This is a genomic window from Shewanella sp. A22, assembly GCF_053850585.1.
Window position 1 is genome coordinate 1 of sequence record NZ_JBSQBN010000021.1, and the last position, 43,318, is coordinate 43,318.

The following is a 43,318-nucleotide window of genomic DNA, read 5'->3' on the forward strand; positions in this document are numbered from 1 at the left end:
AGAATGGAGTCTCTCAGGTATTCCACTTCTGTGTTACATCGATTTAAAAGGGAACAACCATTTCTACATCAATGTGCCTTGAATTGAAAAACCTGAGAGACTCTGAACTGACCAGATATTTAATGGGATTGGTATAATATTAAGACATTAATAATAGAAAAGACAAAGGCCTAGCATTTCTGCTAGGCCTTCTAAATTTGGCAGGGGTGGCAAGACTCGAACTCGCAACCATCGGTTTTGGAGTGAGAGTTAATTGTTTTTAAATTCAATGTAGTAATCTAAAAGCGTAGAAATAAACCGTACTGAATAGGTAAGGTATCTTATTGATTTGTAATGGCAAGGTTTGCGTATTTCTACGGCTTTATTCAAAGATTAATGCATAAATAACCTGTGTTCATCTGCGTTACTTACTAAACCTCTATCTCTACAAACGCCAAATCAGGTGCTGTCCCTAGCACTCTGCCGTCTTGGACGTAGATGTGATCGCCAATACTGCCTGACCCGATGACTCGTTGAGTATGGTTGCTGGCAGTGCTGGCGGTGACGGTGCCGTCTGTGTTGACCGCGTTAATCGTCATGATAGTACGCGGGGCACTTAGGCTTTGTTGTAACTGCTTTAACATTACGATTCCTTATGCTGGTTTTAATACAACCGCTTATGCAACGTGACGAACGACGGTGATAGTTTGCTCTACATCGATGTCGCCTGTGTCGCTAACCGATGCATTGATCGTCACTGAATCGCACGTACCTTTGAACACATCAACACCTTCACGAATACCAATCAACATACCAGGTGTTGCAGGTGGTAAGTCGGCCATAATCGGTAAGCTCATATTGATATTAAGCTTGTTGCCCGTGTCGGCCAGTGCGTTGGTACCGGCTGTTCGTGCTGCTTGATTATCAACAATCAATTGAGCGCTGATGTCATCGGCGGCGATATTGCCTGCAGTGCCAGCACGTTTTACTTTTGCGCTAATGCCCTGCTGCTCACCGCGAAGCCAAACCACATTGCACTCGGTACCGATTTCTTTTGACTCACTGTAACTGGTGATCACTGCATCGTGCACGGTTAAGTCTGGTGTTACACCATCCATTAGCCAAGGCACGGTTGGCCAACGTGGAACCACGGTTAATGCTTTGGTTTCATCATTAGATAACAGCATGCAACCCAATTGGGCAACGGCTTCTTGCACTGCATCGATGGGCGATTTATTGCCAACGCTAAAGGCGCCTGCAGGTACGTTAAAATCAACGATGCCATTAAGCGCAATTGTCCAACCAGTGAATTGCAGCATGTCAGTGAGTAAACCCGCAAAGCTTCGTGATGTTGCATTGGTATAGCTTATCGGCAATACGTATGGCGTGGCCAATTCGGCGCTGCGGCTGCGTCCCGTTCCACGATACGTTTCATTACCAAACACTTTGCTCACGCTGGTTTGTTCAACCAATACAAAAAACTCATAGCCGTTAATACCGACTTTGAGTAATTGGTTTTCTGCACGGCTGGCATCGATGCGGCTTGAAAAATCGATACTCACTGAACTGGCCCACTGGCCACGGCTGCGACTAATACTGATATTGCTGATCACAATCGGTACGTCGTCAGACACCCGCACACACGTAATAGTTGGCTGCATTAAATAATACCTGCGCAGTTGAGGTTCAATGGGGGTTTCAAAATCAAGGCTGGGTAAACTTGGGTTGGCATCAACTAAACCGCCACCATCGTCAAAATAACAATAGTTGGGCGATGCAGTAAAACGCAATTGCAAAGGGCTTGTTGAACTGGCCCAAGGCTCACTAAAGCGAATTGTGACTTTGCCCGTAGGTGGTCGATAACGAGTTGAGCAAATCCAACTGGCGGTATGTGGCCCCCAAGCAATGCTAGGTTGTATTAGTCTGACATTGCCATAGCTGTAAGCCGTAGTGATGTCGTTAACTAACTCGGCACCATCACACCAATTGATATTAGCCTGCAGCGCATTCAGCGTTGGTGTTACTTGCCAATCTACAGACATAATTGTGCTGTGCTGATTCAGTACCAGCCAAGGCAATGTCACGCTTTGTTCAAAACTCGGCGCGACAAACCACTGCCAAGTTACGGTTAACTCAGTTAACGCATAGCCAGCATAATGCATTACTGTTTGGCGTTGAGTCAGTGGTTTATTTTGCCATTGAGTTTTTACGCAGTAGTCTGTTGCAGGATTAGATAGCACACCTAACTGAACTTGATTACCTAGACGTTCACTGGCATTAGCTAATCGGTGGTCATAGGCAGCGAGTAATGGCGGTTGCCAGGTAACACCTAAATCAATACCTAGTAAAGGTTGGCTAATGGGTGGTTTGGGGTCAATGTCACCACCAAAGCGAATGGTTATTGGTGAAGTCGCAGTTGGCCAAGGTTGTGTAAAACGAATAACAGTCATGTGACTACACCCTATACTCAGCGTTCCCGTCAATTACCTCTGCACTAACACCATCTATGAATTGACAATTGTACTCACCGTCATCATCTATTATGCCAACTAATAAATTTGAATCGATCATATATTTTGACGGTAGCATGATTTTAAAAGTGCTTGCCGCAATCTGTTTATTAACAAGTGTGGTCAAGTATACTCGGTCTAATACAACTAATCTTTCTGCGTCAATATCAACATCAACATTAAGTATGGCCTGATTTATAATCTGTGATCGAGCATTAATCACACTAACAAATATTACACTATTCATACCAGTTACCAGATATTTTGATCCATAAGACAGGACTATAGCGACCAACAATAGCTTGGTAATCCTCACCATCAAACGTTCTAATTAAAGGTAATGGTAAAGTTCTACCACCCGCATGTTGTAACTCATATAACCCCGGTATAAAACCCCTAACCATACCAAATGCAGGGTTACCGTTACCGCCAAGAGAACTTAACATAGGTCTTTGTAATATAGCTGGTACATCAGTAGTTAATATATCGCCCCCATCACTTAGTGTATTTTTGAATGATAGATCATAACCATATTGATGTTTGTCATTGGTTCCATCAGCACCAAGGCAAGTTAGATATAAAGCGGGGCTAGACCCTATAATAGAGTCAGATATAATTGCAGTTGAATCACCTGTTGTTGAAACACCACTGAGTATACCAAATGGGTTATTATCATTTGGTATTAAACTATCAATATCACCCATAAAAAGCTTACCGATAAAGTTTAGTTGTACACTATCAATAGTTCCACTTGGCGTCGCCTCTTGCATTATCCAAAAACCTCGGCTTGTGCCGATTATTGTCCATCCAGTAACGTAAGAGTAATAATTTCTAAGCCGTCTTAGTTGTATCTTATCAACATACGTATCAACGTCACTCATAACTTTGGCTATCGTAAAGTCAGTATAACCTGTCTGACTATTTGACCCGTCTATATCTGACACCCTAATGAAACAACCTGAACCACCATCACTTACTTTATTTTTAAATACTGCTTTATATACACCCTCATACTCCAACGTCCAACCCAATGGCGATTTATCACCATATCCATCAACTAAACAAGCTTTTAATATAGTAATCCAATGTGATGTCCTTGATTGAATGGTGATTGGCGCACCCACATCTGTATTCCGATAAACTGTTACTGGTAATCCCATGATTTTTCCTCACGCGAAAGCGGTACCGACATTGCTGTCGGCACTCATTTAATAAATAGTTTTTATGTAAAGTAATTAAGCTTCGTTACCGCGAAATGCCAATACGGCACGGTCGGTGTTGATTTGGCTGTGGCCCGCTTGCACGGTGCGAATAGGCATAACGGGTTTAGCACTAGCCACGGTAGCAAAGCGAATGGCTTCGCCCGGGTTCCAACCTGCACCGAACGCGCCGGAGCGGAGCACAAAATACGGTTGATTGGTTAACGAGTTAATCGGGGCAAAGTCGTTTAGCGTATCACCTGTGGCAATCTGGCCAATACGCTTACCTACACAACGAAACGCGGTTGAAGAGGTAAACACCAAGGCCCAATCTTCATTCACCGCTGCAGCATTGGTGACCTCAATAGGGTAATCAACTGTGTTTAACGTACCTTGGGCAGCCTCACCGTCTAGGTCCCAATTATTAGCCCAGCTGGTCATGTCGCGCACTTTGCCGACTCGCGCTTGTAAGTCACCGAGTATTTGCACACTGGCCACACTTGAGCCAATAGGGTACTCACGCGACAACGCCGCTGAAATGGTAACTGTATTGGTGTTCACTGCAGTCACTAACGCTAACTCGCTAATGGTGTCACTTAAAATAAACGGCGCAGTAAAGCCGCTAAAGTCACTGCTTAATGTAACGGTGCCGGCGACATTATCAACCGTAAAATGGTCACTGGTTGCAGTCCACAAACTGGCGCCAGTTGCATCGGTAATATCAACAAAGTTACTGCCAGTACGTATCGTAATAACCGTGCCATTACTTGGGCTAACTACATTTTGATAGTCTGTGTGCGACACAGCAATAGTGCCCCAAGCACGGTAAATATCGACTACGCCTGCATTGGGGATCCGCAGCGGGTTTAGGCCATAAATATCGGCAGGCGGTAAGTTTCGTACTTGCTCAGTAATGTCATACCGCAAGGTGCTTAACTTAACGTCTTGAGTAAACGACAACTGCACCAGGTTATTAACAATGCTGCCGCTAATACCTGTGCCCGCAATGGTACCGTTACTGTCACTACTGGCACTGATTAACACATCACCAACAGTAAACACTTGCATGTAAAAGGTATCTAACAAAGCATCACTGGCATTCAGTACGAACGTGGCCACATTGGCAGACTCTGGCGCAATGACTAATGCCGCAAACGTTAAGTTGCTCATACCCGACTCAAGCGTGACGACTCCAGCTTGGTAATCAATAATACCAACACGGGTTTCAGTAATTGCATATACAGTAAAAAGTACACCATCACGTTCAACAAATTGATACTTGCTGCTTTGATAATAAACACTACCTGTTAGCGTATTTGGTACCAATTCGCGATCAGCAGGAAACGCATCGGCATTGTCATAGTTTTGATAGGACACCCCAGAAATATATTGCAACGACACAGGGGTATTAAGGTCAGGTTTACGCGATAAGGTCACACTTACCGTGTCACTACTTACAACCACAATAGCATCGTCACTGCCGTATTGAATGCCGCCCGATGTGTAACTGGTGATTGGGGTGTAATCTACGGCGATGTTGGTGCCCTGCAATACATCGGTTAGCGCAAACTGATAGCTTTGTGCTGTCGTCGCATTTTGCGATACCGTTTTACGCACTATGTCGCCGTCGCTAATGGCTTGGCCTGATTTAACCTGCTCACTTAATACCACTGGCAATAGGTTTTGCTGCACTGCCGCAACGGCTAGATTCTTGTTGCTACTCGCGGCAGTTAACTTACTCACACCGTGGAACGTTAACGGGCTAGCTTCGTTTGTGAGTCGCAGTTTGGTGCAATAGCTCGTTGAATTAATCGTAACGTTATATTCAGGCGTCGCAAAATCGATTGGAGGGTCAAATACAATATTGCCTTCACTGTTACCTGGTGCATTAGTATCGGTCACCATGCAGTAATGGGTTTTACGTGGCCAGTCGGCATCTTCAATACCAGCATACTCAACGGTAATGGCAATCACTTGGCCAACGCGTAAACTGGTGGTTTTGCGATACTCTTTGCCGTCAAACATATACGTAGACTGTAAATACTCGCGGCTAAAACTGTTTTGATTGGGCAAAAAGCCTGGTGCGCCAGACCTAATCAAAGAACCTGCGGTGACAGAAGATTCTAAAATTTCTTTCATTTCGACCATGCGGTCTTCATCATCTAATGCGTCTGCCTCCACCAATAACATAGACACTAACGGGTCGGTGGGTGGCTGACTAATAAACACATGGGCATCGAGTAACGTATCTGTGTCTGCGGTATCTAACGCTGGATAACACTTAACAATATCGAGTGATGATTGCGCGTGGTCGATATCAGAAATAGCAGTAAACAACTCATTCAACTTGCCCGACTCAACGGCGTTACGGGTACGCTGACCGCCTGCATCGTCACTGGAACCCAACTGTTCGGGTTTAAATATCTTTAAATCATTACGGGTAATGCTCATGGGCCACCTGTGTTTATCAATAAGCGAGGAAGAGTTACAGCGTTAAAAATCGTAATACCACGTTCGTCAGTAACGGATAGCCGCCCAATAGATCGTCAACATCATCACCCGTGATCACGCTTGTTTGGGTGTTATCCCACATCACATTAATGTCACTGCCGTCGTGGTTTATTGTAAATTCGGTAAGTGTATTTGCTGCGTGGGTTTGCAGTTGTGCAAACTCACTGCGCAGCATCCAACCGTTTTTACTGCCAAGCTCTAATGCAATGCCAGCGGGTATGACGGTTTGTTGAATATGCGGGGCACCGTTAAGTGCCCGCTTCATATTCGCCGATACTCGCTGGGTGTTATTGCGGTTAAGCCAGTGCAATGGCTCGGTCAACACAATGGTGTCGATTGTGGTGTTATACATAGCGCCTCTTACTCTTTAATGTGCCTAACGTTGCCAAGCCAAACTAACCACCTACTGATTGCAGGCGCTTAATTTCAGCCACCAACTCATTCACAATGCTGCGTTTGGCCTGTGCATCAAATGTGCTGTTACCCACTTTCAGCTGCAATACAACAGTGTCGCTGCTGGTTGCGGCGGCAGTTGGGGTCGTGCTTGGCTGGGTTTGGGGAGCTGGGTTTTGTACCGTTTTTGGGGGTGCAGCTGTATTTGCTGCGGCTTGTGCAGTAGCTGTCGCGGTAGATTCTGCTAATTTTTTAGCTTTTAACTCAAGGTCTTGCGCCTTTTTTAAATCACGCAGACTTTTTTGCAGTTTGTTAACTAACTGACTATCGCCAAACGCTTGCGCTCGAGCGATCATGTTATCTATCTCTTTCACTTCACTAGCAAATTTACGCTGAATAATATCCTTTTCATTACCCAGTGCAGCATCAAGTCGGTCTTGAATGTCAGCTGTGGTTTCGTTAATTTCATCAGCAAGATCACGAAATTTATCACGGGCTTTATCAATTGCGTTTGTTAAAGGTTCTAGCTGAACCCCAGACAAACCGTATAAGCCATTGGATGCTTTAGCCGCCATTTTATCAAGCTCAGCTAAGCTATATGTGCTGGTTTCAATGTCATCAATTTGGCGCCTAATGGCTAACGATGATTGCAACTCACTGTATCGCCGCTTACTTTCACCAGCCAAATAAGCCGTTTGAATGTTGCCCATTTCTTTAATGCGTTGTATCAACACATCAGCACTGGCGGCAGTATCAACGTAGGTTTTTCCGGTATCTTGCAGCACACTTCTATGTGCTACTGTAGCCACCCTAATATCAACTAACTTACCTGCTTGCTCCTCTAATGACTTGCTATTGGCATTATTTGCCTCGGTGTTTTCCTTTACTGCATCGGTGTTAGCTTTAGTAACATCGGTAAGCTCTGCCTCCTTTTTGCTAGTCTCACCTACCACCTTATTTAGCTCGTCAAGGGTTTTACCTAAAGCCTTAGATTGAGCGTCATACTCTTGCTTGGTTAGCAAACCCGCTCTAAAGTTGCGGTCGAGTATTTCTAATTGCGTTTCATACTCACGCTGTAAAACAAGAAGCTCAACATAAGTGGCGTTTTCTATCTTAGAAAGTTCAATGGACTCTCGTTTTATGTCGGCTAAGTTTGCTTCTTCCTTGGCTAACTTGGCTTTTATTAAAATGAGTTCATTGCTTGCCTTGTTCTCATCTTTTAAGGCTTGTTCTAATTTACGAATTTCAGCTTCAGTGCTAATAATGCTTTCTTGCAAACCTAACTGCTCGTCAGACAGTAAGCCTGCAGCCGACGTTGCTAAGTTGACCTCATTAACTGTTTTGTCATAAGCGCTGGCTAATTCTTGTTGCGATATAGTCAGTTCTTTTTCGGTTAACAACCCTTGTTCATATTGGGCCTGTAGCGCTTTGCGTTTAGCAATAAACTGATCGGTTACTTCAGTTTGCGTTGCCGCGCTGGCATTGCTTGCATCAACCTCGCTTGAATAACCTTTAAGCGAGTCCTTTAGTAACTCGGATGCTTTAGCCAAACCCTCAGCAGAGATCACACCTTTTGCATAAAGCTCATTTAATGATTTTTGCCTTACCTCTACATCAGCGATCGCCTCTGCATACGTCAACGTATTGGTGCTTAGCTTAGCGAGATCATCAGCATGTTCAGCTACCGCATCAGCTGCTTTTCTATCTTCTTCAGCTTTTTTCTTACTGGCTTCAGCCGCCTTCGCTTTTAATTGAGCTTCAATTTCAGTTTCGCGATTAGCCCGCACTAAAGCAGCCGTAAGTTCTCGGTAGGTAGTTTCAAGGTCTTTGTTATAAGTGCCAGATAATAGAATGTCGTTTATCTGATTGCGCTGTTCTATTGATAACTGTTTAAGTGCATCTTTGTATTTTACTGTGGTTTTAATTAAACCTTCATAAGCAATTGAAGACTCACCATTCATGCGTTTATTAAGCGCAATGATATCTTCACTATCACGCTTTATTGACGCAGCAATGCTCGCGCTGCGACTTTTAGCGTCTTCAACTTGCTTGGCTGTAACAAACTCAACACCAGATAATTTACTTGCCGAACGCAGCGCTTCAAGCGTGGCCACATTCATATCGCTTAATTCTAACGCCAGCGAATTAACGGTTATGCTGATGGCGTTCAAGCCAGCAGCAAACGCATCCAATGTGTACTCTAATGAGCTAAAAGACTCATCAGTCCCTGCCGCAAAATTATTAATATCAGCGAGTAAATCTACAAAGCCATTGGCTAGCTCTGGTATGCGTTCCATCAGTTGAATAACGTTTTCATCTACTGCATCAATTGCATCGCTGGTTGCCCGTATAGCGGTATCAACTTCGTCAGAAAACGCCTCACCAATACTTGTTGTTAGTGCGTGGAATTTGTTTTCTAAGCGACCAATAGCCGCTGACTGATCTGCATAAGCTTTAGCGGCTTCCTTCATGTGGTAGTCGCCGGCAATATAGGCTTTGTTAGATAATTCTAACGCCGTTTTCAAACGGTCTGTACCATCAGCTAATACACTGAGCACACTCGTTGCTTCCACACCTTCAATGCCCATCGACTTAAGCGCATCAGAAACTAGCCCACCCTCAGACTTAACACGCTTTAACCCTTCAAGGAATTTAACCAATACCTTTTCAGGTGCATCGCCTAAATCTTTTTCAATTTGGTCAGCCGTTTGGCCGGTAATTTTAGTCAGCAGTTCTAAATCATCGCCGCCTTTCTTACTGGCCTCATTAATTGCGGCACCTAATTTTTGAATAGCCGTACGTGAACGTTCTGCGGGTTGACCTAACTCTGCAAGGGTGACACCAAATGCAGCAGAAGCAGCAGAACCTAAATTGATTTCACGGGTACCAGTAACAATTTCTTTGGTCATGCTGACAATGTCAGCCTCAGTAACGGCAAAATCATTACCTAACGCGACCACAGAAGAAGACAGGTTTTGTATTTGTGGAATTCCCTCTTGTGTCATCCCCAAAATACGCGCAAGCATAGTGGCCGCTTCATCACCCGCTAAGTTGGTTGATAAACCAAGGGCATCAGCCGCAGCGACTAAGTTTAAAATATCTTCCGTAGACTTAGTGCCTAACTGGCCTGCAACCTCAGCCATGCGCAACAATTCATTTGTGCTAGTAGGGGTAACATTTTCGCCCAAGTCTTTAAGCTCAGCCGCCATTTTAACAACGGCCTCACGGGCATTACCTGTGGTTTTTTCAACTTTAGTGATTGCCGACTCTAGTTCACCATAACCTTCAACACTTGAACGAACAGACTGAATAGCCGTTTGGGCAGATAGCAAAACAGCATAGGCTTTCGCTAACGCATTAATGGCTTTAGTGGTAATTAAGGTTTGTTTATTGGCTGCGCCCGCTGATTTCTGGCTGCTAACAAGTAACTTATCATGCTGGCCTAACTTGTCGTTCACCCCTTTTAAGGCTTGCTCCGCGGCGGCTTGTTTGGTTTTTAGGTCTTTGCTGGCATCAGCCAGCTTGCCCATATCAATGCCGGCTTTATTCAGCACCGCTTGCTGCTTGTCTAACTCCGTTTTGTTACTGTTTAGACTTCTTCCAAGCTTGGTTAATTCGGAACTGGCGCTTTTAACCTTAAGCGCATACTCGCCTTTTTTCTGGCCGGCTTTGTCAACTTCGCTGCTGATTTTTTTCAGCTCAGCAGTTTCTTGTTCCAGTTCTGTAGCTAAACGGGTTGCGCTAGTTGCCGTGCTTTTTTGGGCTGCATCTAGCTTTTGCAAATCATCTTTGGCTTTTGCTAATGCTAACGCTTGCGACTGACTAGCTTGAGCGCCTTTATTTTGGGTTGCGGTTAGCTTATCAACCTCAGCACTTGCTAGCTTTAGCTGGTTATCATACTTTGCTAACTCATCCACCGCTTGGTTGTATTCAGTTTCAATACGCGCGGTAGAATTAGCCGCAGCAACCTGCGCCGCATCAAGCTGCTTTGCCTCTACAGCAACTTGTTTTTGTTCTTTTTTAAGGTTGTCTAATGCAACGGCATTATCAACATAGGCTTTTTCGCCTTTTCTAATTGATGCAGTTAGCCCATCAATGGCATTAACCGCCGCTTCTTGGCGCTTTAAATCATCCAGCTCAGCATTCAGTTTTTCGCTTTGTGCTGCAAGTTCAGCTAATGCCTTTTCAGACTTCTTGGCTTCGCTGGAAAATAAATCTTTGCCCTGAATAATCAGGTTAATGACTTGGTCTTTAAAGCTCATGGGCTTTCCTTATAACAAATTGCAGACATAAAAAAAGCCTGAGCAATTCAGGCTTTTAATCAATAATGTGGGGAGAAAGTTAACCATTAAGCATACTCCCCGAAAGCTTGGCCAAGCCTTTCATTGTGATGCGTACTTGGGTAGACACTTTGCATAGGCCGCTGCTGTGTTCAACTTCGGTAACTTTATGCTCAACTAATGCTTGTTGTATTTTGTCTTGGTAACCTAGCCAGCTAGAGCCTTGGCGGCGGTAAATCCACTTTTTACATTGCAGCAATAAAAACAAATCTTTAGGGCGTACTTGTAATTGTTTAGCCGCATCGGTAATACACAAGCTGCCATCAGCTGTGGCCAGACGGTCTAGCGCATCGGCTTTGGGCTGAGTGACTTTTAACTGATCTTCAAGCCCAATCACCTTTTCCGAATACCCTAACAACAAACCGCGCATTACCGCTGGGTCGCGCAAGGCTTCCATTGGGTCAATATGGGGTTGGCGTTGATTAAGGCGATCTCTCATATCAAAAAACGCTTTAACTAAATTCTTTTTAAACACCTTTACCACACCAATGTTACGCATAAAGCTAATTAACAATGTGGCTTGCTGCTCGTTGAGGATGGCAACTTCACGATTTTGACAGCCGCCAGCGGTGTCAAAGGGTAGCATTTCAAATGCGACCCTTCCGAACTCCTGTAAATCATCAAAATTTTTGCGAATTAATTGAATCACTGTTTTATGGGTATTACCCACACCCTCAGCAATGGCTAGCGATGTGGTAACAGGCACTCCGCTTTGGCAGGTTACAATATTAGCTGCTAATTCTGGTTGCATTTTTTTTGTACTATTTGCTATAGTCTGCATGGTAAATCCTTTGCTTATTTACAATTTGTGTTAATGCTTAAGCCTCGACTGTCTTCGCAGTTGGGGCTTTGTTTTATGTCCTTTCCTGTTATCCCTTTTTTATACTCCCCTTTAGGCAACATAAAGCCGTGAGCAATTTGTAGGGAGGCAAGCTCGATTACGTTAAGTTATTGATGATTAAAAAAGCCCACTACATAGTTAGTGGGCTTTTGTTTCAACTACGCTGCACTTCGCACAAAGAACTTAGACTTACCTGTGGCAACAATGCTGCTGTCGGCTAGTACGCCGCCTTCGATGTCGAATGAACCGAAGTCGTCGCCAATTAAGTCTAGGCCCGATGTTGGGGTAGGCTTCCAGCGGTAAAACTTAAGCACGCTTGGCTTGCCGGTTACGTCGTTAATACCGTCAACGACCACCTTCACTTCTTCGCCAGACTCAACCAGCGCTTGCAGCGCATTACCGGCTTTACTGGTGTAAGTGACTTTAAGTGATTCACCTGCAGCAATGGCACCCGAGCTTAATGCCCGAATACCCGCAGCACTGACAATATAATCGTCATTCACATCGTAAGTTGTGCTGCCTGTACTATCGGTAACCACCGCCGGAATCTCGGTATCAATCATTTTAACGGTATCAGCTAAGCCATCTAGCACGGCAATGACGGCTTCATCAGTAACGGATTCAGCGGTTAACACGTCAATTTTACCGCGCAGCGCTAACGCTAAGTTGGCATTGCTAAAGTCATTCAGCGTCATGGATAAGTTAACCGATTTAACCACGGTGATTTCAGCATTGTTACCGCCACCACCGCGATAATTCGGTTGCTCTTTGGTTTCTTGCTCGATAGCAATTTTCACGCCGCTGGCGTTACCCACATCGCGGCTGTTGACATACACGATGCCAGAGCCGATATAGCTCTCTACTACTGTCTCGCTCATAGTTTTTCTCCGAATGGTACTGTATGAATTAAGGTTAAAGTGATGACCGCTAATCCATGTTTTTCATGGGCTTCGGGCATAATATATTTACAAGCCTCGGACTCTTTAAACGTAATAGCTTTGGGTAGCCATGACGGTTTTTCGGTATTACGTTCGTCTTTAAAGAATGCGCTGCGAATGTTGCGAACTAAATTGATTAGCTCGGCGGTGGGGTTGGTTGATTTACTCAGATTAATACCCGCAACCACTTGTAAGGTTAAGTCGTCGCGAAATTGGTTAATGCCATTTTTAGCGCCGAATAAATCGGTATAAGGCTGCAAAAAAATAAACTGTGATTCTCTTGCAAGCCCTTGGGCATAAAAGCCTTCGCGCACAGTTGCACCGTCAACCAACTGTAAGCGGTTTAAAATGGTTTGGATCATGGGGACCTCTTAACAGGGCGGTTGTTACTTAGCGTGATGTCCGTATCGTTCGCGAAGATGCTTAATGATTGGTGGCTCTAAGTCGTCACGCAGATAGCCAAAGCTTTTCCCGACAGATGGGCCGTACAAAGGATCTGGTACTTTTGTTCCGGCTTTTTCTGCCCTTGCTTTATCTAAATAGCGCCAAGAGTTGTCACCCTTTTTGCGGCTCATCATTACTTGATTACCGTTTTTACCAATAAAAGTAAAAGCACCTTTAAACCAAACATTTTTGGCTCTGATTGTATTAACCATATACCCTGTATTTCGAGGAGTAGCGAATCGAGTTAACGAGGTTGGCCTATAACTAGAACTGATAATCCCTTCTAGTGTCTGGGGGTTGATGCTGTAACTCACAAGGCTTTCAACATACGACTTAGACTTAAAGCCGTATTTGTTAAAAATCTCATCTACAACAAGTTTATTACCGAACTTAACAGTATCACCAATTGCTTTAGCAATAATCGGCGCCTGAGCTGCACGGATACGTTTAATCTCTGCATCAACTTCTTTAAACCCTGTTATCGATAACGCCATACTTTGTCCTTAAAGCTCTAAATAAACAAAGCTCACCGTTATTTCATCACGCTCGTGAAGCTGGGTGAGTCGGTATTGCTTGTTGTTTACCTCAAACACATCATCAGCCATTGCCGCGCCTTCTTGCTGTAAAAACTCAGCGAGGGCTATCGGTTCTTGTATGTATTCATTACTGCGATCTATTTCGGTTGGCGGCAGGTGAACACTTCGACTGAATGGGGCTTGGCCAGCGCTAGGGATAAACTGGCACGGTTGTGCCAGTTTAGTGAACGCACGCGCAAGCTTGGCCGCTATGCGTTCGTTAACACTAGGCATTGATTTTTACCCATACCGTGGTGCTTGGATTGCCAGCCGCAGCCCACGCTTTACCCGCTAAGGTGTTGCCCGATGCGGTTGAGGTAATGGTGCCATCTGCTTTAAGGTAAACTTGGGCGCCTTGGCCAATGTCGTCGGCTTCCACTTTAGGCAGTTCGAACACACCTTCGGCTGCACCCACACCAGGTTCACCAACGGCTACCGCACCCAAAGACACGACAACTACTTTACCCAACAATACTGGCTCACCACTGGCGACAGCCGCAGTGGCGATAAAGTCGATGGTATTACCATCTGATACACAATTTTTCATAATTCATTCCCGATAAGAATTGCTGATTATTAAAAGCCGGACATTAAAAAGGCCGCTACTTAATAAAAGTTAGCGGCCCTTTTGTTGCAAAAGGCATGAGGTTTACGACTGAGTTACACACCAGTTGATTTAACCAATCCACGATGGTCAAGCGGTGCTACACCCGCATCAATACGCACTTTGGTTGCGACACCATCAATGGTGAAACCTTGTTGCTGTTCAATGTAAGGTGTGTCGATACCGTCAAGGTAAGCCACTTCAATGGTGTCGCGCCCTTTACCAGCAGCAAGGAACCATTGTTTATCGCTGCTATCATCTAAACGAGGTTCAGCAATCACTTCAGCAAAGTTTTGGATAGGGTTAGCAATACCCGCATTAACATCAGCGCCTTTAACTGAACTAGACTTGATGATCTGGTTCATTGTGGTTTCTAGCCCTACAGGGCACAACACAAATTCAGGACGAATATTTAAACTACGATTACCCGATTTTTGCTTACGCATTAACATGCGGTTAGCATCAATCGCCGCGACACTTGGCGCACCAGAACCTAAGTTACCGTGGTCGGCATGGAACAAGGCTTTTCCATCTGCCATTTTTGGGTTTTGCGTAAGCACCGCATAAACCAAATCACCAATTGTGCCTTTAGCTGCAAAGCCCATTTTCATTGGAATGTCGGTTAACATGCTCATATCATCATTGATGATAGCTTGACGAGTAATAGAGAACAGTTCGCCATAGGTTGCTAATGCAATTTGTTGTGCATGATCCCCCACTGTCACGTACTTATACTCTGCACCTTCACGCACTTTACGCAAGCTGTTGAAGTCACCAAGGCCGACACGCTGGGCAATTTTAAAATCACCTAACTGACCTTTTTTAGTCCAGCGCTCAAAGGTTTCTTCGGCAGTTTCCCAACCCATTAATACTGACTTATTAGCGATATCTAACAAGATGTTGCCAAAGTCAGATGAGGTATGAGTAAACGCTAACCCCACCATTTGCAAAGGATTCATGCCAGACACCCCAATACCACGATCCGTTAATGAGGCACGGGCAAGATCGCGCAAGTTATAACTAGCATAAGCATTTGATGCCTCACGCTCTGCGTGACCTGCACGGGTTAATAGCTGGGCACGAATTGAATCACCCACAATGTTACCGTTGCTCGAGTGAATCGTCGTGCGAGGCAGCACAGCACACGGCGTAGTGTTTTCACCCAACTTAGCCAAAATCATGTCTTTGGCTTTGTCTGCGTCAATATCATCATTGGCAATACAGCTGTTTTTAAGTTCAGCTAATTGCGGAAAATGAACAAATGCAGCATTAATACCGTCGATACGCGTCTTGTTCATTGCCTTAGCCGCAGCTTGAATATCAGCTTGCGACGGTGCCGCGGGTGCTGGTACCGATGCAGCGGGTGTTGGTGGATTAGCTGCTGGCGCAGGCGAATTGGGGGTGGTAGCACCGATATTGCCCTGTTGTGCTAGCAGGGTTTGTAATGCTTTAGGCATATTATTAAAGTCCTTCAGTCGTTTAAAATTAATTGATGCAGCCATTTGCATCGGTTCTATCACTTCATCTGCTAGCCCAAGATCAACCGCTTCTTGTGCAGACAACCAAGTGTCTTCTTTAAAAAATTGTCCTAGCTGTTCATCACTTAACTTGCCGCCGGCTTTATCTTGATAAGCCTTGCCCATACTTGAGCGCCACTTATCAAGCAAGTCTGCGTATTCACGTAAATCATCGGCGGTACCAACTGCACCGCCCCAATTGCTATGGATCATCAAAAAGGCATTAGACGGCATAATCACGGTATCGAATGCCATGCAAATAACACTGGCCATAGAAGCAGCAACCGACTCAATACAAATCGACTTTTGGCAAGGCCAACGCGCAAGAATGTTATAAATGGCCATGCCGTCCATCACATCGCCGCCACCAGATTGAATGTAAGCGTTAATCTGCGACACCTTGCCCATAGCGCGTAGGTCAGTGGCGATTTGTTTGGCGGTAAAATCCCAGCCAACATCGCCATATAAAATCAATTCGACCACGCCATTTGCAGCACCTTTCATGCTGTAGATACCGCGTTTTTCTTTACTCTCGGTCAAGCTCGCTGATGCGCTTGGCATTAGCATCATGGCGGCCACGGCTAGACTTAGTTTGGTCTTTTTCACTTGGGGTTTCTCCGTTTTGTGGCTCTGGGTCGTTACCCGTAACCATGTCGTTTTCGCGGTTAAACTTCAGCTCACGTTGACGTTGGCGTTTAACTTCGCTTGGGTTACGGCCACGGGCTCGCGCCCAATCAGCCTCGGTTGCGGCATTACCGGCTATCATCATTTCCCAACCTTGGGATTCTTTGCGGGGGTCAATCCATGGCATGGTGGGCCCGTAATACACAGCATCAAACAAGGTGCGGGTGTCTAGGTCTGGCGGCAGGGTTATAGGGTCTTGCTTGTTCATTAACTCCATTTCCAACCAGTTACGAAACGCAGGCCGCGCCCAACCGGCACAAAACCATTGCTGCATAATGCGGTTCGACTCGTCTTGCTCAACTAGCTCTTGGCGCTGGCTTGAGTAACTGCCTTGATAATCACGGGCAATGCTCGAGTAACTACCGCGGGTACCCGCGGCACAGGCTTTTAACTGGCCATTACGAAAATCGACCAAATGCACGTTGGGGCGATTTGACTCAATCATGCCGACGTCTTCACCAACAGCGAGATCATCAAAGGTCATGCCTGGTGCAATGTTTATTTCACGGTCAGCCTTAGCATCACCATCTAGGCCAAACATACTGGCGTCACCGCGTTTAATGTAAAAAGCTAACGCTGCAGCAATACGCGCAGCTACCCGTTCAGATTCCTCATAATCTTTAATGTCGCCAAGGCGGGTTAAAATGCCGTGAAAAATACTGATACCGCGCAGCTGGTGCAAACGCTTAAACATGCCAAGATGCAGCATGTTACTTGCGGGTACGGCTTTAGTTTTGTAGCGAAAGCCAATTTGGTCAGACGGGTGATCAAACAACACATGGTAATTAACCACCTGCCCCCAACCATTAACCTCTAACCCTTGTCGAACGCGGGTTGATACATCGTTAAGTTCAAACGGAATGTAATCAGGCTCTAACGCTTCAATACTGTATTGCGTGCCTTGCGGGTTGGGATGACCAAACTTAGCCACCTTGCCACGCACTTGATGGCCGAATACTTCACCGTCGCGCAATGCGGTACGTAACACTAAACGTTCAAGCTCTGGCCGTGTGTAGCGCCCTGTTACGTCAGGCTTTAATGACCACGCAGCAAAACGACGCTGAATATCATTGGCCAGTTCGTCGAGTATTTCACCACTAATGCTGCGGGGCTGTGGCTCAACCACAATGCCCTGCGCACCAATTACCCGTTCTTCCATCCGGTCTAAAATACCAATACTGAGGTCGTGGTTTTCGTCTAACCATCGCGCCTGTTCGCGCAAGCTTTTACCTGCAGCAAATACCGCTTGATTTGCGCCGCGTCCCTCTTTATTGGCTTTGTGAGTTCGGCTTGGGCTGGCAGCTTCGTAACCTTTAAGGTTGCGATAACTCATTGCGGCTGCCTGTCGCTTTAGCGCCCAGCCAGGGGATAAATACGATAGTGCATCGTTAATAATGCTCATATTGATTCCTAGTTAAATCGGGCGAGTGTGGTACCCCGTGGGCGGGTGTACATGCTTAAGGTGCGCTGCCATTCCATGCGGCCTTTACGAATTTGTTCCAGGTCTTCTGTACTCATCATCTTGCCGTTGATGCTGACGGACTTACCCGCCAGTACATCTTTTTCGGCTTCGATATACAGTGCGACCATGTCTGTAGCAGTTTGCTTTGACATTACAGCCAGCCTCCTGATTTAACCGAACCACCATTTAGCCAGTTATTGGCTTGGCTCTTTTTCGGTTTTTTAGGTTTGGGGGATTCATCGGTTGATACTTCGTTTTGAGTGTCGGTTGTTATCACTTTACTGAGCGAGTCGAGATTAATGCCAAAGCGATCAATGGCGATATACAGCGCAGCCAAGGCATACACAAAACAGTCGAGCGCTTCGTTACGTCTGCCGCCTGCTTCCCAGCGGTAAACAATGCGACCGTCGCGGCGTGTCGGCAATTTTCGTTCAGACGTTAACTGTTGCAGTTCGGTGTCATCACAAATGCTGTCGTTCAGTGGCAAATGAATTGCACCTGGTGTACGCGTATCAACACTGGGTTGAGTGCGCATCATGGCCATGATCAACTCTTTGGCGTTGTCGGTACCCACCTCGGTTAAATACACACCTTTGTTACTTCGCTTACGCGGAAAATTGGCAATCGGCTTGCCGTACATATTGGCGCCTTTAATGGGTACCACGCGGAACAAACCCAGCTTTTTACTCATTGAGTAAACGGTATCTGAGTAATGGCCGCCCGAATCCCAACACGTTGTGCCAATGCTCAACACAATGCCGTCGTTACGCGGGTAACTTTGGTTTAAGCGCAGCGCGACTTTATCAAGTAGCACTTGGCTGGCTGGGTCGCCATACAAAATAAACCTATCGATTAAGGCGCACTCTTTACCTGCACCCCAGCCCCAAACACGGCCTTCGTAGCGGTCGTCTTGGGTATCAACACCCGCCGTGACATACACAACCCAATCGGGCATTTTACCGTTGGGGTACATTTCACGCCTGCGGCCTAAGTCTTCCCACTCAATGCGTTCGCCGTTGTCGTTGTCCCACGGCTGGCCCAATTTGGTATTAACAAAGGTTTGTAGCTTTTCTTTGTCGCCTTTAGCTTTATAAAACTCGGTAACTAACTTGGCCCAACTGTTAAGCGTGTTATAAGCCGACCAAATATAAATCGAGATATTTTCGGGTGTTAAAAAGTCGTCGCCGTCTTTATCAAAAAACGAAATAAAGTCTGTGGTGTAAACACCCGTTTTGTCGCATATCCATAACGCGCTTGGGTGTTCTTCCATGTCGTGCAGCTGATTGTTTTCAATGCAGCAACCGCAGTGCTCGCAAACGTAATAGGCTGTTTTTGGCTCGCTACCTTGCCACTTAATACCAAAGGGTTCAGTTTTACCGCCCCACTTTAAATGCTGCAGCTCGTCGCAATGGGGGCAAGGCAAGTTGAATCTAAATTGGTACTGGCTTTCGCTACAGGCCTTTTCAATTTGGCAGGTACCTAATACTTTAGGCGTTGAACCCCGTATCGATTTCGGAAACAACGACAGTTCAACACGGGTATCACCTAACGATGTCGCATTACCTTCGTGTTCGATTGACTCATCAAAACCGGCTAACTCATCGTAAATAACGTCATCGGTTGATATTTCACGGTAGTTAGCCGCGGCGGTACCACCACGCACCATTAAGGTTTTACCGTTGGTAAAAATTTTATCTTCTAAGGTACTGTCTTTGTGTTTGCGGCCAATCCACGGCGCTAGGGCTTTCCAAATCGGCATGTCACGTATGGCCGTTTCAACGTGCTTTTTCATAAACGTTTTGGCGGCACCGTCACGCGGCTGGTATATCAACACGTTACGTTTTTTGTGTTCTATCTTGTAACCCGCATTGGCCATCAGCATTTTGGTGTAACCCACACGCGCTGACTTCATAATGTTCAGCGTGGTGATTTGGTCGTTACCCATGGCATTCAATATGCCGATTTGAAACGGTAAGCTTTCCCATTTACCTTCGGTGTACGACGATTCAGACGACATATAAAAATGCGTGTCGGCGTATTCACTACAGGTCAACATTGGTGGACGATAAAACGATTTAAGGCCAGCAGCGACAGCAGCTTTCAAATTCTTAATCTGTGCTTCTGATATATTCATCTAATAAATCCTCAATGCCGTTGGCCAGTTCAGCGGCGGTGTTTTGGCTTTTAATCACTTCGGCGCGAATAGCATCTATGGTGCGTTCTGGCATGTCGGGGAATTTACGTTTTACACGAATGTGTATTTGGTCCAGCACCGGCGATATTTGCGCGGCTATTCGGCTAAGCACAAACGAGCAAAACGTCACCTCGACCACTTCTTTGCCGTCTTTTTCGTTTTTAAGCTCTTGGCCGTAGGCTTGCGCTTTGATTAAGCGCCAACGCTCAAACTCGATATTGGGCTTGTCGTTATCTTCGGGCGCTGGATTGCTTACATGTTTCTTACGCTCATTAGCCACTCGGTTACCCACCACGTCGCTCATGGTGTACAAGCACTCACGGCCTTTTTTGCTGTGTACAGGCACGTCCCATTTATCGAACGCTTGGGTACTAATGCCCAAACTTTTGCACAGGTCGGTTTTGTTCAGTAGCACTGGCTCGGCGTCGGGTGTTTGAATACGTGCCATTAGCTAGTCCTTGTGAATATCGTCTAACACATGGCTACATCGTTCTTGTTCAATATGCTGCAATTGTTTAAGCAACACCTGCTCTTGCAGCGCTTGTATTCTGGCTTCACGCTCACTTTTTAATGTCGCACGCTGGCGCTGGCGGTCTTTATAAAACCAGTTAATAAACGCGGTAAACACAGCACACAACACGCCGACTAACACCCCAATATCCATATCGTTCACATAACTGCCAGCTGCGGTAAAAAACGAAGCAATGTAAGACAATAACGATGTGAGTTTTGCACTAAGGTCAGTCGTTATGCTCATATTGCTGCCGCCATTGTTGTAGGCGCAGCATGTTTGCATTACAAGTTGCTAGCGCATTGGTTTGAGTAAGGGAATGATTCAGTAAATCCAGATTTGAGAACCCGATAAAACGTGGGCTATCACAAAGCTCAAGCCAATCAGGGGGCGGTAACACATAAACCGTTTTGGTCTGTGTCACCACTTTGACAATCGGTTTGCTTGAGCAGCTGCACAGCATCACTAGGCAAATCAGTATTAGCCCAAGTTTTAGTTGGCTCATGGTTTGATGTCCTTAGCTGATTAGCTCGTACTAGTTTGTGGTCTAATGTCGATTGGAGATCGGCTACTTGCTTGCGGTGCGAGGTGTTTAGCTCGATGATAATGCGGTAATCACGTTCAAGCGTGTTAATCCGTTCATCTTTATTGTCGTTGCTGCTCAATAACGCATCCACGCTAACTTGCGATTGCAACAAGTCATGGCTTAATGTGCCGTTTTTAGCTTTGAGTGAGGTAATGCTTAACGCCCCAACGGCAATCACCGTCGCCATTACTAGCACTGCACATAACAGCACTGTGGTTTTAAAATCATTAAACATTACAAGTCCCTCAAACAATAACGCCGCTCATTTGAGCGGCGTTTTATTAAACCGGGTAACTTTTTACCTTTGGCATAAACCCACCTCGGCAACTCATTACATGCGCCAACTCGGTCACCTGCCCACAACTTTTTACGCAGCGTAGAAGCCCCAAAAGCCTCGGCCCCAATGTTGTAAATAAAACTCAGGTAAGCAATGTGTTCACCCTCGCTTAATGGCGGGGTGAGTTTCACCAATTCACGGTCAAAGCTTTTAAGGCTGCTAGCCAGCATGTCTAGGCACTGCTGGTGAGTGAACACCATGCCAAGCTTTATGTTATGGCCAGTTTGGCCAAAGCAGGCCGTTTCAATACCGGCAGGGTCAACATAAGTGCGTAATACTTCACCTTCACCCGTAGCAACTAACACACCGCCAGTAAGAATGGCACCAGTAAAACCTAGCGCCATAAGCCTTGTTTTAATATTCATGCTGCACCTGGTAAATATGAGCAAAAAAAAAGGGCTCCAATACAGGAGCCCAACGGCGAAGGTCTAACGAGAGAGAACGCATAAAGGAACAAGCGAGGAAGCAAAGCCAGTTACGCAGTGGTATCAAGCTTATATAAACTGTAGCTGTTTTCAGGGGTGAAAACACGCCATATATGGCGTGTTTTACGCCACATATGGCGTTGGTCGAATTGGCTTTGTGTGATATGTAAAACCGATAATTTTGAAATTTGATTTAAAAGTTATCGGTTTAGTGAGTTATTGCATTTAAGAATGCGGCAATAGGATAGTGAGGAGATTAATGCCCGCGTAATAGGCGTGAACTGGCAGAGTTTTTTATGGCACTTGTATACACGTACTAAAAATGTTCACAAGTGCCATAAAAAACGTCAGAGTTACTTAGAAATACAAATGGCTTTTTAGGGGTTTCTGCAAATTCTTCGATTGTTAAAACGTATACATTTGTAGTTATATCGTTTTTCATGAGGGTGACAGCCTTAAATGAATTTTCAGTAGACCCATAATCAAGCACATTCGGGGTTGTTAAATAATTATTCTTGATGGGACCTGCCATGTCACCCGAGAGCCGATTTACTGTAAACATTTTATCTATTATGGACTTATCACCAATTTCTTTTAAATTACCATTAGAATCGACAGTGACAGCATTGTTTATTAAACATTTATAGTCTTCTAATGCAAAAACCCCAGCAGAAAATAACACTGCAAATAATACTAGTATTTTCATGTTTCCTCTAAGCACATAACGAGACTGTAGAATAACTCTAACAGCTAAATTCAATTATAAAATGAGTCCCTGAAATCAATCCTAATCGTTTTTAAGACTCTAGGTAATGCATTTGGAACCCATAAAACAGGCTGTTTTTCATAAAAATGACAAATGCTACAGCCTCAACGCACACTTAAGGGGCAAAGTGGAGTTGGCTAAAATAGGTGAACGGAGTGAACAAAACAGCCAACTTTATTTTGACCCTCTTTAAGTTCTTGTTATGTGGCTAACCACCCATAATTGTTAGGATTAACTGATCAAGTTCAATTGTCGATGCACCCTGTATTATATTTGATAACCACGTACTTACAGTTGCTACGCTGGCTATATTTGTTAACTTTTGTCCAAGCGTAGACTTAAGTATAAGTTCAGTTCTCTCACTTGGTTCTTGAACTTTTGAAATATCTCCAAGTTCTTGCGCAAACTTAAACCGTTCAGGCGCTGTTGCTGATTTTAATATATGCAAAAATTGTTCATCTAAATCGCCTGCGACGATCCCAACGCCATTTCTTTTAAATGTTGTATCTTTCATTTCAACATCTACACCATCACCTAATAGCATTCCAATTCCATTTTCTTCAAAATTGCAACCATCCATTGAAATACGAGGGCTATTAGGTACCTTAGGCGATTGTACTTTTTTCTTAAACGGCAATATGTTTGACATTATTAATAACGCTCCATTTATTTTTGAAGTACAAGACTATTGAGACACATAACGAGACTGTAGAATAACTCTCACAGCCAAATTTAATTAAAAAACGGGCTCCTTAAATCAAGCCTAAGAGCTTTTAAGACACTAGGCAATGCATTTTGAACCCTAAAAATACGCCGATTTTCTTAAAAAAAGTAATTCTACAGCCTCAGCGCCTTGCTAAGCATTTTACTCTGAAGCAGGCTTAAATAAGGAAATCATTGGAGTGGGTAACTTCGCTTGTGCTGCTGATCTAAATGCATGCTCTCTCCAAAATGGCCAAGCATTATGGACAACATTAAATTGCATGAATTCATTTATAGCCTCTTCTGAAATTTCCTGTGTTTGGTGGTACTTAACAATAAAACATGCTTCAATCTCAGCGAGAGTTTTAATTTCACTTTCTTCGTTCTCTTCTATAAACCTTAAGCCAAACTCAACCTTAGCATGAATTAGCCTAGAGCCATCAGAGTCATCTTCCCTTTTTAGGAATTCAGCTTTAATCGATATTTTGTTTTGTTGTCCCATTTTTTCAGGGTAATTATCAGAACTTATCTCTTCGAAACGTGAGATCGAAGTTGAATATAGGTGAATATCAATTAACTCTAATGACTTAATTGCTTCACCAATTAATTCTTTATCCATAAGATACATCCTTTGTTAATTCGATTGATCTTACAGTTTTAAACTGAGATTGATTAGCTGCCTTAATTTTTCGATACGGTATTACATTGTTTTCATAAGTTACTTTGGTCGATTCTCTTTTAATTCCTGCGCCAATTAAAAGTTCATGTAATACAGCCGGATGTGTTAAGCAAATGCGTATTAACTTATCCATCGCTACACTTTGAGAAACTTCAGCTCGTTCGTATTTTGAAAACGCATTTTTACCTCCTCCGAAAACAAGAGAGGCTTGTTCTTGAGTTAATTCCATTGAAGTACGAGCATGATAAATTTCTGTAGAAGTTAAAAGTCCATCTACACTTTTCTTCGCATCTCTAACACGAGAATCATTATTTAATATCTGTTGTTTCGAAACGAATTCTCTTTCGCATTCATTACATACAGAATATTCCATTGAGATAGATAGTGCGGCTCCTTTATAGGAAATACTTTCCATATCATCTAATTGTCTAATACTTTCTGATTTACATATTTTGCAATTGGTCATATAAACTCTCCTCAAGTTAATACTGAGGTAAATGAAAAGAAGCTAAATCAATAACTAGATACCCATCAACAAGACAAAATTTGACATATAATTCATCATAATCATCCTCTTCAGGGTCTTTCTTATAGCGACAGATATACTCATCATCAGGTGGTTGATTACCATAAGAGTGAGTCTTACGAAAATCACTTGATCTGAGTTGATATAGGCAAGAGGATACGTCATTGATGTCATATCCTAAGTTAGCTATATCTCTACTAACTTTTCTGCCTCTATATTCAATATCTAGACTTTGAGCTGCCGCTTTTACCTGTTCTAAATCGTATTCAGCCACACACTCTCCATATAACCATAATGGTTAGTTTAACGGATAATAACATAATTGCACGAGATTGGAATACCATTTAATGCCTAACAGCGTATTAGCGTGAATCCGATAAAAATTCACAGAATGCCAACCAAAAAACAGCGTCCAAAATATACTAATTATCAATAAGTTTAGTAACTTATCAGCTTAAATATCTCTAATCAATCACTCTTTAGTCTAGCCGAAAGCGGAAATCTAAATAGTCGCTTATTATTACCCCATTTCTTGCTAAGTCACTCAAACGCATACGCTTTGTTTTAGGCAGCAAATAGCAGTGTGATCAAAGGTTCTCGATGACACAATGTTAGCTTTATAAAATGGCTGAAGGGTTATCGATAACTCAGTTAAGCGATAACAAATTGACAAATGCGCCTAAGTGGAGCGATACTAATTGGGCATTGGCAAAATCCAATGCCGGGATTCGAACCCCGCTTAATTCAAGGCGCAATTGTCGCCAGCCTTTAGAGCTGGTTTTTTATTGCGTGACTCTGCGCACCACTACTATGGTGGGCTGGGTGAGGCAGCCATTTGGCTGGCCGCTTCCTTGATGCGGTAGTTCGAACCTCATTCAGCTCATCACCCAATGATTCGAACCGTTTGGTGATGATTACTCTCGATATCAAGGAGTGTCACCCATGAACTTACAACAGTCTAAAAACTACCCTGCGCAATTGGTCTTTATTAACGGCCAACAAACCATTACCAATTCACTGATCGTTGCCGACTACTTTGGCAAAAAACACTGTGATGTTTTGCGTAAAATTGACAGTATTCTAGTCGATGCCCCAAGTGAATTTACGTCAACGCATTTTTGCGTCAACGTGCAAAATCAACAGGTTGGCACCAGTCAGCGTGATTTAAAGTGTTACCACCTGACCAAAGACGGTTTTATGTTTTTAGTGATGGGCTTTACCGGTGCCAAAGCTGCCGAACTCAAGATCAACTTCATTAATGCCTTCAACGAAGCCCAAAAGCGACTTATCCGCACTCAACATCCGTTTGAGCGTCAGCGCATGATGTTTACATGGGAAGGCGGCAAAATAGTGAGCTCGCAACCGATACATGATGACCAGTTTGTCACCAGCCGCGATAAATTAGTGCAGTACATGCGCGAACCCCGCTTTTTATCTCTTGAGCAATTGCTAGAAATCAGTGAAGCCGCAAACCAACAAATTGCGACACTAGCAAGATTGGCAGAAAAACAAGCCCGTTTACGCTAAAAACCACCGCTAAACGCCCATAAAAATGGCTACATCAAGTAGCCATTTTTGTTTGTAGGTAATTAGCGTGGGTGTTCGGGCTTGTTCAACACTTGGAATAAGAACGCGGCTTCGCGCGGCCTTTCCTTATTTTGTAGCTTTCTATTCTTTATTAATTTTTAGACTTTCGCTTCATTTTTATTCCACCAGGAAGTTCAACATAATCCCAATCAGTAAACAGGTTGATTGCGATAACTCCACCAATAGCGATAACTAATGCAACAATTGTTGATGTTGCAACTCCTGCGGTTGGAGCTGCTGCCGCAACCAATCCTGCACCTAAAGGGCCAGTAGTTATAACCAATGGAATTGCCATTATTATTCCTGCTACGGCAACAGGCCCCCATGATTTAGCCAATTTCACCGCTTTTAATTTCATGACTACGTTGCTTTCATAGCTAATGATTTCATTTTCTCCAGAATTCATTGCTGATTTAAGTTCTTCAATTGAATTTACTTCTACACTCATTTAATACTCCTGAAACATAACGTTTTAGTATTTATGCATTGCGCTGTTTGCATGGCACAAACCGCTTGTTGGACTTGGCCGATGCCGAGTCCAGGTTAATGAGGACGCTTTATGCTAAAGGAATTTGCTTTTTTTGATGCCGGCTCTCGGCTGTAGATCAATTTTGAATTGATTATGAGGCTTGATTTGTAAGTGTTTCATTGAAATTCCCTTGTCATTATTGTGTTCCATCACATCTTTTTTAAGTCTAACTGATTCAATAAGATTAATACACTCGATTGAGTCAGCCTTTGGTTCCGCGCAGCGGCTTTACCTGCTTGGCCTTGTTAAGGTTTTCTATTTTACACCGCGATGCTTGTGCCTTGGTGAAATACCATTTTCCAACAATCACCATATTTTTTCCAAATGCTACTTCGACGGGAATATTTGCCCTTACATGAACTCGACGACCTGTGAAAGGACTTATAAGTCAACAAGCAAACATCAACTCCAATAAAGCTAAACTCAAAATCTTGACCTTTAGCTTCCCATCCGTTCTCTTTTGGCAATCTCTCCAGTACGTCTTGTAGATTTACAACAACACCTGCAGATGTAATTTCCCTAAACTCTGTAGCTAGCCGACTTTTAAGCTCAGAAACAGAACTTCGGACATCACTTCTAAATAGTGATTTTTCTAACTCTACTATCTGTGATGCGATATCCATAGAGACCTTAACAGCTTATTCAACGGCTCGACCTATAAAGCCGCCCGCTTAAATTATTGATTAATATCATCCTACATTTTCTATGTCTTTGAAGTAAAGCAATTTAATGACTCTTAAACTCAAATGTAAAAATAATCGTGGGTTATAACGTTCACTTAGATTACCAATAATTTTGAGCCGCTATAATCCAACCTGAGAATATCCGCAGCTGTAACATTTCATCTGAAAAAATAAAAAGATCGAAGGTGATCAAAAGTTGGTGTTTGAGGGGAGCAAAAGCTATGCGATCTTTAAAGACACTCTTAAAGGGATATAACTAAACATATTCAATTACTTAAATATGGCCTTGCTACCTTGATACTGATTGGTTTTGATAGGGTTGATAAAACAACAACGCAACCCCCTAAATTTTTCATATGTAGTGAAGCACTGCGCTTGTCCTCCCCCGCAGTGCACCGAGCCAGAAGGACCCATTAAATTATTCACCACAGTAAGAATCTTGACTACAGAAACACCTTTAACCACATCTTTATTACAACTAATAAGTTGTTCCCTCACTACATTACAACTCATTAGTTGTATTCACCTCAGCATTACAACTTATCAGTTGTAATGCACCACCACTACAACTTATTAGTTGTAATTCACTAGATATACAACTAAAGTGTTGTATATTGATGTACGAACAACCAATATCATGTTGATAATAAGACATTAATAAATCATTTCTATAATAGTTGGTAAGTACTATGAAACATTTAAGCGATTTATCTCAACAACTTAAACAATACAGATCCAAACTCAATCTGAGTCAGAAAGATATGCTTTTAAGTATTGGTATGTCTCAACAACAATATCAACGTATTGAAAACGGAAATGATGCTCGCCTATCCACTCTATTTCGGGTCTTAGAAGGCTTAAATCTAGAATTAATGTTAATCCCCAAAGAACACATAGAAGAAGTAACGGAACTAATTTCACAAGATAAATTAGAGCAGTCACCACCAAAGGCCGAATTTGAAATTACACATTCAAATAATATAAAAAATGAACCTATTAGCTCTTGGGAAAACATATTGTCTTCGCTTGAGGATAAAGAGAATGACAAATGAATCAAATTGAATCCGTTGAAGCACTCTCACTAAGCATTAATAATCAAATGGTTGCCATTTTAACTCATTATTCTGGTGGTAAAAATATAATGAAATTCGCCCCAGAATATCTTGCCTTACCTAGTAAAACTCGACCAACATTAACTCTAACCCAACTTCTCTCACCCGATTATTTAAAACAGGTTCAAGTCAGAACACACAGACTCAGTCCAGTATTATCAAATTTGTTACCAGAAGGGGCTTTACGTCAATGGATGTCATCCAGTCTTAAAGTGCATGAAAATAATGAGTTCCCACTTCTGGCTTGGGCCGCTAATAACCTCCCTGGCGGCTTAGTTGTATCGCCAATCAAAAAAAATGATATTCCTCTATGGGCATTAAGTCCGAGAGAACAAACAGAAGCAATTGCAATTGACATAAAGCACACAGGTCAAAAGTTCTCGCTAGCGGGAGTACAAATGAAGTTTTCAACTATCAGAAATGATGGTAGATATAACATAGGTGCTGATATTGGGGCTGATAGTTGGATAATAAAAACACCATCCACTGTGCACCGAAACGTTCCTGAAAATGAGTACACAGCAATGAAGTTAGCTGAATTGATTGGCGTTAATATTCCAGAAATAGAACTCATACCAATTAGTTCTTTAGATAATTTACCTGACATTCAACTACCCGATGAACCTACTGCATATGCAATTAAGCGATTTGACCGTAGTGACGCTGGCCGTGTTCATACGGAAGACTTTGCCCAAATATTTGAAGTGTATGCCCATGATAAATACCAAAGATTCAACTATGAGCAGATAGCAAAAGCACTATACGAACACAGTATGAACGGTCTTAAAGATACTCAACAAATGGCAAGACGTTTACTGGCAAACATTATGCTCGCCAATGGTGATGCACACTTAAAAAACTGGAGTGTCATCTACCCTGACACAGTAAATGCAGTGTTATCACCCGCATATGACATTGTAACGACTTTACCTTATGTAGAAGGAGAGAACGGCGTCGCACTTAATATGAATAAACAAAAGCAATGGTACGAAATCAATTTGGAATCTTTTCAATTATGGGCTAAGAGAGTGGGGATACCTTGGCCCGCAATAAAAGTTCATCTACTTGATGCTATAAATATAGCACGTGTTCAATGGCCACAAGCCCTAGACAAGCTGCCGATGAATGATAAGCATAAAGAAATTTTACGAAACCATTGGAATAATTTGCATGGCGATTTCAAGATACCAAACTAACGTATCTCACTCCACTAACCCTATCTCTGCCCTTCTCAACCAATACACATATGACTTCTTACTATCGAATCCCATTAAGGTCCACTGCCCTTTGCAGATATAGTGGGCCCTAATGGCCCGTATACATTGTGGTGTTAACCGCTCAATCATCACATCAAACTGTCTAATCTCACGCGGGGGTGTTATCTCAACCACTGCCGAACTGCCGTAAACAATTACTTCGCCTAACTTGTCGCACTGGCTTCGACTTGCGAACCCTTGACCATATTCTTGATGGGCCCAATAGTTACCCCAGCGTGTTAACCCATGACGCAACGCTTTCATGTTCAGCGTCACTTGTTGATGCTGCAGCTGCTGCACATTAATCTTCACCATCAATCATTGCCCTTATGTCATCAATCCCTAACTTAAACACCTGGGCGCATATTGCCGAAACATCATCAAATGGCACTCTCACATCACCCCGTTCCCAACGCTGATAAGTCCGTTCACTTACCCCATAAATCTCGGCCACTTCGGTCTGGGTTAGTCCGCGAATATTCCTGCCTGTTTTCAAAAATTCAAACCCGCGTAATGCCATTTCGCCCCCAAAAACCTCTAATTGCATATTCTACTAATAATGATGCAGCGATCATCACAGCCACCCACTGGCAGTAAGGGTTTGACCGTTCTCAACTTCTACAGACGATCTAGGCAATATCTCGGGCGCAACAGAAGAAAACCCACGATAAATTAAATATTGATGATATTGCTCTAACGCTAAACTCATGCCCTTATCTAAGGTCGATTTAACGTACTTACGCAGCAACACAGGCAAGGCATGATTAAGCAAACGTTCACCAATCATGGTATCGACACCTAAGTCAGCAACAATGGTCCTGAACAATCGACGTAAATCATGACTAGTGAAATGTTTAAAGCGGATTTGAGTGTGCCAATCATGAGCACAACGAATGGAAATAGCACCAACATTGCCTGGGAATAAGTAAGCGCGTTTGCCAACATGCTTAAGCTGCCAACATTTATAATGCTGAATGAGTGCCTTAGCAGAATCGGTCATCGGTATACGATGTTCTTCTTTGTTCTTGGCATTACTGGCCGGAATAACCCAATAATCACCTGTAAAATGCTCCCACCGAGCCAAACGAGTTTCGTTAATGCGAGTACCAAACATCATCATCAACACAAACAACATTTGCACCGGCATTACCACGGCACCTAAACGAGTAAACAACTCGGCCAAATCTGACTCAAACAAGCGCGTATCCATGGCATCATTCACTTTGATTGAATACGTCACTCGATAACCGGCTAACGGATTAGCGTTAATCAAACGAAGCTTTGAAGCCGCAGCAAACACCGCCTTAAGCTTATTCACCACTTCACGAATGTACTTAGGCGCAAACCCGTCAACCAACATCGGTTTAACCAAAATGCCGTCAACCGCAATAAAACTGACTTCATGCAATCGAACATCGGCCAAACGAGGCAACAGATGACACTTGATCATCGACTTAATATTGCTGCGCCAACTTTTGCTGTAAGTGGTGTTATTGGCAATATGTTCCTGGTACCACTCAAGCAAACTGCCGACCGAATCAAACTGGCCTGTCACCATGCCGCCCACATTGCGTTTAGCCAACATCACCGGTAAATCAGCACATAAGGTTTTAATACACATGCTTGGCCAAGTGCCCACCTTTTGCCAAACTGTCTTACCGTTTTCATTCAATACCAAATGAACACTCGCCCGCGTTCGGCCAGCTGCAGCACGTAAACGAATTTCAGGAAACTGCGGATCACGATAATCACGACTCACCCCAGCACGTAACCAACGCCTTAATGCCGCATCGTTTAACTTGCCAACCTCAACACCAGATGCCGCCTTTGCCATCATCAGGCCACCAACCTATATTCCCAAGCGGTGCACTTTTCACGGCGGCGCTTTTGCTTAACCGAATTGGGCAACTCTCGCCAACGGGCACTTAACGCGGTTTCGCTATCGTGCACACAAAACTGGTCAAAACACTGTTGTTGGATTTCATACAAGGTGAGAAAACGGCCACCGCTTAACACTCGCAGCAAACGCTCTTTTTGAGTCAAAGATTGATTACTCATCGTTAGCACTCCTTAAACCAAGTTGACGCCTAAACTTTGCCACCAACGCTTTACCCTCAGCAGGTTCAATCCTGCGGGTAGCACGAGTCGGTAACGCTTTTGGCAACTCAACATCAACCAACTCACCATTGCCGTATTTACGACATAAAATCTCGTACTGGCGGGTAAACATGGTTAATACGTCTTTTTCAATGCCGGTAGCAAACAACCAGGTACCACATTGACGTACAGCCAAGCCAACCACATCATGGCTCCATTTATGCCGTTCTAAATTATGATAATGGCGCTTAGCCTCTTGATATGCCGAATCTAAATCAGGCAAACCATAATCATAAGCCGTTGGCTGACACCACAACGCAAACTGGCGTGGTGTTGGCCAAAACTGACGATCACCTTGCTCACGTCTTGCCCTGTTCAACCCCATTTGCACCTGCTCGGTGGTTCTCACACCTTGAGCTGCAAGCGTTTTAACCCACTCGGCTTTGTGCAACGACTCAACATCATCCTTAGGCGCACCAACCGGAAACAACACTCGCAACTTTGCAAACACACTATCGACAATCGCCACATCCATTTCAGACAACTGACGGCTTGAGCCGTTACCCTGCATAGCGCCAACAATTGAACCGGTATTAACCAATGTTTGAATAGACTTCATATCAAAGGGTCCTCTGGGTCAAAAACTGAATTACTCCAATCGGCCTTAATCGCCTGTTTAGCAATCAAGCCAGCGTTAACTAACCAATCGAACTCAAACCCAATCCAGCAACGTGAAGCGCATAACGCAAAAACGTCATCAACCGAACAACCCGCAGCAACCGCTTTAATTAAATGCGGAGCCAGGCGATTAACCGCTGTTTGGGTTAACTTGGCTTTTTTCTGTTTGCGAATGGCTAACCAATCTTTAAAAACTTGCTCGCTTGGCAAATCAGGCCATAGAGAAAAATCTAAAACTGATTTTTTTGAAGTGGTGGGTAAATCTTTTAAAGGTTCATTGACTGGTTCAAAAGAGTGACTGATTCTGGGTGCAGGAGATTCACTAGGGGGTAGTGCAGCAGATTCACCACCTAGTGCAGCAGATTCACTAGGGGGTAGTGCGACAGATTCACTACCTAGTGCAGCAGATTCACCACCTAAACCACTTTTTTCATCAAAATTTAGATGAAATACGTTAGACGAATTACCCTTAACACCCTTGCGATATTCACGGCGTAATAACCCCGCGGCTTCAAGTTTTTTAACATGGTCCATAACGCTACGGCGGCTAATTTCACACTGCTCAGCAATGTAACTATAACTTGGCCAGCACTCGCCCTGGTCGTTCGCGTTATCTGCTAATTTCAATAACACTAATTTACGCAGTGGATTACCCACTTTCGTTTTCATGGCTTTAACCATCAATTCCATACTCATGCTGGGCACTCCCACGCAATCAATCTAGCAACAGCTAAATTGACGAAACACAAATGCTTGCGTAACATAATATTGCCTCTCTTTAGGTATTAACCCCGTGCTCAGGTCGCCAAACTTAAGCGGGGTTTCTTATTTCCAAAACACACATACAAAAGACTTGATCATTCATTTCTGTTTTCAACATAAATATCCCGCGCCAAATTAGTGCGTAACTGGTAATAAATATCGCGCCGCTTGATATGTTTGGCCTGATTAACTGGGTCTATTCTTGTTATCTCAATCGAACGCTCGGCGCGCTTTTCTTGCATCAGCAAATAACCCATAAACCAATCCACGCTCACTTGTGGTAACAACAACTTACGGTCATCACCTAACAGCACTTTACTCACAATCTTTTCCGCAATAGCCTCCAAACGGTCGGCTTTAACCTCAAGCAATTCTGGTTCACGCTTTAACAACTCAATCATTCGGCCAACCTGTGAACGGCTAAAATTATCTAAGTTACTAAACCCATACAAAGTTGATCTATTACGTCTAAAATCGATTTCACACATAGGTGAAGCATCTTTAACCAAGGCCGCGGCTTTCTTCATCAATGCGTCAGCCTGAGCAACCAACAATGCAACCTTTGGATCGGCCGCTTCTTCCTGCTTCCGCAAAAAATCAGCAAACTCTGGTGAAATCTGCACATCATCACTACTTGCAACTTGGCCATGCACCGAACAAGCTTTACCGCCCTCTAAACAACAAATTAAACATTCAGAATCAAACATGGAATTTCTCCTTACATGCTCTAAAGCAACGGTATAACGGTCGATATTTGACCAAAAACAAATGCTTGAGTAACATAATATTGCCTCTCTTTAGGTATTAACCCCGTTCGGTCGCCAAACTTAAGCGGGGTTTCTTATTTCCAAAACACACAAATAGCAAAGGAGTTGCCATGACTAACGCCCACAGACCCAAAGAAAACTACGAACAAAGCAAAAGGTTTCATACAGAGCTTGGCGCACAAGCCTATTCACTAGACGTATTTGGTGACGAACTGGCCGAACGCGAAAAATATAAAGGACTTCAAGGTATAGAAGCTGTACACCTTTATATCTGCTTAAAATTTTGTTGGAAGCCAAGCGATGTTCGAGCGATGACCGAGCAAGATCTTCGATTCTTACTGACGCAAGAAATGCAAGGTTGGACTTTGCCAAAAGCAGCACGCGTGTAGACTCACAATCCGTAGCCTCGGCCTGTGACTTTAAACAGGCCGCTTCATACATTTTTATCCGAATATCACTTTGCACCAACGGATCTAAATCACTCAAATCCCTTTCAAGTAGCGCAATACTGTTATTTAGCTGAGTCATAAGAAGATCCTTTAACCAACAAGTTTATCGAGATAGTTCAAACAATGTGGTGGTTGAAAACCTTGGACAATAGCTGCCGCATAGATACCCGCAACTTCTTGTGAGACTGGTGCATAACTTTCGTGAACCTGATCTCCCAACCATCGGGTGAAATGATATTTTTCGCCCGTTTTTTCAATAACCCACTTCTCTTTCTTTTCAATCAAACTGTTATCACTTAACTGAGTCATCACCTGCCCCCTTAAACATCAAACAAAACCCAATAGTTAATATCACAGCCAAAACAAGCCAAACTAAAATAAATGACCCCATATCAACCTCGTTTACGCATCTGCACACTGCGCTGTAAGCGTTCATAATCATCACGACAATCTGCATCACAAAAGCGTTCAACCGTCGGTGACTCGCAATAAAAGCAACGCCCCGTTAATGGTGGTAAAATCGTTTTCGCCTTGGTCAACACACTGGTTAAATGCAGTTCAGCTAATTGATTAGCTTCATCAACGTTATCTGCCATACTAACCAGCCGACTTAAGTGATTTATTGGTTAAATATGGGTAATGGCGTTCAAACGCATCCATTGCACCTTGAGTAACACCACGAGACTCGCGCAGCTCACGGTAAGCTTTTTCAACCTCAAAACGGGTTGGATTTATACCCAAGCGAATTACTGCTACCTGCGCATCACAATTTTCTTTAGTTAGCGTCGCAGCCATATCCGCAGTGCTTAACGACATACCATCACTCACATGGTCAACAACAACCGTCACGCCAACCATGCTGTAAACATCGTTTAAATATCCAATGCGTAACTCAACTGGCATAGCAGCCAATATTGCCTGTTCAGCATAAAACAAGCGCTCAGGTACCGCGTTTTGGTCAGCGTACTGCCCAAGCCAACGGAAAAGCTTTTGCGCATTCACTCGCGCATCGTTGTAAATATCATCCGAGTAGGTAAACGCAATGCCCTCTTTAGCCAATACCGTCGCCAGCTTTAAGTCATCAACCGCCTGCACTACCGCAGTGGCCAACGCCGAACGACTGACCTTAGGTAATTCAAGCCAGGCATTAATGGCTTTCATCAATAAATCTAAACGTGATACTTGTTTCATGCTTTTTCTCCCTGCTTACAACTAAAATTAAACTGCTTGCTCAGGCTGCGGAATATCAGCCTTTAAAGCACCTTCGGTTAATCGTTCAATCTGATAAGCGCGTAACTCAGGCACATCATCAGGCCACTGTGAAACGGCGCTTTTCGTCAGTCCTAAGTTTTTTGCCAACTGACTCTTAGAACCAAAATACAAAATTGCGTCTTTTGTTTTCATAACAACTCCAAATATTCACTAAACACAAGGTTAAGAAAACTATACCAACAAGTCAACAAAAAGGAACAGATTCTTAACTAAATATTAGTTAAGATGTCTAAACTATGATGAATGAACGAATTAGAGAACGCAGGAAGCTCGTAAGGTTAACGCAGCCAGAGCTTGCCAAGATGATAGGCGTAACAAAAGCAACTATTTCACAATGGGAGTCTGCGGCTACCTCGCCTAAAGGTGAAAACCTTTATAATTTAGCCAAACACCTAAAATGCACTACAGATTGGCTTCTTTTTGGTAAAGAATCAAAACCAATAAGCAATGCCGAATGGGCGGGTCCAATGGAAACATGGGATAGCAACACCCCGCTAAATGACGATGAAGTAGAGATACCTTTTTACATGGAAGTAGAACTCGCTGCAGGACATGGCATCATTGAAGCACCTCATTACAATGGTCCTAAATTACGCTTTGCAAAATCAACATTGCGTAAATCAAGTGTTGATCCAACCAATGCAGCTTGTGTTCGTGTTAGTGGCAATAGCATGGAACCAGTATTACCCAACGGATCAACTGTTGGTGTAGACACATCACAAACTGATGTGATCGACGGTAAAATGTACGCCATAAATCAAGATGGTATGTTGCGGGTAAAAACTTTATACAAGTTACCAGGTGGTGGTTTACGTCTTCGCAGCTATAACATCGACGAATGGCCAGATGAACGCTACGAAGGTGAAGTCATCAAACAAATCAAAATCATTGGCAAAGTGTTTTGGTATTCAGTTTTAATATAACAACATCAAATCAACGGATGCCGAAGCGACAATTTTCGTACCCGAGTACACGTTATTTATTTAAAAAAGATATATAAAACAACAATCACACCAATAATCCACCATATTGCCGATGGGCTACTTTTTTTCTTTGATTTTGACACTATTTTTTTTCTAGGGGATTCATTCTCAAGTTGAAAATCAACTGTGATTATATGATCATTGCTAGCCTTTCGTCCTGACTCTTCCATTTCCCAGCTTGGTTTGAACCCACCAATTACGTAACTGTTGATTCTTTTGATAACAGGTTTTATCCCAACAGCTATTTCTTTATAGTCGCCGTTTACTTCTTCATAGCTTGTTCGATATTGCCAATTTTTATCTTTTTTAGGGTTGATACTATTTGGAAGGTTTTCAAGGGTTTCAAGAACTCGTTTTCTATTAAGAACAGGGCACAATTCATTTTCTTTCAATGTGAGCTCTAGATCATGCCTGATTCTATCTTTGTCGAAATGCCAAACTCCTGATTGATCGAACTCACCGTAATCAAGCCAACCGCCACCCCATTCATTAACGGGCATGTTTAATTTCTTACAACCCCAAATATTAGCTTCATATTCTTTGTCACCAAAACAGAACTGCTCTGGTTTGTATGCTTTTTGTCTATTCCTGTAGCAACCAACACCAAAATAAGTTAAATCCTTCTTGGTTGCTGTATGGCCATTAATGAGCATTTGAGACGATTTCCAGCTGCCTACCAACTCAAATAAATTAATAATCAAGTCCACTTCTGTAATTGGTAAAGCAATCTTATATTGAGATTGCTTACCTTCTCCTGTCGTAGAATAAGACGGAATTTTCTTACATATTTCTAGTGCTTTACCGAAATTTGCAGATGAACTTTTACCGAACATAATTTCAACATTTGCTACTTGTGAACCAGTAACAGGGACAGAAACACGATCTGCTTCAGTAACAGGGTCACCACACTGCGGGCAGAATTTTGCTCCATGATTTATCCCTGCACTACATTTATCACATACCAACATAATGACCCTTCCTTTGGTTTTGTTAATTTTTAATTAGTGCGCATGTTCCTTTGCATCATTAGAAATGTACAAACACGCATAGTTAACTAACTGTATTTAATAAAACATATCAGTTTTTTACCCGCCCTCATAGAAAAGAATTTACCCGATAAAACTAACCTTCGTAACAATGATCAAAAATGGATTACAGATGGAACTTATTATTTAAATACAAAAATCAATCAATTGATAAAAGATTAATTAAGTTAAATTTATGATTTCAAAATAGCCCACTAAAAACTCAGACCCCAGCCTTAGTTCAATCATTAACCTGTGTAACCATCAGCCAAATCAGATGAAAACAATAAGTTTAGAAATCTTTACCAACACCCTTGACTAAAAAGTATAGTTATCTTAACATTTAGCCGTACCCAACAATTAAGGACGGCAAAATGATACTGACAAACACCCCAACAACAGACAAACAACGTGCTGAACATTTCCACCTGGTCAGTATCCGTTTTGCCTGTCTGCTCACCACTAAACAAGACCCTATGGACTGTGAACGTGTTGCATTGCGTGTAGCAAAACTTGAACGCCAATTAATGCACAGCAACCCAAGCCAACTGTTCAGTAGCCAGTTTGAAAATCAAGCCGGTGAACTCGGTGACAACCTCGCCATGCGTTACAACCACCACACTGGCCGCATCACAATTTGGCGCAATACCCCATTACATCAAAGCGGCAAAGTGTTCCAACTGAGGGCGAATGTATGAGTGCCGCAAACGAATACTGCGATCGTGAAATAGCCAAGTGCAAAGACATGATCCGCACTTGGCCCCACGAAGCACAATGCCTTAAGCGCTTAATTAAAGGCTGGGAACGAACTAAACAGCAGTTACAACAAAGTTCAACGGTCAAAGAAGTTTTGTAGGGGGTTCTATGTTTTTTGTATTCGGAGTGAGTGAAACATTAGTTAAAAAAGCAGCTGATAAAAAGTGCAGCAGGTTCACTGGTACTTATCCAAATAGACGAGAACTAACTATTGATGAATACCAACAAAAGCTAGCTAAAACCCGTGATGAACTGTTTTCCAAAATGAAAGTACAAAAACTAAGTCACAGCTTATCGACTCCAAGCTTAGCTAAACAGTATTCAGAGTTAACAAAAGCACAAGAAAAGTGTCGAGATATAGAAATTCGATACCGAAAACCAACAGGAAGTATCAACCCTAAAACCAAAAAAGAAGTTTTGGAATGGGCAACTTACATAGGTTGAGAGGACTTAGCATGAAATACCTAATCCAAGGCGGTGAAAGCGCTGAACGCCTGCAGCTGCTATTGCAACTCACCAACATAGAATCGCCCGATATAGTGGCCGCGTTAAATGACCACTTTGTCATTGGTCACCAAGATACGATTGCAGCGATTCGAAGCAACGTTAAAAAAAGCAATCTGTCACGGGCAATCGCACGATTAGAGGAAGTGGCATTCACGGTCGAACAAATCAAAGAAATCGACTGGGCCAAATTCAAACCAAGCAAGGTGGCATGATGGAAGTCGTCAGCGAAACAATGCCAGTAGCCAGAAAGCAACATGATTGCATGGCTAGCGAATGGGTAATGAATAGTTATGGTTATTTCAAGTTTACGTTTTCAGAGTTAAGAACTATCGCCAAAGCTAAAAAGAACAGCTTCAAAATTAAACCAGGCCAAAAGTATATCAGGCAGTTTAATAGAGATTGCGGGGATGTATGGACTTATACCGCTATACCTGAAATGCATCAAATCTGTATTAACTATGGCATATACGATAACTGTTAAGGAATAGCATAAATGAAAACTAATGCAGCGTTTAATCATCTTTTAGGACACTATCGCAATCAAAAAATTGACCTAATTTGTGCATTAAAAATGGGCGACCCGATAAAAACAGCGATAGCACTAGGGGCGCTTGACTGTCTTTACTGGCAATCACTCGGTAATGGGTTAGTTAATTTTGCTAAAGGCATAGCAAGAACAATCATTCATTCTTACAAGTACCACAAAATCAGATTAAGCGCTCATGACCAACGCGCTTACAAAATACTAGTAACAAACAGTAACGCCCAGGTTATGGGTACCCAAATAGATATTGAAGAATTAATTGGCGGTGCAGCATGAATAAGGTAACCAAAACGTTCAGTACCAAGCAAGGTGTTGTCACGTTATCACAGCCATTTTTCACCCTTATGCATGAACAGCAACAAGTTGAAGTGACCTATAAGCCAAACAACTACAACGGCTGGGGAATGTGTAAAACCTTCAACGCCATTGAAGTTAGCGACTTTACCCAAGCCGATGCCGAGCTATTTGCCAGCACTGCCGATTCAAAACTACGCATACAGGGGCAAGCAGCATGAAACAGCGTCCAATAATTTTTAATACCGAAATGGTACGGGCCATTCTTGATGGTCGTAAAACACAGACTAGACGACCTTTTAAGACCATAGAGCACGGGATATTCAATGGTGTTCGCAAGAAGGGATCGAAAGACGAGTTCTGGGTATGGCCTAACGCAAAATCTCAAATCATCAATGAATGTTCACTAGGTAATGTTGGTGATCGGCTTTGGGTTAGGGAAACGATGACTATGGAAAAATGGCCAGATTTACATTATGTCTGCGGCGGTTTAAGTGTTGGTACCGGTGATGAAGATTTTAGTTATCGCACTGAAGATTATCGAGGTTTTATACCATCAATACACATGCCTAAATGGGCTAGTCGCATTCTACTAGAAGTAACAGATATTCGAGTTGAGCAAATGAACTCACTAAGAAAAAATAAAGCGGATGTATTAGCAGAAGGATTTGAAAACTTTCCACAATTTAAGCATGTTTGGCAATCTATTTATGGCGAGTGTAAGCCTGATGAGTGGGTATGGGTTATTGAATTTAAGGTTTTAAGCACAACGGATGGTGCAGCATGAAAAAGTCAGACGTAATTAAAGAAGCATTAAAACAATGGTATGCCCTTCCGCGTGATCAGGTCGGCTCATGCCAACAGTTCATGAAAACACTAGCAGAAAAGCTAGCTAAGGAAGGTAAGTAATGAGTGCAGCAATAAAAAGTCAATCAGACCTAATTGAACATTATTACATTAACCAGTACATGAGCGGTGATCAGGTGGCTGCCAAGCTTGGCCTAAGTCCATACAACGTAAAAAAGTACTTACGAGAGAACGGCATAGCCAGAAACCGGAAAGAAGCAACATCTAAAGCAGCAAGGACATTACGTCAAAAGGCGGCTAACAGTGCACTGAGCGCATACGACATGCAAGAACTGCGCGAGTGTCGGGCATCAACCATTGCGATATCATTAATTCACAAAAGGAGATCAGGTCATGTCATTACTGACTAAAGATGAACTTGAGCAACTAAGCGGCTTAACCCAACCTGCTGCGCAAGTAAAATGGTTAAAAACGCAAGGTATTAACCACTTTGTTCGAAATGATGGTAGACCCTCAGTAACATGGGAGTTTGTAAACAACCCTCACGGCAGCATGTTAATCAATCGCAAACCTGCCCAACCTAACTTTGGAGTGCTAACCAATGCGCACGCGTAAACCAGAAGATGCATGGATGCCCCCTTCTGTTTATCTTCATAAACGATCCGGTGTTGCAGTGAGTTACGTTATCAAACGACGTAACTCAACCAAGGTGCTGTGTAAAATAACCGCCACTAAGGCGGAAGTATGGCAAGCATACGAACGTGAAGTGGCAGAAACCAGCTTAGAGTACACAGTTAATCGTTTAGTAATTGACTATCTAGGTAGTCAAAACTTTATTGACCTTGCCCCCCGCACTCAACGCGACCGCACCCGTGAGCTTGAATTGTTCAGTAAAGTATTTGGCGAAATGAAGCCCGAGCAAGTCGAACCTTTTCACATTCGCCAATACATAGACTTGCGCGGAAAAACCAGCAAGACACAAGCAAACCACGAACTGGCTGCTGCCAGCGTAATGTTTGCTTGGGGTTATGAACGTGGCCTATGTAACAGCAATCCAGCAAAAGGGGTTAAAAAGTTTAAGCTTAAAGCTCGTGATAGATACATAACCGACACCGAATACAATGCCCTATTGTCATGTGCTGAAACACGTCTACGAATTGCCTGTGAGATTAGCTATCTATGTGCAGCAAGGCAAGGGGATGTCGTTCAGCTTACTTGGTCACAAGTTACCGGTGAAGGCATTTATATTCAGCAAGGTAAAACAGGCAAAAAACAAATCAAAGCGTGGTCGAAAAGACTGGCAGAAGTTATTAATGAATCTAAGTTGCTACACAAAGGTGTTGCAAGCATCTATGTCATCAACAAGAACAAGGGCGGAAAACTCACACAGGAAGGTTTACGCAGCGCGTGGAAGCGTGCAATGTTAAAAATGGAACAAGAATACCCAAGCATTGAACGCACATTTACGTTTCATGATATTAAAGCAAAAGGGATCTCTGATTTTGACGGGACACTAGCAGAAAAACAACAATTCTCAGGTCATAAGACAATGGCTCAAGTGAACACATATGACAGGAAAGTGAGTGTAGCGCCGACGATTGGAAGTAAAGCGAAGTGAATATAAATGCAGTAGTAAATATTTCTTTTTCTACGTTATATTCTACAGAATTGAAAACGGCCCACATATTTCTATGCAAGCCGTTGTTTTATTTGGCAGGGGTGGCAAGACTCGAACTCGCAACCATCGGTTTTGGAGACCGCTGTTCTACCAATTGGAACTACACCCCTGTTGACGAGGGCATTATGCTAAAACCACCCTCAAAGGTAAAGTACTTTTTTTAATAATTGTCTCAACTGCAGTTTTTTCAAACAAGTGCGAGCATCCAAATCAATTATCAAGTAATTACCGCGTTGCATGCCAGCTCTGGACATTGAATAACTTCAACAGTCACATGGCTAAGTTGTGGAAATTGACTTTCAAGTTGTTGCTTTACCGTTATCGCATTAGTGTCATCGTGGACCAGAATAGAAACAATAGCAGCATAGTGTTCAGCACTGACTTTCCAGATATGAAGATCAGTCACAATGACACCATCATGTTCAAGAAATTGTTGAATTTTCGATTTTTTAGACAATGCTATCGAGTTATCGAGCAAAATAGGGCTTGTTTGTTTCATTAACCCCCACGCCCATCGCGTGATGATCACCGCCCCTACGATACCCATTACTGGGTCTAAAAAGCTTAGCCCCATATATTTACCAAACAATAAAGCCACAATGGCTAATACAGACGTTAAAGCGTCTGCGAGAACATGAAAATATGCAGCTCTCAAATTATGATCGTGATGATGTGATGCGTGATGCTCATGCTCATGCTCATGCTCATGCTCATGCTCATGCTCATGCTCATGCTCATGCTCATGCTCATGCTCATGCTCATGCTCATGCTCATGCTCATGCTCATGCTCATGCTCATGCTCATGCTCA

Annotated in this window: 59 protein-coding genes and 1 tRNA gene; 17 read left to right on the forward strand and 43 right to left on the reverse strand. The window is 43.2% G+C overall.

What is annotated here, in order from left to right; all coding sequences use genetic code 11:
• Positions 1-410 precede the first annotated feature (410 nt).
• The 27 genes from ACWXWT_RS05760 to ACWXWT_RS05890 all read right to left on the reverse strand — a co-directional run bounded on the left by ACWXWT_RS05760 (position 411) and on the right by ACWXWT_RS05890 (position 24,997).
• A complete protein-coding gene (locus ACWXWT_RS05760) occupies positions 411-623 on the reverse strand; it encodes a hypothetical protein (protein ID WP_137225401.1) in 213 nt (70 codons plus the stop codon).
• A gap of 33 nt (positions 624-656) precedes the next feature.
• On the reverse strand, positions 657-2,429 hold the full coding sequence (locus ACWXWT_RS05765; protein WP_456040669.1) for a hypothetical protein: 1,773 nt from the start codon (positions 2,427-2,429) through the stop codon (positions 657-659).
• 4 nt (positions 2,430-2,433) lie between these two features.
• Positions 2,434-2,736: a hypothetical protein gene (locus ACWXWT_RS05770; RefSeq protein ID WP_456040670.1), complete on the reverse strand. Its 303-nt coding sequence runs from the start codon at positions 2,734-2,736 to the stop codon at positions 2,434-2,436.
• On the reverse strand, positions 2,729-3,649 hold the full coding sequence (locus ACWXWT_RS05775; RefSeq protein WP_456040671.1) for a hypothetical protein: 921 nt from the start codon (positions 3,647-3,649) through the stop codon (positions 2,729-2,731). Before ACWXWT_RS05775 ends, ACWXWT_RS05770 begins: the two co-directional genes overlap by 8 nt.
• Positions 3,650-3,724: 75 nt before the next feature.
• The gene (locus tag ACWXWT_RS05780; RefSeq protein WP_456040672.1) at positions 3,725-6,139 is read right to left on the reverse strand and encodes a hypothetical protein; all 2,415 of its coding nucleotides are present in this window, start codon (positions 6,137-6,139) and stop codon (positions 3,725-3,727) included.
• 34 nt (positions 6,140-6,173) lie between these two features.
• Complete coding sequence (locus ACWXWT_RS05785) at positions 6,174-6,551, reverse strand: hypothetical protein (protein WP_456040673.1); 378 nt, start codon at positions 6,549-6,551, stop codon at positions 6,174-6,176.
• A gap of 43 nt (positions 6,552-6,594) precedes the next feature.
• Entirely contained in the window at positions 6,595-10,854 is a 4,260-nt protein-coding gene (locus tag ACWXWT_RS05790) for a phage tail tape measure protein (RefSeq protein ID WP_456040674.1), read from the reverse strand.
• 79 nt (positions 10,855-10,933) lie between these two features.
• A complete protein-coding gene (locus ACWXWT_RS05795) occupies positions 10,934-11,713 on the reverse strand; it encodes a phage antirepressor KilAC domain-containing protein (protein ID WP_456040675.1) in 780 nt (259 codons plus the stop codon).
• A 218-nt stretch (positions 11,714-11,931) separates the two neighbouring features.
• Positions 11,932-12,651: a phage tail tube protein gene (locus tag ACWXWT_RS05800; protein ID WP_456040676.1), complete on the reverse strand. Its 720-nt coding sequence runs from the start codon at positions 12,649-12,651 to the stop codon at positions 11,932-11,934.
• A complete protein-coding gene (locus ACWXWT_RS05805) occupies positions 12,648-13,073 on the reverse strand; it encodes a hypothetical protein (protein ID WP_456040677.1) in 426 nt (141 codons plus the stop codon). Before ACWXWT_RS05805 ends, ACWXWT_RS05800 begins: the two co-directional genes overlap by 4 nt.
• 24 nt (positions 13,074-13,097) lie before the next feature.
• On the reverse strand, positions 13,098-13,649 hold the full coding sequence (locus ACWXWT_RS05810) for a hypothetical protein (RefSeq protein ID WP_456040678.1): 552 nt from the start codon (positions 13,647-13,649) through the stop codon (positions 13,098-13,100).
• A gap of 9 nt (positions 13,650-13,658) precedes the next feature.
• Positions 13,659-13,964: a hypothetical protein gene (locus tag ACWXWT_RS05815; protein WP_456040679.1), complete on the reverse strand. Its 306-nt coding sequence runs from the start codon at positions 13,962-13,964 to the stop codon at positions 13,659-13,661.
• Positions 13,957-14,277: a DUF2190 family protein gene (locus ACWXWT_RS05820; protein ID WP_432367672.1), complete on the reverse strand. Its 321-nt coding sequence runs from the start codon at positions 14,275-14,277 to the stop codon at positions 13,957-13,959. The genes ACWXWT_RS05815 and ACWXWT_RS05820 overlap by 8 nt, the downstream gene beginning before the upstream one ends.
• A gap of 113 nt (positions 14,278-14,390) precedes the next feature.
• Complete coding sequence (locus tag ACWXWT_RS05825; protein WP_456040680.1) at positions 14,391-16,457, reverse strand: ClpP-like prohead protease/major capsid protein fusion protein; 2,067 nt, start codon at positions 16,455-16,457, stop codon at positions 14,391-14,393.
• Positions 16,378-17,937: a phage portal protein gene (locus ACWXWT_RS05830; protein ID WP_456040681.1), complete on the reverse strand. Its 1,560-nt coding sequence runs from the start codon at positions 17,935-17,937 to the stop codon at positions 16,378-16,380. Before ACWXWT_RS05830 ends, ACWXWT_RS05825 begins: the two co-directional genes overlap by 80 nt.
• Before the next feature lie 8 nt (positions 17,938-17,945).
• A complete protein-coding gene (locus tag ACWXWT_RS05835) occupies positions 17,946-18,149 on the reverse strand; it encodes a hypothetical protein (protein WP_335688114.1) in 204 nt (67 codons plus the stop codon).
• On the reverse strand, positions 18,149-20,131 hold the full coding sequence (locus tag ACWXWT_RS05840; protein WP_456040682.1) for a phage terminase large subunit family protein: 1,983 nt from the start codon (positions 20,129-20,131) through the stop codon (positions 18,149-18,151). The genes ACWXWT_RS05835 and ACWXWT_RS05840 overlap by 1 nt, the downstream gene beginning before the upstream one ends.
• On the reverse strand, positions 20,106-20,639 hold the full coding sequence (locus ACWXWT_RS05845) for a terminase small subunit (RefSeq protein ID WP_456040683.1): 534 nt from the start codon (positions 20,637-20,639) through the stop codon (positions 20,106-20,108). The genes ACWXWT_RS05840 and ACWXWT_RS05845 overlap by 26 nt, the downstream gene beginning before the upstream one ends.
• Before the next feature lie 3 nt (positions 20,640-20,642).
• On the reverse strand, positions 20,643-20,948 hold the full coding sequence (locus tag ACWXWT_RS05850; RefSeq protein WP_456040684.1) for an HP1 family phage holin: 306 nt from the start codon (positions 20,946-20,948) through the stop codon (positions 20,643-20,645).
• Complete coding sequence (lysC, locus tag ACWXWT_RS05855; RefSeq protein WP_456040718.1) at positions 20,932-21,165, reverse strand: Rz1-like lysis system protein LysC; 234 nt, start codon at positions 21,163-21,165, stop codon at positions 20,932-20,934. The genes ACWXWT_RS05850 and lysC overlap by 17 nt, the downstream gene beginning before the upstream one ends.
• Positions 21,086-21,523 (reverse strand): hypothetical protein, encoded by a 438-nt coding sequence (locus ACWXWT_RS05860; RefSeq protein ID WP_456040719.1) that lies wholly within the window; start codon positions 21,521-21,523, stop codon positions 21,086-21,088. The genes lysC and ACWXWT_RS05860 overlap by 80 nt, the downstream gene beginning before the upstream one ends.
• Positions 21,523-21,990 carry a lysozyme gene (locus ACWXWT_RS05865; protein WP_456040685.1) on the reverse strand — a complete coding sequence of 156 codons (468 nt, stop codon included), beginning with the start codon at positions 21,988-21,990 and terminating at the stop codon, positions 21,523-21,525. The genes ACWXWT_RS05860 and ACWXWT_RS05865 overlap by 1 nt, the downstream gene beginning before the upstream one ends.
• Positions 21,991-22,366: 376 nt before the next feature.
• Positions 22,367-22,756, reverse strand: coding sequence for a hypothetical protein (locus tag ACWXWT_RS05870; RefSeq protein ID WP_456040686.1), 390 nt, complete (start codon positions 22,754-22,756; stop codon positions 22,367-22,369).
• Between the two features lie 268 nt (positions 22,757-23,024).
• Positions 23,025-23,465: a hypothetical protein gene (locus ACWXWT_RS05875; protein WP_456040687.1), complete on the reverse strand. Its 441-nt coding sequence runs from the start codon at positions 23,463-23,465 to the stop codon at positions 23,025-23,027.
• A 216-nt stretch (positions 23,466-23,681) separates the two neighbouring features.
• Positions 23,682-24,137 (reverse strand): hypothetical protein, encoded by a 456-nt coding sequence (locus ACWXWT_RS05880; RefSeq protein ID WP_456040688.1) that lies wholly within the window; start codon positions 24,135-24,137, stop codon positions 23,682-23,684.
• A complete protein-coding gene (locus tag ACWXWT_RS05885; protein WP_456040689.1) occupies positions 24,130-24,663 on the reverse strand; it encodes a type II toxin-antitoxin system MqsA family antitoxin in 534 nt (177 codons plus the stop codon). The genes ACWXWT_RS05880 and ACWXWT_RS05885 overlap by 8 nt, the downstream gene beginning before the upstream one ends.
• A 16-nt stretch (positions 24,664-24,679) precedes the next feature.
• Entirely contained in the window at positions 24,680-24,997 is a 318-nt protein-coding gene (locus ACWXWT_RS05890; RefSeq protein WP_456040690.1) for a type II toxin-antitoxin system MqsR family toxin, read from the reverse strand.
• Positions 24,998-25,665: 668 nt separating this feature from the next.
• Here ACWXWT_RS05890 and ACWXWT_RS05895 point away from each other — a divergent pair.
• Entirely contained in the window at positions 25,666-26,250 is a 585-nt protein-coding gene (locus ACWXWT_RS05895; protein ID WP_456040691.1) for a Rha family transcriptional regulator, read from the forward strand.
• A gap of 151 nt (positions 26,251-26,401) precedes the next feature.
• Here the strand turns inward: ACWXWT_RS05895 and ACWXWT_RS05900 are convergent, their stop codons facing one another.
• Positions 26,402-26,758, reverse strand: a complete 357-nt coding sequence (locus tag ACWXWT_RS05900) for a hypothetical protein (protein WP_456040692.1) — start codon at positions 26,756-26,758, stop codon at positions 26,402-26,404.
• A 341-nt stretch (positions 26,759-27,099) separates the two neighbouring features.
• Complete coding sequence (locus tag ACWXWT_RS05905) at positions 27,100-27,462, reverse strand: nuclear transport factor 2 family protein (protein ID WP_432310190.1); 363 nt, start codon at positions 27,460-27,462, stop codon at positions 27,100-27,102.
• 749 nt (positions 27,463-28,211) lie between these two features.
• On the opposite strand from ACWXWT_RS05905, the gene ACWXWT_RS05910 reads away from it, so the two are divergent.
• Positions 28,212-28,574, forward strand: coding sequence for a helix-turn-helix domain-containing protein (locus ACWXWT_RS05910; RefSeq protein WP_432367736.1), 363 nt, complete (start codon positions 28,212-28,214; stop codon positions 28,572-28,574).
• Complete coding sequence (locus ACWXWT_RS05915) at positions 28,571-29,830, forward strand: type II toxin-antitoxin system HipA family toxin (RefSeq protein ID WP_456040693.1); 1,260 nt, start codon at positions 28,571-28,573, stop codon at positions 29,828-29,830. The genes ACWXWT_RS05910 and ACWXWT_RS05915 overlap by 4 nt, the downstream gene beginning before the upstream one ends.
• 6 nt (positions 29,831-29,836) lie before the next feature.
• On the opposite strand, the gene ACWXWT_RS05920 is transcribed toward ACWXWT_RS05915, so the two are convergent.
• The 7 genes from ACWXWT_RS05920 to ACWXWT_RS05950 all read right to left on the reverse strand — a co-directional run bounded on the left by ACWXWT_RS05920 (position 29,837) and on the right by ACWXWT_RS05950 (position 34,134).
• Positions 29,837-30,205, reverse strand: a complete 369-nt coding sequence (locus ACWXWT_RS05920) for a hypothetical protein (RefSeq protein WP_456040694.1) — start codon at positions 30,203-30,205, stop codon at positions 29,837-29,839.
• A complete protein-coding gene (locus ACWXWT_RS05925) occupies positions 30,192-30,410 on the reverse strand; it encodes a helix-turn-helix domain-containing protein (protein WP_432362467.1) in 219 nt (72 codons plus the stop codon). The genes ACWXWT_RS05920 and ACWXWT_RS05925 overlap by 14 nt, the downstream gene beginning before the upstream one ends.
• Before the next feature lie 54 nt (positions 30,411-30,464).
• Entirely contained in the window at positions 30,465-31,727 is a 1,263-nt protein-coding gene (locus ACWXWT_RS05930) for a tyrosine-type recombinase/integrase (protein WP_456040695.1), read from the reverse strand.
• A complete protein-coding gene (locus ACWXWT_RS05935) occupies positions 31,727-31,948 on the reverse strand; it encodes a hypothetical protein (protein ID WP_456040696.1) in 222 nt (73 codons plus the stop codon). Before ACWXWT_RS05935 ends, ACWXWT_RS05930 begins: the two co-directional genes overlap by 1 nt.
• Complete coding sequence (locus ACWXWT_RS05940) at positions 31,941-32,606, reverse strand: replication protein P (RefSeq protein ID WP_456040697.1); 666 nt, start codon at positions 32,604-32,606, stop codon at positions 31,941-31,943. The genes ACWXWT_RS05935 and ACWXWT_RS05940 overlap by 8 nt, the downstream gene beginning before the upstream one ends.
• Positions 32,603-33,361: a helix-turn-helix domain-containing protein gene (locus ACWXWT_RS05945; protein ID WP_456040698.1), complete on the reverse strand. Its 759-nt coding sequence runs from the start codon at positions 33,359-33,361 to the stop codon at positions 32,603-32,605. Before ACWXWT_RS05945 ends, ACWXWT_RS05940 begins: the two co-directional genes overlap by 4 nt.
• A gap of 161 nt (positions 33,362-33,522) precedes the next feature.
• Positions 33,523-34,134 carry a hypothetical protein gene (locus ACWXWT_RS05950; protein WP_456040699.1) on the reverse strand — a complete coding sequence of 204 codons (612 nt, stop codon included), beginning with the start codon at positions 34,132-34,134 and terminating at the stop codon, positions 33,523-33,525.
• A 170-nt stretch (positions 34,135-34,304) separates the two neighbouring features.
• Here ACWXWT_RS05950 and ACWXWT_RS05955 point away from each other — a divergent pair, with 170 nt between their 5' ends.
• On the forward strand, positions 34,305-34,583 hold the full coding sequence (locus ACWXWT_RS05955) for a hypothetical protein (RefSeq protein WP_456040700.1): 279 nt from the start codon (positions 34,305-34,307) through the stop codon (positions 34,581-34,583).
• Between the two features lie 150 nt (positions 34,584-34,733).
• Here ACWXWT_RS05955 and ACWXWT_RS05960 read toward each other — a convergent pair whose 3' ends face one another.
• The 4 genes from ACWXWT_RS05960 to ACWXWT_RS05975 form a co-directional block, all read right to left on the reverse strand.
• Positions 34,734-34,952, reverse strand: a complete 219-nt coding sequence (locus ACWXWT_RS05960) for a hypothetical protein (RefSeq protein WP_456040701.1) — start codon at positions 34,950-34,952, stop codon at positions 34,734-34,736.
• 83 nt (positions 34,953-35,035) lie between these two features.
• Positions 35,036-35,239, reverse strand: a complete 204-nt coding sequence (locus ACWXWT_RS05965; protein WP_456040702.1) for a hypothetical protein — start codon at positions 35,237-35,239, stop codon at positions 35,036-35,038.
• A 1-nt stretch (position 35,240) separates the two neighbouring features.
• On the reverse strand, positions 35,241-35,834 hold the full coding sequence (locus ACWXWT_RS05970) for a toxin YdaT family protein (protein ID WP_456040703.1): 594 nt from the start codon (positions 35,832-35,834) through the stop codon (positions 35,241-35,243).
• Positions 35,835-35,861: 27 nt separating this feature from the next.
• A complete protein-coding gene (locus tag ACWXWT_RS05975; protein WP_456040704.1) occupies positions 35,862-36,047 on the reverse strand; it encodes a Cro/CI family transcriptional regulator in 186 nt (61 codons plus the stop codon).
• Positions 36,048-36,151: 104 nt separating this feature from the next.
• On the opposite strand from ACWXWT_RS05975, the gene ACWXWT_RS05980 reads away from it, so the two are divergent.
• Positions 36,152-36,838: a S24 family peptidase gene (locus tag ACWXWT_RS05980; RefSeq protein WP_456040705.1), complete on the forward strand. Its 687-nt coding sequence runs from the start codon at positions 36,152-36,154 to the stop codon at positions 36,836-36,838.
• Positions 36,839-36,894: 56 nt separating this feature from the next.
• Here the strand turns inward: ACWXWT_RS05980 and ACWXWT_RS05985 are convergent, their stop codons facing one another.
• A complete protein-coding gene (locus tag ACWXWT_RS05985) occupies positions 36,895-37,866 on the reverse strand; it encodes a zinc ribbon domain-containing protein (protein WP_456040706.1) in 972 nt (323 codons plus the stop codon).
• A gap of 431 nt (positions 37,867-38,297) precedes the next feature.
• On the opposite strand from ACWXWT_RS05985, the gene ACWXWT_RS05990 reads away from it, so the two are divergent.
• Genes ACWXWT_RS05990 through ACWXWT_RS06045 form a run of 12 tightly spaced genes read left to right on the forward strand, consistent with a single transcriptional unit; the run spans position 38,298 to position 42,449 of the window.
• The gene (locus ACWXWT_RS05990; protein WP_392342712.1) at positions 38,298-38,621 is read left to right on the forward strand and encodes a hypothetical protein; all 324 of its coding nucleotides are present in this window, start codon (positions 38,298-38,300) and stop codon (positions 38,619-38,621) included.
• Positions 38,618-38,779 carry a hypothetical protein gene (locus ACWXWT_RS05995; RefSeq protein WP_456040707.1) on the forward strand — a complete coding sequence of 54 codons (162 nt, stop codon included), beginning with the start codon at positions 38,618-38,620 and terminating at the stop codon, positions 38,777-38,779. The genes ACWXWT_RS05990 and ACWXWT_RS05995 overlap by 4 nt, the downstream gene beginning before the upstream one ends.
• Before the next feature lie 8 nt (positions 38,780-38,787).
• Positions 38,788-39,123, forward strand: a complete 336-nt coding sequence (locus ACWXWT_RS06000) for a hypothetical protein (protein ID WP_456040708.1) — start codon at positions 38,788-38,790, stop codon at positions 39,121-39,123.
• Between the two features lie 11 nt (positions 39,124-39,134).
• A complete protein-coding gene (locus ACWXWT_RS06005; RefSeq protein ID WP_456040709.1) occupies positions 39,135-39,398 on the forward strand; it encodes a PapB/FocB family fimbrial expression transcriptional regulator in 264 nt (87 codons plus the stop codon).
• Complete coding sequence (locus ACWXWT_RS06010; RefSeq protein ID WP_456040710.1) at positions 39,395-39,667, forward strand: hypothetical protein; 273 nt, start codon at positions 39,395-39,397, stop codon at positions 39,665-39,667. Before ACWXWT_RS06005 ends, ACWXWT_RS06010 begins: the two co-directional genes overlap by 4 nt.
• A 12-nt stretch (positions 39,668-39,679) precedes the next feature.
• Positions 39,680-40,006 carry a hypothetical protein gene (locus ACWXWT_RS06015; RefSeq protein WP_456040711.1) on the forward strand — a complete coding sequence of 109 codons (327 nt, stop codon included), beginning with the start codon at positions 39,680-39,682 and terminating at the stop codon, positions 40,004-40,006.
• Complete coding sequence (locus tag ACWXWT_RS06020; RefSeq protein WP_456040712.1) at positions 40,003-40,245, forward strand: hypothetical protein; 243 nt, start codon at positions 40,003-40,005, stop codon at positions 40,243-40,245. Before ACWXWT_RS06015 ends, ACWXWT_RS06020 begins: the two co-directional genes overlap by 4 nt.
• Positions 40,242-40,811 (forward strand): ASCH domain-containing protein, encoded by a 570-nt coding sequence (locus tag ACWXWT_RS06025; RefSeq protein ID WP_456040713.1) that lies wholly within the window; start codon positions 40,242-40,244, stop codon positions 40,809-40,811. Before ACWXWT_RS06020 ends, ACWXWT_RS06025 begins: the two co-directional genes overlap by 4 nt.
• A complete protein-coding gene (locus tag ACWXWT_RS06030) occupies positions 40,808-40,933 on the forward strand; it encodes a hypothetical protein (RefSeq protein ID WP_432362506.1) in 126 nt (41 codons plus the stop codon). The genes ACWXWT_RS06025 and ACWXWT_RS06030 overlap by 4 nt, the downstream gene beginning before the upstream one ends.
• Positions 40,933-41,241 carry a hypothetical protein gene (locus ACWXWT_RS06035; RefSeq protein WP_456040714.1) on the forward strand — a complete coding sequence of 103 codons (309 nt, stop codon included), beginning with the start codon at positions 40,933-40,935 and terminating at the stop codon, positions 41,239-41,241. The genes ACWXWT_RS06030 and ACWXWT_RS06035 overlap by 1 nt, the downstream gene beginning before the upstream one ends.
• Positions 41,225-41,446: a DUF4224 domain-containing protein gene (locus tag ACWXWT_RS06040; RefSeq protein WP_456040715.1), complete on the forward strand. Its 222-nt coding sequence runs from the start codon at positions 41,225-41,227 to the stop codon at positions 41,444-41,446. The genes ACWXWT_RS06035 and ACWXWT_RS06040 overlap by 17 nt, the downstream gene beginning before the upstream one ends.
• Entirely contained in the window at positions 41,433-42,449 is a 1,017-nt protein-coding gene (locus ACWXWT_RS06045; RefSeq protein WP_456040716.1) for a tyrosine-type recombinase/integrase, read from the forward strand. The genes ACWXWT_RS06040 and ACWXWT_RS06045 overlap by 14 nt, the downstream gene beginning before the upstream one ends.
• Before the next feature lie 93 nt (positions 42,450-42,542).
• Here ACWXWT_RS06045 and ACWXWT_RS06050 read toward each other — a convergent pair.
• Together ACWXWT_RS06050 and ACWXWT_RS06055 are read right to left on the reverse strand one after the other, a co-directional pair.
• A tRNA-Trp gene (locus ACWXWT_RS06050) sits at positions 42,543-42,619 on the reverse strand.
• A 107-nt stretch (positions 42,620-42,726) separates the two neighbouring features.
• The coding region (locus ACWXWT_RS06055; RefSeq protein WP_456040717.1) for a cation diffusion facilitator family transporter at positions 42,727-43,318 on the reverse strand (592 nt) is incomplete at its 5' end.

What these genes read in the sequence shown, in the direction of transcription:
- ACWXWT_RS05760 (WP_137225401.1), bottom strand. Translation starts at nt 623, where the DNA reads ATGTTAAAGCAGTTACAACAAAGCCTAAGTGCCCCGCGTACTATCATG.
- ACWXWT_RS05765 (WP_456040669.1), bottom strand. Translation starts at nt 2,429, where the DNA reads ATGACTGTTATTCGTTTTACACAACCTTGGCCAACTGCGACTTCACCA.
- ACWXWT_RS05770 (WP_456040670.1), bottom strand. Translation starts at nt 2,736, where the DNA reads ATGAATAGTGTAATATTTGTTAGTGTGATTAATGCTCGATCACAGATT.
- ACWXWT_RS05775 (WP_456040671.1), bottom strand. Translation starts at nt 3,649, where the DNA reads ATGGGATTACCAGTAACAGTTTATCGGAATACAGATGTGGGTGCGCCA.
- ACWXWT_RS05780 (WP_456040672.1), bottom strand. Translation starts at nt 6,139, where the DNA reads ATGAGCATTACCCGTAATGATTTAAAGATATTTAAACCCGAACAGTTG.
- ACWXWT_RS05785 (WP_456040673.1), bottom strand. Translation starts at nt 6,551, where the DNA reads ATGTATAACACCACAATCGACACCATTGTGTTGACCGAGCCATTGCAC.
- ACWXWT_RS05790 (WP_456040674.1), bottom strand. Translation starts at nt 10,854, where the DNA reads ATGAGCTTTAAAGACCAAGTCATTAACCTGATTATTCAGGGCAAAGAT.
- ACWXWT_RS05795 (WP_456040675.1), bottom strand. Translation starts at nt 11,713, where the DNA reads ATGCAGACTATAGCAAATAGTACAAAAAAAATGCAACCAGAATTAGCA.
- ACWXWT_RS05800 (WP_456040676.1), bottom strand. Translation starts at nt 12,651, where the DNA reads ATGAGCGAGACAGTAGTAGAGAGCTATATCGGCTCTGGCATCGTGTAT.
- ACWXWT_RS05805 (WP_456040677.1), bottom strand. Translation starts at nt 13,073, where the DNA reads ATGATCCAAACCATTTTAAACCGCTTACAGTTGGTTGACGGTGCAACT.
- ACWXWT_RS05810 (WP_456040678.1), bottom strand. Translation starts at nt 13,649, where the DNA reads ATGGCGTTATCGATAACAGGGTTTAAAGAAGTTGATGCAGAGATTAAA.
- ACWXWT_RS05815 (WP_456040679.1), bottom strand. Translation starts at nt 13,964, where the DNA reads ATGCCTAGTGTTAACGAACGCATAGCGGCCAAGCTTGCGCGTGCGTTC.
- ACWXWT_RS05820 (WP_432367672.1), bottom strand. Translation starts at nt 14,277, where the DNA reads ATGAAAAATTGTGTATCAGATGGTAATACCATCGACTTTATCGCCACT.
- ACWXWT_RS05830 (WP_456040681.1), bottom strand. Translation starts at nt 17,937, where the DNA reads ATGAGCATTATTAACGATGCACTATCGTATTTATCCCCTGGCTGGGCG.
- ACWXWT_RS05835 (WP_335688114.1), bottom strand. Translation starts at nt 18,149, where the DNA reads ATGTCAAAGCAAACTGCTACAGACATGGTCGCACTGTATATCGAAGCC.
- ACWXWT_RS05840 (WP_456040682.1), bottom strand. Translation starts at nt 20,131, where the DNA reads ATGAATATATCAGAAGCACAGATTAAGAATTTGAAAGCTGCTGTCGCT.
- ACWXWT_RS05845 (WP_456040683.1), bottom strand. Translation starts at nt 20,639, where the DNA reads ATGGCACGTATTCAAACACCCGACGCCGAGCCAGTGCTACTGAACAAA.
- ACWXWT_RS05850 (WP_456040684.1), bottom strand. Translation starts at nt 20,948, where the DNA reads ATGAGCATAACGACTGACCTTAGTGCAAAACTCACATCGTTATTGTCT.
- lysC (WP_456040718.1), bottom strand. Translation starts at nt 21,165, where the DNA reads ATGCTGTGCAGCTGCTCAAGCAAACCGATTGTCAAAGTGGTGACACAG.
- ACWXWT_RS05860 (WP_456040719.1), bottom strand. Translation starts at nt 21,523, where the DNA reads ATGTTTAATGATTTTAAAACCACAGTGCTGTTATGTGCAGTGCTAGTA.
- ACWXWT_RS05865 (WP_456040685.1), bottom strand. Translation starts at nt 21,990, where the DNA reads ATGAATATTAAAACAAGGCTTATGGCGCTAGGTTTTACTGGTGCCATT.
- ACWXWT_RS05870 (WP_456040686.1), bottom strand. Translation starts at nt 22,756, where the DNA reads ATGAAAATACTAGTATTATTTGCAGTGTTATTTTCTGCTGGGGTTTTT.
- ACWXWT_RS05875 (WP_456040687.1), bottom strand. Translation starts at nt 23,465, where the DNA reads ATGTCAAACATATTGCCGTTTAAGAAAAAAGTACAATCGCCTAAGGTA.
- ACWXWT_RS05880 (WP_456040688.1), bottom strand. Translation starts at nt 24,137, where the DNA reads ATGGATAAAGAATTAATTGGTGAAGCAATTAAGTCATTAGAGTTAATT.
- ACWXWT_RS05885 (WP_456040689.1), bottom strand. Translation starts at nt 24,663, where the DNA reads ATGACCAATTGCAAAATATGTAAATCAGAAAGTATTAGACAATTAGAT.
- ACWXWT_RS05895 (WP_456040691.1), top strand. Translation starts at nt 25,666, where the DNA reads ATGAACTTACAACAGTCTAAAAACTACCCTGCGCAATTGGTCTTTATT.
- ACWXWT_RS05900 (WP_456040692.1), bottom strand. Translation starts at nt 26,758, where the DNA reads ATGAGTGTAGAAGTAAATTCAATTGAAGAACTTAAATCAGCAATGAAT.
- ACWXWT_RS05905 (WP_432310190.1), bottom strand. Translation starts at nt 27,462, where the DNA reads ATGGATATCGCATCACAGATAGTAGAGTTAGAAAAATCACTATTTAGA.
- ACWXWT_RS05910 (WP_432367736.1), top strand. Translation starts at nt 28,212, where the DNA reads ATGAAACATTTAAGCGATTTATCTCAACAACTTAAACAATACAGATCC.
- ACWXWT_RS05915 (WP_456040693.1), top strand. Translation starts at nt 28,571, where the DNA reads ATGAATCAAATTGAATCCGTTGAAGCACTCTCACTAAGCATTAATAAT.
- ACWXWT_RS05920 (WP_456040694.1), bottom strand. Translation starts at nt 30,205, where the DNA reads ATGGTGAAGATTAATGTGCAGCAGCTGCAGCATCAACAAGTGACGCTG.
- ACWXWT_RS05925 (WP_432362467.1), bottom strand. Translation starts at nt 30,410, where the DNA reads ATGGCATTACGCGGGTTTGAATTTTTGAAAACAGGCAGGAATATTCGC.
- ACWXWT_RS05930 (WP_456040695.1), bottom strand. Translation starts at nt 31,727, where the DNA reads ATGATGGCAAAGGCGGCATCTGGTGTTGAGGTTGGCAAGTTAAACGAT.
- ACWXWT_RS05935 (WP_456040696.1), bottom strand. Translation starts at nt 31,948, where the DNA reads ATGAGTAATCAATCTTTGACTCAAAAAGAGCGTTTGCTGCGAGTGTTA.
- ACWXWT_RS05940 (WP_456040697.1), bottom strand. Translation starts at nt 32,606, where the DNA reads ATGAAGTCTATTCAAACATTGGTTAATACCGGTTCAATTGTTGGCGCT.
- ACWXWT_RS05945 (WP_456040698.1), bottom strand. Translation starts at nt 33,361, where the DNA reads ATGAGTATGGAATTGATGGTTAAAGCCATGAAAACGAAAGTGGGTAAT.
- ACWXWT_RS05950 (WP_456040699.1), bottom strand. Translation starts at nt 34,134, where the DNA reads ATGTTTGATTCTGAATGTTTAATTTGTTGTTTAGAGGGCGGTAAAGCT.
- ACWXWT_RS05955 (WP_456040700.1), top strand. Translation starts at nt 34,305, where the DNA reads ATGACTAACGCCCACAGACCCAAAGAAAACTACGAACAAAGCAAAAGG.
- ACWXWT_RS05960 (WP_456040701.1), bottom strand. Translation starts at nt 34,952, where the DNA reads ATGACTCAGTTAAGTGATAACAGTTTGATTGAAAAGAAAGAGAAGTGG.
- ACWXWT_RS05965 (WP_456040702.1), bottom strand. Translation starts at nt 35,239, where the DNA reads ATGGCAGATAACGTTGATGAAGCTAATCAATTAGCTGAACTGCATTTA.
- ACWXWT_RS05970 (WP_456040703.1), bottom strand. Translation starts at nt 35,834, where the DNA reads ATGAAACAAGTATCACGTTTAGATTTATTGATGAAAGCCATTAATGCC.
- ACWXWT_RS05975 (WP_456040704.1), bottom strand. Translation starts at nt 36,047, where the DNA reads ATGAAAACAAAAGACGCAATTTTGTATTTTGGTTCTAAGAGTCAGTTG.
- ACWXWT_RS05980 (WP_456040705.1), top strand. Translation starts at nt 36,152, where the DNA reads ATGATGAATGAACGAATTAGAGAACGCAGGAAGCTCGTAAGGTTAACG.
- ACWXWT_RS05985 (WP_456040706.1), bottom strand. Translation starts at nt 37,866, where the DNA reads ATGTTGGTATGTGATAAATGTAGTGCAGGGATAAATCATGGAGCAAAA.
- ACWXWT_RS05990 (WP_392342712.1), top strand. Translation starts at nt 38,298, where the DNA reads ATGATACTGACAAACACCCCAACAACAGACAAACAACGTGCTGAACAT.
- ACWXWT_RS05995 (WP_456040707.1), top strand. Translation starts at nt 38,618, where the DNA reads ATGAGTGCCGCAAACGAATACTGCGATCGTGAAATAGCCAAGTGCAAA.
- ACWXWT_RS06000 (WP_456040708.1), top strand. Translation starts at nt 38,788, where the DNA reads ATGTTTTTTGTATTCGGAGTGAGTGAAACATTAGTTAAAAAAGCAGCT.
- ACWXWT_RS06005 (WP_456040709.1), top strand. Translation starts at nt 39,135, where the DNA reads ATGAAATACCTAATCCAAGGCGGTGAAAGCGCTGAACGCCTGCAGCTG.
- ACWXWT_RS06010 (WP_456040710.1), top strand. Translation starts at nt 39,395, where the DNA reads ATGATGGAAGTCGTCAGCGAAACAATGCCAGTAGCCAGAAAGCAACAT.
- ACWXWT_RS06015 (WP_456040711.1), top strand. Translation starts at nt 39,680, where the DNA reads ATGAAAACTAATGCAGCGTTTAATCATCTTTTAGGACACTATCGCAAT.
- ACWXWT_RS06020 (WP_456040712.1), top strand. Translation starts at nt 40,003, where the DNA reads ATGAATAAGGTAACCAAAACGTTCAGTACCAAGCAAGGTGTTGTCACG.
- ACWXWT_RS06025 (WP_456040713.1), top strand. Translation starts at nt 40,242, where the DNA reads ATGAAACAGCGTCCAATAATTTTTAATACCGAAATGGTACGGGCCATT.
- ACWXWT_RS06030 (WP_432362506.1), top strand. Translation starts at nt 40,808, where the DNA reads ATGAAAAAGTCAGACGTAATTAAAGAAGCATTAAAACAATGGTATGCC.
- ACWXWT_RS06035 (WP_456040714.1), top strand. Translation starts at nt 40,933, where the DNA reads ATGAGTGCAGCAATAAAAAGTCAATCAGACCTAATTGAACATTATTAC.
- ACWXWT_RS06040 (WP_456040715.1), top strand. Translation starts at nt 41,225, where the DNA reads ATGTCATTACTGACTAAAGATGAACTTGAGCAACTAAGCGGCTTAACC.
- ACWXWT_RS06045 (WP_456040716.1), top strand. Translation starts at nt 41,433, where the DNA reads ATGCGCACGCGTAAACCAGAAGATGCATGGATGCCCCCTTCTGTTTAT.